This window comes from Helicovermis profundi, from assembly GCF_033097505.1.
Lineage (GTDB): Bacteria > Bacillota > Clostridia > Peptostreptococcales > Acidaminobacteraceae > Helicovermis > Helicovermis profundi.
The window spans coordinates 807,401-865,071 of record NZ_AP028654.1; the positions used below are offsets into that span (position 1 = coordinate 807,401).

46 protein-coding genes and 2 riboswitches (2 of these 48 running past the window's edge) are annotated in these 57,671 nt (G+C 28.8%); of the genes, 39 read left to right on the plus strand and 7 right to left on the minus strand.

The features are described from left to right. Both AACH12_RS03490 and thiT read left to right on the plus strand, forming a co-directional pair. On the plus strand, window positions 1–298 hold the 3' portion of the coding sequence (locus AACH12_RS03490; RefSeq protein ID WP_338536691.1) for an IS30 family transposase. It extends 746 nt beyond the left edge of the window; the window shows 298 of its 1,044 coding nt (coding positions 747–1,044); its start codon lies beyond the left edge, outside the window; it ends in the stop codon at window positions 296–298. Window positions 299–620: 322 nt separating this feature from the next. Further along, a riboswitch (TPP riboswitch) is annotated at window positions 621–719 on the plus strand. Between the two features lie 134 nt (window positions 720–853). Further along, window positions 854–1,384 (plus strand): energy-coupled thiamine transporter ThiT, encoded by a 531-nt coding sequence (thiT, locus tag AACH12_RS03495; protein ID WP_338536692.1) that lies wholly within the window; start codon window positions 854–856, stop codon window positions 1,382–1,384. Window positions 1,385–1,501: 117 nt separating this feature from the next. On the opposite strand, the gene AACH12_RS03500 is transcribed toward thiT, so the two are convergent. Then, a complete protein-coding gene (locus AACH12_RS03500; protein ID WP_338536693.1) occupies window positions 1,502–2,209 on the minus strand; it encodes an AraC family transcriptional regulator in 708 nt (235 codons plus the stop codon). A 277-nt stretch (window positions 2,210–2,486) separates the two neighbouring features. Here AACH12_RS03500 and AACH12_RS03505 point away from each other — a divergent pair, with 277 nt between their 5' ends. The 4 genes from AACH12_RS03505 (at window position 2,487) to AACH12_RS03520 (ending at window position 7,950) form a co-directional block, all read left to right on the plus strand. Next, on the plus strand, window positions 2,487–3,782 hold the full coding sequence (locus AACH12_RS03505; protein ID WP_338536694.1) for an ABC transporter substrate-binding protein: 1,296 nt from the start codon (window positions 2,487–2,489) through the stop codon (window positions 3,780–3,782). 80 nt (window positions 3,783–3,862) lie between these two features. Continuing rightward, window positions 3,863–4,768, plus strand: coding sequence for a carbohydrate ABC transporter permease (locus tag AACH12_RS03510; RefSeq protein ID WP_338536695.1), 906 nt, complete (start codon window positions 3,863–3,865; stop codon window positions 4,766–4,768). Continuing rightward, a complete protein-coding gene (locus tag AACH12_RS03515; protein WP_338536696.1) occupies window positions 4,768–5,628 on the plus strand; it encodes a carbohydrate ABC transporter permease in 861 nt (286 codons plus the stop codon). The genes AACH12_RS03510 and AACH12_RS03515 overlap by 1 nt, the downstream gene beginning before the upstream one ends. Window positions 5,629–5,700: 72 nt before the next feature. After that, window positions 5,701–7,950 carry a glycoside hydrolase family 65 protein gene (locus AACH12_RS03520; RefSeq protein WP_338536697.1) on the plus strand — a complete coding sequence of 750 codons (2,250 nt, stop codon included), beginning with the start codon at window positions 5,701–5,703 and terminating at the stop codon, window positions 7,948–7,950. 118 nt (window positions 7,951–8,068) lie between these two features. On the opposite strand, the gene AACH12_RS03525 is transcribed toward AACH12_RS03520, so the two are convergent. Further along, window positions 8,069–9,025: a carbohydrate kinase family protein gene (locus AACH12_RS03525; RefSeq protein WP_338536698.1), complete on the minus strand. Its 957-nt coding sequence runs from the start codon at window positions 9,023–9,025 to the stop codon at window positions 8,069–8,071. 183 nt (window positions 9,026–9,208) lie between these two features. On the opposite strand from AACH12_RS03525, the gene AACH12_RS03530 reads away from it, so the two are divergent. The 5 genes from AACH12_RS03530 (at window position 9,209) to AACH12_RS03550 (ending at window position 14,999) form a co-directional block, all read left to right on the plus strand. Beyond that, window positions 9,209–10,201 carry a LacI family DNA-binding transcriptional regulator gene (locus tag AACH12_RS03530; protein ID WP_338536699.1) on the plus strand — a complete coding sequence of 331 codons (993 nt, stop codon included), beginning with the start codon at window positions 9,209–9,211 and terminating at the stop codon, window positions 10,199–10,201. A gap of 98 nt (window positions 10,202–10,299) precedes the next feature. Continuing rightward, window positions 10,300–11,736: a sucrose phosphorylase gene (gene gtfA, locus AACH12_RS03535; RefSeq protein ID WP_338536700.1), complete on the plus strand. Its 1,437-nt coding sequence runs from the start codon at window positions 10,300–10,302 to the stop codon at window positions 11,734–11,736. Window positions 11,737–11,857: 121 nt separating this feature from the next. Further along, complete coding sequence (locus AACH12_RS03540; protein ID WP_338536694.1) at window positions 11,858–13,153, plus strand: ABC transporter substrate-binding protein; 1,296 nt, start codon at window positions 11,858–11,860, stop codon at window positions 13,151–13,153. A gap of 80 nt (window positions 13,154–13,233) precedes the next feature. Then, window positions 13,234–14,139 carry a carbohydrate ABC transporter permease gene (locus AACH12_RS03545; protein ID WP_338536701.1) on the plus strand — a complete coding sequence of 302 codons (906 nt, stop codon included), beginning with the start codon at window positions 13,234–13,236 and terminating at the stop codon, window positions 14,137–14,139. Continuing rightward, window positions 14,139–14,999, plus strand: a complete 861-nt coding sequence (locus AACH12_RS03550; protein WP_338536702.1) for a carbohydrate ABC transporter permease — start codon at window positions 14,139–14,141, stop codon at window positions 14,997–14,999. Before AACH12_RS03545 ends, AACH12_RS03550 begins: the two co-directional genes overlap by 1 nt. 162 nt (window positions 15,000–15,161) lie before the next feature. Here the strand turns inward: AACH12_RS03550 and AACH12_RS03555 are convergent, their stop codons facing one another. Beyond that, on the minus strand, window positions 15,162–16,871 hold the full coding sequence (locus AACH12_RS03555; RefSeq protein ID WP_338537331.1) for an IS1634 family transposase: 1,710 nt from the start codon (window positions 16,869–16,871) through the stop codon (window positions 15,162–15,164). 237 nt (window positions 16,872–17,108) lie between these two features. Continuing rightward, a riboswitch (purine riboswitch) is annotated at window positions 17,109–17,210 on the plus strand. Window positions 17,211–17,364: 154 nt separating this feature from the next. Here AACH12_RS03555 and guaB point away from each other — a divergent pair. From guaB to AACH12_RS03645, 18 genes are all read left to right on the plus strand, one after another. Then, on the plus strand, window positions 17,365–18,822 hold the full coding sequence (gene guaB, locus AACH12_RS03560; protein ID WP_338536703.1) for an IMP dehydrogenase: 1,458 nt from the start codon (window positions 17,365–17,367) through the stop codon (window positions 18,820–18,822). A 278-nt stretch (window positions 18,823–19,100) separates the two neighbouring features. Further along, window positions 19,101–20,633, plus strand: a complete 1,533-nt coding sequence (gene guaA, locus AACH12_RS03565) for a glutamine-hydrolyzing GMP synthase (RefSeq protein ID WP_338536704.1) — start codon at window positions 19,101–19,103, stop codon at window positions 20,631–20,633. 548 nt (window positions 20,634–21,181) lie between these two features. Beyond that, a complete protein-coding gene (locus AACH12_RS03570) occupies window positions 21,182–22,354 on the plus strand; it encodes an SEC-C domain-containing protein (protein ID WP_338536705.1) in 1,173 nt (390 codons plus the stop codon). A 61-nt stretch (window positions 22,355–22,415) separates the two neighbouring features. After that, on the plus strand, window positions 22,416–24,518 hold the full coding sequence (locus AACH12_RS03575) for an AAA family ATPase (protein WP_338536706.1): 2,103 nt from the start codon (window positions 22,416–22,418) through the stop codon (window positions 24,516–24,518). Then, window positions 24,511–26,490, plus strand: a complete 1,980-nt coding sequence (locus tag AACH12_RS03580; protein ID WP_338536707.1) for a UvrD-helicase domain-containing protein — start codon at window positions 24,511–24,513, stop codon at window positions 26,488–26,490. Before AACH12_RS03575 ends, AACH12_RS03580 begins: the two co-directional genes overlap by 8 nt. Before the next feature lie 19 nt (window positions 26,491–26,509). After that, complete coding sequence (locus AACH12_RS03585) at window positions 26,510–27,259, plus strand: hypothetical protein (RefSeq protein WP_338536708.1); 750 nt, start codon at window positions 26,510–26,512, stop codon at window positions 27,257–27,259. Between the two features lie 18 nt (window positions 27,260–27,277). Further along, window positions 27,278–27,895, plus strand: coding sequence for an SEC-C metal-binding domain-containing protein (locus tag AACH12_RS03590; protein WP_338536709.1), 618 nt, complete (start codon window positions 27,278–27,280; stop codon window positions 27,893–27,895). 8 nt (window positions 27,896–27,903) lie between these two features. Then, on the plus strand, window positions 27,904–28,854 hold the full coding sequence (locus AACH12_RS03595; protein WP_338536710.1) for a restriction endonuclease PLD domain-containing protein: 951 nt from the start codon (window positions 27,904–27,906) through the stop codon (window positions 28,852–28,854). A 373-nt stretch (window positions 28,855–29,227) separates the two neighbouring features. After that, window positions 29,228–31,078: an IS1634 family transposase gene (locus AACH12_RS03600; protein ID WP_338536711.1), complete on the plus strand. Its 1,851-nt coding sequence runs from the start codon at window positions 29,228–29,230 to the stop codon at window positions 31,076–31,078. Window positions 31,079–31,705: 627 nt separating this feature from the next. Further along, the gene (locus tag AACH12_RS03605) at window positions 31,706–32,173 is read left to right on the plus strand and encodes a hypothetical protein (RefSeq protein WP_338536712.1); all 468 of its coding nucleotides are present in this window, start codon (window positions 31,706–31,708) and stop codon (window positions 32,171–32,173) included. A 22-nt stretch (window positions 32,174–32,195) separates the two neighbouring features. After that, window positions 32,196–32,711, plus strand: coding sequence for a MerR family transcriptional regulator (locus tag AACH12_RS03610; RefSeq protein WP_338536713.1), 516 nt, complete (start codon window positions 32,196–32,198; stop codon window positions 32,709–32,711). A gap of 546 nt (window positions 32,712–33,257) precedes the next feature. After that, the gene (locus tag AACH12_RS03615; protein ID WP_338536714.1) at window positions 33,258–35,180 is read left to right on the plus strand and encodes an endonuclease MutS2; all 1,923 of its coding nucleotides are present in this window, start codon (window positions 33,258–33,260) and stop codon (window positions 35,178–35,180) included. 106 nt (window positions 35,181–35,286) lie between these two features. Continuing rightward, window positions 35,287–36,066: a helix-turn-helix domain-containing protein gene (locus AACH12_RS03620; RefSeq protein ID WP_338536715.1), complete on the plus strand. Its 780-nt coding sequence runs from the start codon at window positions 35,287–35,289 to the stop codon at window positions 36,064–36,066. 87 nt (window positions 36,067–36,153) lie between these two features. Continuing rightward, window positions 36,154–36,894, plus strand: coding sequence for an EFR1 family ferrodoxin (locus AACH12_RS03625; protein ID WP_338536716.1), 741 nt, complete (start codon window positions 36,154–36,156; stop codon window positions 36,892–36,894). A 136-nt stretch (window positions 36,895–37,030) separates the two neighbouring features. Continuing rightward, window positions 37,031–37,789, plus strand: coding sequence for a threonine/serine exporter family protein (locus AACH12_RS03630; protein WP_338536717.1), 759 nt, complete (start codon window positions 37,031–37,033; stop codon window positions 37,787–37,789). Further along, window positions 37,789–38,208 carry a threonine/serine exporter family protein gene (locus tag AACH12_RS03635; RefSeq protein WP_338536718.1) on the plus strand — a complete coding sequence of 140 codons (420 nt, stop codon included), beginning with the start codon at window positions 37,789–37,791 and terminating at the stop codon, window positions 38,206–38,208. The genes AACH12_RS03630 and AACH12_RS03635 overlap by 1 nt, the downstream gene beginning before the upstream one ends. A gap of 359 nt (window positions 38,209–38,567) precedes the next feature. Then, a complete protein-coding gene (locus AACH12_RS03640) occupies window positions 38,568–39,194 on the plus strand; it encodes a hypothetical protein (RefSeq protein ID WP_338536719.1) in 627 nt (208 codons plus the stop codon). 107 nt (window positions 39,195–39,301) lie between these two features. Then, window positions 39,302–39,823 (plus strand): GNAT family N-acetyltransferase, encoded by a 522-nt coding sequence (locus tag AACH12_RS03645; RefSeq protein WP_338536720.1) that lies wholly within the window; start codon window positions 39,302–39,304, stop codon window positions 39,821–39,823. A 208-nt stretch (window positions 39,824–40,031) separates the two neighbouring features. Here AACH12_RS03645 and AACH12_RS03650 read toward each other — a convergent pair whose 3' ends face one another. From AACH12_RS03650 to AACH12_RS03665, 4 genes are all read right to left on the minus strand, one after another. Then, window positions 40,032–40,583: a class I SAM-dependent methyltransferase gene (locus AACH12_RS03650; RefSeq protein WP_338536721.1), complete on the minus strand. Its 552-nt coding sequence runs from the start codon at window positions 40,581–40,583 to the stop codon at window positions 40,032–40,034. A gap of 22 nt (window positions 40,584–40,605) precedes the next feature. Next, window positions 40,606–42,525 (minus strand): transporter substrate-binding domain-containing protein, encoded by a 1,920-nt coding sequence (locus tag AACH12_RS03655; protein WP_338536722.1) that lies wholly within the window; start codon window positions 42,523–42,525, stop codon window positions 40,606–40,608. A gap of 64 nt (window positions 42,526–42,589) precedes the next feature. Continuing rightward, the gene (locus AACH12_RS03660) at window positions 42,590–44,197 is read right to left on the minus strand and encodes a substrate-binding periplasmic protein (RefSeq protein WP_338536723.1); all 1,608 of its coding nucleotides are present in this window, start codon (window positions 44,195–44,197) and stop codon (window positions 42,590–42,592) included. A gap of 15 nt (window positions 44,198–44,212) precedes the next feature. Continuing rightward, on the minus strand, window positions 44,213–45,826 hold the full coding sequence (locus AACH12_RS03665; protein ID WP_338536724.1) for a methyl-accepting chemotaxis protein: 1,614 nt from the start codon (window positions 45,824–45,826) through the stop codon (window positions 44,213–44,215). A 310-nt stretch (window positions 45,827–46,136) separates the two neighbouring features. Between AACH12_RS03665 and AACH12_RS03670 the strand changes: the two genes are divergently transcribed. The 10 genes from AACH12_RS03670 to AACH12_RS03715 form a co-directional block, all read left to right on the plus strand. Continuing rightward, window positions 46,137–47,027 (plus strand): LysR family transcriptional regulator, encoded by an 891-nt coding sequence (locus AACH12_RS03670; RefSeq protein ID WP_338536725.1) that lies wholly within the window; start codon window positions 46,137–46,139, stop codon window positions 47,025–47,027. Between the two features lie 303 nt (window positions 47,028–47,330). After that, window positions 47,331–48,470, plus strand: a complete 1,140-nt coding sequence (locus AACH12_RS03675) for an acyl-CoA dehydrogenase (protein WP_338536726.1) — start codon at window positions 47,331–47,333, stop codon at window positions 48,468–48,470. A gap of 68 nt (window positions 48,471–48,538) precedes the next feature. Next, window positions 48,539–49,321, plus strand: coding sequence for an electron transfer flavoprotein subunit beta/FixA family protein (locus AACH12_RS03680; protein WP_338536727.1), 783 nt, complete (start codon window positions 48,539–48,541; stop codon window positions 49,319–49,321). Window positions 49,322–49,330: 9 nt separating this feature from the next. Beyond that, a complete protein-coding gene (locus AACH12_RS03685) occupies window positions 49,331–50,347 on the plus strand; it encodes an electron transfer flavoprotein subunit alpha/FixB family protein (protein ID WP_338536728.1) in 1,017 nt (338 codons plus the stop codon). Between the two features lie 176 nt (window positions 50,348–50,523). Continuing rightward, window positions 50,524–51,927, plus strand: a complete 1,404-nt coding sequence (locus AACH12_RS03690; RefSeq protein ID WP_338536729.1) for a sigma-54 interaction domain-containing protein — start codon at window positions 50,524–50,526, stop codon at window positions 51,925–51,927. Window positions 51,928–52,051: 124 nt separating this feature from the next. Further along, window positions 52,052–53,509: a sensor domain-containing diguanylate cyclase gene (locus AACH12_RS03695; RefSeq protein ID WP_338536730.1), complete on the plus strand. Its 1,458-nt coding sequence runs from the start codon at window positions 52,052–52,054 to the stop codon at window positions 53,507–53,509. Window positions 53,510–53,598: 89 nt separating this feature from the next. Further along, on the plus strand, window positions 53,599–54,024 hold the full coding sequence (locus tag AACH12_RS03700) for a coiled-coil domain-containing protein (protein WP_338536731.1): 426 nt from the start codon (window positions 53,599–53,601) through the stop codon (window positions 54,022–54,024). Window positions 54,025–54,114: 90 nt separating this feature from the next. Further along, the gene (locus AACH12_RS03705; protein ID WP_338536732.1) at window positions 54,115–55,038 is read left to right on the plus strand and encodes an HD-GYP domain-containing protein; all 924 of its coding nucleotides are present in this window, start codon (window positions 54,115–54,117) and stop codon (window positions 55,036–55,038) included. A 141-nt stretch (window positions 55,039–55,179) separates the two neighbouring features. Next, on the plus strand, window positions 55,180–56,172 hold the full coding sequence (gene galE, locus AACH12_RS03710; RefSeq protein WP_338536733.1) for a UDP-glucose 4-epimerase GalE: 993 nt from the start codon (window positions 55,180–55,182) through the stop codon (window positions 56,170–56,172). Between the two features lie 897 nt (window positions 56,173–57,069). Continuing rightward, window positions 57,070–57,671: the 5' end (the start) of a phosphoribosylformylglycinamidine synthase gene (locus tag AACH12_RS03715; protein ID WP_338536734.1), read on the plus strand. It continues 3,283 nt past the right edge of the window; 602 of the gene's 3,885 nt are visible here — the first part of the coding sequence; it begins with the start codon at window positions 57,070–57,072; the stop codon falls past the right edge of the window.

The following is a 57,671-nucleotide window of genomic DNA, read 5'->3' on the forward strand; positions in this document are numbered from 1 at the left end:
TGTTTTCAAAAGTATAACGGCAGATAATGGATCAGAATTTGCAGATCTATCAACTATGGAAGAAATGACAGGCACTAGAATCTACTTTGCTCATCCTTATACATCTTCTGAGAGGGGAACAAATGAACGTCATAACGGTCTAATAAGACGTTTTATACCAAAAGGTAAGTCTTTACTCAACTATTCTGTAGATGATATAGCTAAAATTCAAAATTGGTGTAACACTCTGCCTCGTAAGATATTAAAGTATCTTACACCAGATGAAGCATTCAATGATGAACTTTATAAAATACAATAATTTATATACAAATTTTTACATATTGATTTAGTTCAATTTACTATTGCAATTTAGGAAATATTAAAACAAACGAAAAAGTAAAAAAAGGTACGCACTTTTTACTACATTAAGAAACCGTGATAAACTGCTATTTGCAATAGATATCACGGTTTTTCTGCTCTACAACTGTCAAAGACGAGATTATATCAAACGACTACTAACTAATCAATAGAATTGGATAAAAAAATAACAAAATAATTAAAATATTAAATATAATATTTTAATTATTTTATTTTGACTTATATATCATCATATGTTATATTCTTAATGTATTAATTTAATAAAGATTCACTAGGGGAGCTTTTTAGTTGAGATCAGTTATCTGAAACCCTTTGAACCTGAACCAGTTAACTCTGGCGTAGGAAAGTGCATGATTATAGATCAAAAAAATGATATTTTAATATTGTTTTTTAAGGCCATATGCATTTGCATATGGTTTTTAATTTTTATTTGATCTAATTAACGTGTTACTTCCAAATTCATTGGTATATTATTACTATTTATGGAGGTAAGAAAATGAAAAACAACACAAGGATGTTAGTAGAAGCTGGCATTATGATAGCACTTGCATATGTGCTAAGTTTAGTAAAGGTATTTCAAATGCCAAATGGAGGATCTATTACTGCCGGTAGTATGATTCCAATTCTTATATTTGCTATTAGATGGGGAACTTATCCTGGAGTCTTTACAGGGCTTGTTTATGGAATTATTCAATTTATTTTAGGGCCAAAATGGTCATTCCATCCTATATCAATTTTATTTGATTATGTAATAGCTTTTGGAATGCTTGGTCTTGCAGGTATTTTTGGTGCTGGATTCAAGAAAGCACTTGCTGGAATTTCTTTAGCAGTATTATTAAGACTTATATGTCATGTTATTTCTGGAGTTATAGTTTGGGGTTCTTATGCACCAGAGGGTCAAAGTCCTCTTATGTATTCAATCATTTATAATGCTTCATATTTAGTTCCTGAGTTAATTTTATCACTTGTTATTTTTGCACTTCTTTATAGACCACTTGAGAAAGCAAAAATTCCTCAAAGAGTTTAGTTAATCGGTACTATTAGACCATAATATAGATATAAAGTTAATGAAGTAGTAAGCAATATTTAACTTAACTACTAAACGAACAAAAAAAGAAAGTATATGAATTTAGTTTACTAATATTCATATACTTTTTCTATATTCTTTAGGAGATATACCTATAATTTTTTTAAAAACTAAAGAAAAATAACCAGGATTACAAAAATCAAAAATAGCAGATATATCAGTTATTCTCATATTTGTAAATTCTAAAAACATTTTAGAAGATTCTATTTTTTGATGGTTTATATAATCAACAATATTTATTCCAACTTCATTTTTAAACAATTTAGATAAATATTCAGGTGATTTTGATGAGAGGAAGCTTAATTCTTCTAATTTTATTTGCCTTGTAATATTACTATTTATATATTTAATTAATTTAGAAATATCTCTTGAATATTTAGATATATTTTTATTATTTATTAGTTCTATAAACTCATCTATCATTGTATACTCGAATTTGAGTAAATCATAACGTACGTTAAATGATTCAATTTTTCTTATAAATATATCACTAAAATTAAATGCTTCTTCAGGTTCTATACCTGCCTGTATAACCCCTCTAGTAAAAAGCGCACAGGAAATAATTATTGAATTTTTAGCAGAGCGCAGTGTATTTTTTGCAATGATAGCTCTTTCTATTGAATTAATCATATCAAGAGTATTTTTTGCTTCATTTAAAAGTCCAAGTTTGATTTCATTAACTAATTTTTTTTCTAGATTATAAGACGGATGAATATAGTCAAAATTTATATTTTTTAGTTTTTCGTCTAATAAATCTTTTCTCATAACTTTACTCCTTTAATTTGATGTGCAGATGATTTTTTTAGTTTTACTTTACATTACTTATTAAAATTTTTTTATATTGCAGATTTATATAAATTATATCAGAATTTTATAAATCTTTAAATAATAAAAAATATATAATCCAAATATGTTTTGTATTTACTACTTATATATATATGTCAAACTGTAAGATAATTGTTTGTAATTAGTATTTTTGGATATATATTAAGGGAGTTAAAAATATAAAACTTAGTAGTCTTATTAATAAAAGGGGGATATTATGAAGAAAATAGTTTCAATTGTAATGGTATTAGTAATGATATTTGCACTTGCAGGATGTTCATCTGCACCAGCACCAGCAGATAAGTCAGCTGATACAAAAACAGAAGACAAAGTAGCTCCAAAAGAAGAATCGGTAGTAATCTATCAGAATAAAGTTGAGATAGGTGAACAACTTTCAGCATTTGCAGCTAAATATGAGGCTCAAACAGGAGTAAAAGTTACAGTAAAAACTTCAGGTGGAGATACTCCATACGCTGAAAACTTAAAGGCAGAATTTCAATCAGATAGACAACCAGATATATTTGTAATAGAAGGAAAAGGTGGATATAACACTTGGAAATCAAAACTTACTCCATTTTCAGGAGATAAGTGGATGGATTTAACAGATCTAGCATTTAAAGCTGACGGAAAAACATATGGATTTCCAGTAGCAGTAGAAGCATGGGGAATGGCCTATAATGCAGATTTACTTGCAAAAGCAGGAATTGATCCAAGTACATTAACATCACAAGATGCATATAAAGCAGCATTTAAAAAATTAGATGGAATGAAAAAAGAACTTGGAATAAAGTCAGTAGTTGCAATGGCAGCAGGCCCAGATATGAGATGGGTAACAGGACTTCACAACTTTAATGGATATTTATCAGCAGGTCTACCTTATGGAGATACAAGTGTTCTTGATAAAATGCTAAAAGGCCAGCCAGATATGGAAAGACTTAAAGAATATGCAGACTGGGTAGAATTATTATTTAAGTATTCAGATAAAGCAGTATTATTAACAGGAAACTATGATGCACAAGTAGGACAATTTGCAACAGGAAAAGCAGTATTTGTACATCAAGGTAACTGGATAGATCCATGGTTAATGTCAAATGGAGTAAAGTTTCCAATGGGATTTGCACCACATGCATCAGTATACGGAGAGCATAATGCAATCTTTATAGGAGCACCATCATACTATGTAATAAATAATGAAAGTAAAAATATTCAAGCAGCAAAAGACTTCTTAAACTATATGGCAACAAGTGAAGAAGGCGCAAACTATATGGTAAAAGAAGCAAAAATGGTACCAGCATTTAAAAATATAACATTAAAACCAGATGCACCACTTTCAGCAGACGTAATGAAATGGCTTGCAAAAGATAATGGAGCATATACATGGTTACAAAATGATATGCCAGATGGATTTGGAATGGGAACTATAGCACCAATATATGAAGCATTTGCAAAAGGGGATATAACAAAGCAAGAATTTATAGATCAACTAGCAGATAAGATAAGAGCACTAAAATAAAAAATAGCTAAAAAGTAGAAAAGGGTGTGGGTGTTCGCTCACACTCCTTTTTTTAAACTTCTACTAAAGAGAGGTGTAAAATGGGTAAAAAATTAAAGAGTAAAATGTTTTTTTGGCTATTCTTAGCGCCAGCATTATTATCATTTATAATAGTGGTAGTAATACCGTTTTTTATGGGCATATATTATTCACTAACAGATTGGACAGCAATAGCAGGAATAAAGCCAAACTGGGTGGGAATAAATAACTATAAAAATATGTTTAAAGATATAGCATTTCAGTATTCATTTATAAGAACGTTTGTGTTTACTCTTCTAAGCGTAATGACAATAAACTTTGTAGCATTAATGTTAGCTTTTTTAGTAACAAGAGAGATAAAATTTAAGAACTTTTATAGAGCAGGATTTTTCGTACCAAATTTAATTGGAGGCTTGGTTTTAGGATATGTATGGCAGTTTATATTTAAAAGTGTAATCCCACAAATAGGAGATGTACTAGGAATAGACTTTTTAAGTAATCTATTGTTACTAGCTGATCCAACACTAACATTATTTGGACTAATATTTGCATTTACATGGCAGTATGCAGGATATATTATGATGATATATATAGCAGCCTTATTAAATGTACCACAAGAGTTAATAGAAGCAAGTGAAGTAGATGGAGCGAACTTTTTTCAGAAATTTTGGAATATAACATTTCCAATGATAGCACAAGCATTTACAATAACATCATTTTTAACATTAGTAAATTCATTCAAACAATTTGACATTATAATTGCATTAACAAATGGAGGACCATCAGATATATATAAAGAACAAATAGTAAATTCAACAGAATTACTGGCGGTTCACATTTATAATGTAGCTTTTAAATATAATAATATGGCAGAAGGACAGGCAAGAGCAATAATATTTTTCTTAGTATTATCAGTCGTATCAATGGCACAGGTATACTATAACAAAAAAAGAGAGGTGGAAATGTAATGACCTTAAGAAGGAAGTTAGTAACGTATTCACTCACACTAGTAACATTAATACTATTTTTAATAACAATATTTCCATTTTTCATAATAGTAATAAATTCAGCAAAAGCATCACTAGAAATAATGACAAATCCAATAACTTTTCCAAAGCACTGGGGACAGTTACTAACAAATATAAAGATAATATGGAGTAAACCAACGATAAGATATTCGGCGAGTTTATTTACATCAGTAGTGATAACGTTTTTTTCACTATTAACAATATCAATATTTTCAGCAATGGCAGCATGGGTATTGGTAAGGACAAAATCAAAAGCATCAACATTTATATTTTTACTATTTTTAAGTGGACTAATAATACCATTTCAAGTAGTAATGTTTCCACTGGTATCACTTTTTAGAATAATAAATGAAACAACAGGAATACCGATGCTAAGGACATTTCATGGAATGATACTTGCTTACATTGGATTTGGAGCACCACTAGCAGTATTTATGTTTCATGGATTTATAAAATCAATACCGAAAGAATTAGAAGAAGCAGCAACCATAGATGGATGCAATAAGGCACAGGTATTTTTCTTAATAGTAATGCCAATATTAAAGCCAATATTTGTGACAATCATAATACTAAATGCAATATGGATCTGGAACGACTTTTTGCTTCCGTCATTAGTACTTGGAGTAGGACAAGATGTACAGACAATACCACTGGCAATAAGAGCATTTGCGGGATCATTTGTTAAAAAGTGGGACCTAATAATGACAGCAGTATTAATGGCGGCAGCACCAATAGTAGTAGGTTTTTTAATAGCACAAAAGCATATAATAAAAGGTATGGTTTCAGGGTCTATTAAGTAATAAAAAAATAATAATTACTAGAAAAAAAGTGAAAATTTTAAAGAATAGAGTTTCGCTTAAAGAGGGAAGATTATGCAAGTAAAAAATAATTTAGATAATAATTCATTGATGGTAAATGAAAGTTTATTATCTACTTCTAATGGATATTTTGGAGTAAGAGGAAATTTTGAAGAAGGCTATAGAAATGATTATGACACTATAAGAGGAACTTATATTAATGGGTTTTATGAAACAACTGATATTACTTACGGAGAAGGTGCATTTGGATATCCAAATACTTCACAAAAAATAGTTAATGTAATTGATGGGCAAACCATAAAGATATATATTGATGGAGAATTATTTAATTTATTTGATGGCAAGGTAATTGATTTTAAAAGAAAATTAGATATTGAAAAAGGATATTCTTTAAGATATATTGAGTGGATTTCTAAAAAAGGACATCATCTTAAAATTACTATTAAAAGACTTGCATCATTTACTACACTTGAACTTTTTATAATTGATTATGAGGTTGAATCGGTAAATTATAGTGGAGAAATTCAAATAGAATCAACTTTAAATGCAGATGTTAAAAATTATTCAAATAAGAGTGATCAAAGGGTAGCATCAGGCCATACAAAGCTTTTACATGTAGATAAGATTGATAAAAACCATGGAATTGCAACTATATCTTCTAAAACAAAGATATCAAATTTAACAATAGCTTCTTCTATGAATCATAATTTAAATATGGAATATACAGTAAAAGAAAATTCAATTATAGGAATGGTTAAAAAAAATATTAAAGCTAGTGAAAAAATTTCATTAATTAAGTACATTTCATTTACTGATTCAATTAGACATGATGATTGTTTTAAAGAAAGTAAAAATGTAGTAAATGTCGCAATGAAAAATGGTGAAAAATACTATTTCAAAGATCAAGAAGAATATTTAAATGAATTCTGGAAGTATTCTAAAATAAATATCGATGGAGAAATTGAAGAAGAAAAAGCAATTAACTATAATATTTATCAGTTGCTTTCATCAATTGGAAAAGTTAAAAATACAAATATATCAGCTAAGGGACTTAGTGGTGAGGGCTATGAAGGACATTATTTTTGGGATACAGAAATATATATGGTTCCGTTTTTTACTCTAACAAATCCACAACTTGCAAAACGACTACTTAAATTTAGGTATGAAACTTTGGAAAGCGCGAAAATTGAAGCTGAAAAACTTGGTCATAAGAAAGGTGTAAAAATTCCTTGGAGAACCATTTCAGGAAGTGAGTGCTCAGCTTATTTTTTATCGGGAAGTGCCCAGTATCATATAAATGCGGATGTTGCATATTCATATATACAGTACTATTTAGCTACAAACGATACAGAATTTTTAAAAGAATTTGGACTTGAAGTGCTTTATAAAACAGCACTTCTATGGCTTGATGTGGGTTATTTTAATAATGAAGGCAAATTTTCAATTGATGCAGTTACAGGTCCAGATGAATATACTGTTATGGTAAATAATAATTATTATACTAACTCTTTAGCTAAGTATCATCTTAAATGGGTGTGCAAGTTAAGTTCTATTTTAGAAAAAGAAAATATTAGCGATTGGAATAGACTAAAGAGTAAAATTGCTATAAATGAAAATGAACTTACTAATATGAAAAATGCAAGTGAAAAAATGATTTTACTTTATTCAGATGAACTAAAAATAAATCTTCAAGATGATGCTTTTTTAAAAAGAAAAGAATGGGATCTTGAAAATACAAGCGAAGAGAATTATCCACTTTTACTACATTATCATCCACTATATATTTATAGATATAAAGTTTCAAAGCAAGCAGATACAATTCTTGCACATTTTTTATTAGATAATGAAACAGATATAATTATGAAAAATTCATATAGTTATTATGAAAAAATTACTACACATGATTCAAGTCTTTCTCCTTGTATTTTTTCGATAATGGCTTCACGTATAAAAAAGATTGATAAAGCATACCATTATTATAAAATGACTTCAAAATTAGATATAGAAAACATTAAAGGAAATACTAAAGATGGACTTCATATAGCAAATGCTGGTGGAGTTTATATGACAATTGTGTATGGTTTTTCAGGTCTTAGAATAAAAGAGAATGGAATTCATTTAAGTCCAATAAAACCAAAAGAATGGACTTCGTATACATTTAGGATTAACTATAAAAATTCTTTGGTAAAGGTTACCATATCAGATAAAATTAATATTGAAACTGAAAAAGAAATTTCATTAATTATTGATAAGACAAAATATTTAATTAGTGGTAAAAGGTCTCTGAATTACAATAATTTTTAATAATTAATATAAAACAGATAGCATTAATTTTAGCAGGTCATTATCTTTAATGATTAGTAAAATTAGTTCTATCTGTTTTAATATTTTTTGCAATGTGACTTAGAAATTTTTCTTATGTTTATTTACTAATTAGATTACTACTTAACCTTATATTTACTTGGTCATTTGTTGGAATAGAAGGTATACCACCAAAATTTTCTACACATATAGATGCAGCGGCATTTGCGAACTTTAGTGAGTCAATCAATATGGATTTATTAATATTATTTATATCCATATTATTAATAATAAATTTTGAAACTAATGCTCCAAAAAAAGTATCGCCAGCACCAGTAGTATCAATAACCTTGCTATTAAATCCACCCACAAATCCACTAAAACCTTTAGAAAAATAAAAAACTCCTTTTTCGCCTAAGGTTACACATATTAGTTTAATATCGTATTTTGCTAGAATTTCACACCCTAAAATTAAATCAGTTTCACCAGATAAAAGCTTTAACTCATCATCTGATACTTTTAATATATGGCAATAAGAAAGTCCTTTTAGCATTTGTTCCTTTGCTAAACTTACATTTTCCCAAAGTGAAGGTCGATAGTTAGGGTCATAAGTAATTAATTTGTTTTTACTTTTTGCATAATCAAGAAAACTATAAGTCGTGCTTCTAAGAGGTTCATTTGTAAAAGATAAAGAACCAAAATGCACTAATTTTGCCTTGTCAATTTGTTTAAAGTCAATTTCATTAGTTGTTAGATTAATATCAGCACAATCTTTTCTATAAAAACTGAAACTACGTTCTCCATTTCCATTAAGATGCACGAAAGCTAAAGTAGTATTATAATTTGGATCAAGTATTAAACCTTTTGTATCAATTTTTTTTTCTTCTATAATATTTTTTAGATAATTACCAAAAGAATCGTCGCCAACTTTACCAATAAAACTTGTTTCTAGACCAGTATTTGCTGCCATAGTAAGAAAATTACAAGGTGCACCACCAGGATTGGCGCTATATTTATGTATATCATTTGATGATGGTGTAAAATCGATAAGTAATTCTCCAATTGCTAAAATATCCATAGTCCCTCCAAAATATAAAAAATTTGATTAAAAAAGTAGATTTTACTTTGTGAAGAATTATAACATAAAAAATCAAATAATAGAACAAAGTGATAAAAAAAATTCTTAAATTAAGACTAGGTAATCGGTTTCCTATTGACAGGTAATCGGTTTCCTGTTATTCTTGTAATAGAGGTGAAAGACGTGAGATATACAATTAGCGATGTAGCAAAATTAGCAAATGTTTCTAAAGCAACTGTATCTAGAGTTCTTAATAATTCAAAACCTGTAAGTGATGAAGTAAAGAAAAGAGTTCTTAAAGTTATTGAAGAAACAAATTTTCAACCAAGTGCACTTGCTAGAAGTCTTTCTAATAGGCAAACAAAATTAATAGGTGTGCTTCTTCCAGATATTGCAAATCCTGTTTTTTCAAAAATTATTGATGGGATTGAAAAAAAAGCACATGAAGAAGATTATAGCGTTCTTTTATGTAATACAAGACACAATGAAGAAGAAGAACTGAAATATCTTGATATATTAAGAGAAAAAGAAGTTGATGGAATTATATTTAATGGATTTCATTCTTCTGAAAAGTTTAGAGAAAAATTAAGTAAATTTAGTATACCTATTGCGGTTATTGGTTATGATGATGAATCTTATGATTATCCTGCTGTTTTAATAGATAATCTTAAAGCATCATATGATATGACTAAACATATAATTGATTCAGGTAAAAAAAATATTGCAATGGTTCATGGACCTATTGAAGATTATTGTTCAGGGTATCAAAGAATGGAGGGCTATAAAAATGCTCTACTTAATAATTCTTTAAAATATAATAAAGAATATATGAAGAAAGGAAATTATACTTACAAATCGGGATATGATAGTGCGAAAGAACTGTTAAAAAAATATAGCGATATAGATGCCTTCTTTTGCGCAAACGATATGATGGCAATTGGTGTTATGAAAGCAATTTTAGAAATTGGTAAATCAATTCCAAAAGATATTGCGGTTGCAGGATTTGATGATATTGACGTGGCTAGCGTTTATACTCCTGCCTTAACTACTGTTCACCAACCATTTGAATTAAAAGGTGAAAGTGTTATGAGTCAAATGTTAAAACTCTTAAATGGTAAAGAAGTTGAAAGACAAATTGTACATAAATATAAAATAGTAATAAGAGAGTCTATATAAAAAATTAAGTAGCATTTTTTCAAAGTTTAGGAAACCGGTTTCATTATTTTTAAATATTGCATGAAAAAGAAACTATAAAAAGTCGAGGTTATTAATTAATGCAAAATAAAGTTATGTTAGTAACATACCCAAGTTCACTTGGTAAAAATTTAAAAGAACTAAAAAATGTATTAGAAAATGAGTTAGAAAATCTTTTTGGTGGAATTCATATTTTGCCTTTTTATCCTTCGAGTGCGGATAGAGGATTTGCGCCACTAACTTATAAAAGAGTTGATGAAGTATATGGTGATTTTAAGGATTTAAAAGAGTTGTCGATCAAATATGAATTAATGTATGATTTTATGATTAATCATATTTCAAAAGAGAGTGAATACTTTAAGGATTTTATTAAAAATAAAGATAAATCACCATACTATGATTTATTTATTAAATATTCAGACTTTTGGGAAAATGATGTTGCTTCAAAAGATCAAATTGATATGATTTATAAACGTAAGCCTAAGGAACCGTTTTTAGAAGTTACTTTTAATGATGGAACAAAAGAAAAAGTTTGGAATACATTTGATGAAGAGCAAATTGATATTGATATAAGAAAAGAAGTAACTCTAAAATTTATTGAAGAAAATTTAAATTTTTTATGTTCAAATGGAGCATCAATCATTAGAGCGGATGCCTTTGCATATGTTACTAAAAAAATAAATACTAATTGTTTTTTTATTGAACCTGACACTTGGAATATATTAGAATATGTAAAAAATATTTTAGACAAAAGAGGTGTTGAGTTATTACCTGAAATTCATGAACATTATTCTATCCAGAAAAAAATTGCAGATAAAGATTATTATGTTTATGATTTTGCACTACCTATGCTTGTATTATATGCTCTTTATTCATCAAATAAAAAGCCATTAATAAATTGGCTTAAAATTGCTCCAAGAAAACAATATACAACACTAGATACCCATGATGGTATAGGAGTGGTAGATGTAAAAGATTTAATGAGTGAAGAGGAAATTAATTTTACTAAGGAAGCATTATTTACAAAGGGTGCAAATGTAAAAAAAGTCTTTAATACGGAAGCCTATAATAATTTAGATATTTATCAATTAAATTGTACTTATTATTCTGCACTTGGTGATAATGACAAAGCATATTTACTTTCAAGAGCAATTCAGTTTTTTTCACCTGGTATACCTCAAATATATTACGTTGGCTTATTGGCAGGTAAAAATGATTTAGAATTAATTGAAAGAACAAAAAATGGTAGAGATATTAATAGACACAATTACTCTTTAGAAGAAATAAAAAAAGAAAGCCAAAGAGAAATCGTAAAGAATATATTTAAATTAATTAGATTTAGAAATGACTATAAAGCATTTGATGGTGATTTTACAATTGTTGATAATAGCGAGAATCATATTTTAAATTTAAAATGGAATAATGGTGAATTTGAAGCTGTACTTAAGGCAAATTTAAAAACATATGACTTTGAAATTAAGTATTTTGAAAATGGAATTTATAAAAAATTGTTTTAACTTAGTTTATTGAAGTATGTAACTGCTTATTTTTATTACTAATATATAATCAAAATCAATATAAGTAGAAATAGCAGATTATATAGTATTTTAGTAGTCTTATTAATAAAAGGGGGATATTATGAAGAAAATAGTTTCAATTGTAATGGTATTAGTAATGATATTTGCACTTGCAGGATGTTCATCTGCACCAGCACCAGCAGATAAGTCAGCTGATACAAAAACAGAAGACAAAGTAGCTCCAAAAGAAGAATCGGTAGTAATCTATCAAAATAAAGTTGAGATAGGTGAACAACTTTCAGCATTTGCAGCTAAATATGAGGCTCAAACAGGAGTAAAAGTTACAGTAAAAACTTCAGGTGGAGATACTCCATACGCTGAAAACTTAAAGGCAGAATTTCAATCAGATAGACAACCAGATATATTTGTAATAGAAGGAAAAGGTGGATATAACACTTGGAAATCAAAACTTACTCCATTTTCAGGAGATAAGTGGATGGATTTAACAGACCTAGCATTTAAAGCTGACGGAAAAACATATGGATTTCCAGTAGCAGTAGAAGCATGGGGAATGGCCTATAATGCAGATTTACTTGCAAAAGCAGGAATTGATCCAAGTACATTAACATCACAAGATGCATATAAAGCAGCATTTAAAAAATTAGATGGAATGAAAAAAGAACTTGGAATAAAGTCAGTAGTTGCAATGGCAGCAGGTCCAGATATGAGATGGGTAACAGGACTTCATAACTTTAATGGATATTTATCAGCAGGTCTACCATATGGAGATACAAGTGTTCTTGATAAAATGCTAAAAGGCCAGCCAGATATGGAAAGACTTAAAGAATATGCAGACTGGGTAGAATTATTATTTAAGTATTCAGATAAAGCAGTATTATTAACAGGAAACTATGATGCACAAGTAGGACAATTTGCAACAGGAAAAGCAGTATTTGTACATCAAGGTAACTGGATAGATCCATGGTTAATGTCAAATGGAGTAAAGTTTCCAATGGGATTTGCACCACATGCATCAGTATACGGAGAGCATAATGCAATATTTATAGGAGCACCATCATACTATGTAATAAATAATGAAAGTAAAAATATTCAAGCAGCAAAAGACTTCTTAAACTATATGGCAACAAGTGAAGAAGGCGCAAACTATATGGTAAAAGAAGCAAAAATGGTACCAGCATTTAAAAATATAACATTAAAACCAGATGCACCACTTTCAGCAGACGTAATGAAATGGCTTGCAAAAGATAATGGAGCATATACATGGTTACAAAATGATATGCCAGATGGATTTGGAATGGGAACTATAGCACCAATATACGAAGCATTTGCAAAAGGGGATATAACAAAGCAAGAATTTATAGATCAACTAGCAGATAAGATAAGAGCACTAAAATAAAAAATAGCTAAAAATTAGAAAAGGGTGTGGGTGTTCGCTCACACTCCTTTTTTTAAACTTCTACTAAAGAGAGGTGTAAAATGGGTAAAAAATTAAAGAGTAAAATGTTTTTTTGGCTATTCTTAGCGCCAGCATTATTATCATTTATAATAGTGGTAGTAATACCGTTTTTTATGGGAATATATTATTCACTAACAGATTGGACAGCAATAGCAGGAATAAAGCCAAACTGGGTAGGAATAGATAACTATAAAAATATGTTTAAAGATATAGCATTTCAGTATTCATTTATAAGAACCTTTGTGTTTACTCTTCTAAGCGTAATGACAATAAACTTTGTAGCATTAATGTTAGCTTTTTTAGTAACAAGAGAGATAAAATTTAAGAACTTTTATAGAGCAGGATTTTTCGTACCGAATTTAATAGGAGGATTGGTTTTAGGATATGTATGGCAGTTTATATTTAAAAGTGTAATCCCACAAATAGGAGATGCACTAGGAATAGATTTTTTAAGTAATCTATTGTTACTAGCTGATCCAACATTAACATTATTTGGACTAATATTTGCATTTACATGGCAGTATGCAGGATATATTATGATGATATATATAGCAGCCTTATTAAATGTACCACAAGAGTTAATAGAAGCAAGTGAAGTAGATGGAGCGAACTTTTTTCAGAAATTTTGGAATATAACATTTCCAATGATAGCGCAAGCATTTACAATAACATCATTTTTAACATTAGTAAATTCATTCAAACAATTTGACATTATAATTGCATTAACAAATGGAGGACCATCAGATATATATAAAGAACAAATAGTAAATTCGACAGAACTACTAGCGGTTCACATTTATAATGTAGCTTTTAAATATAATAATATGGCAGAAGGCCAGGCAAGAGCAATAATATTTTTCTTAGTATTATCGGTAGTATCAATGGCTCAGGTATACTATAACAAAAAAAGAGAGGTGGAAATGTAATGACCTTAAGAAGGAAGTTAGTAACGTATTCACTCACACTAGTAACATTAATACTATTTTTAATAACAATATTTCCATTTTTCATAATAGTAATAAATTCAGCAAAAGCATCACTAGAAATAATGACAAGTCCAATAACTTTTCCAAAGCACTGGGGACAGTTACTAACAAATATAAAGATAATATGGAGTAAACCAACGATAAGGTATTCAGCGAGTTTATTTACATCAGTAGTGATAACGTTTTTTTCACTATTAACAATATCAATATTTTCAGCAATGGCAGCATGGGTATTGGTAAGGACAAAATCAAAAGCATCAACATTTATATTTTTACTATTTTTAAGTGGACTAATAATACCATTTCAAGTAGTAATGTTTCCACTAGTATCACTTTTTAGAATAATAAATGAAACAACAGGAATACCGATGCTAAGGACATTTCATGGAATGATACTTGCTTACATTGGATTTGGAGCACCACTAGCAGTATTTATGTTTCATGGATTTATAAAATCAATACCGAAAGAATTAGAAGAAGCAGCAACCATAGATGGATGCAATAAGGCACAGGTATTTTTCTTAATAGTAATGCCAATATTAAAGCCAATATTTGTGACAATCATAATACTAAATGCAATATGGATCTGGAACGACTTTTTGCTTCCGTCATTAGTACTTGGAGTAGGACAGGATGTACAGACAATACCACTTGCAATAAGAGCATTTGCGGGATCATTTGTTAAAAAGTGGGACCTAATAATGACAGCAGTATTAATGGCAGCAGCGCCAATAGTAGTAGGTTTTTTAATAGCACAAAAGCATATAATAAAGGGTATGGTTTCAGGGTCTATTAAGTAATAAAAAAAATTTTTATTAAAATTTCTATTAATTTTACAAAATCTGTTGACATCCTCCTCAATATCTCGTCTTTGACAGTTGTAGAGCAGAAAAACCGTGATATCTATTGCAAACAGTAGTTTATCACGGTTTCTTAATGTAGTAAAAAGTGCGTACCTTTTTTTACTTTTTCGTTTGTTTTAATATTTTTTTCATTTTAGCATTACTAATTATTTGGGTATCCGTTCTAAATCCAAATTTATCATGTAATTCATCTGTTATATCAGTTCGTGTGTATGTCGGAATATATCCTTCGCCTTTTAACTCCATAAAGTTATGATTTTTTAACGTTTCTATTAATTCTTTTGTAGTGTATTTTTCATCAAGCTTCTTTTCTAAAAGCCTATATATCAGTAAAGAAAGAAAACATGTTGTAAAATGAGCTTTTATTCTATCATCTCTACTTAAATATACTGGTCTTGCTTTAAACTCAGTTTTTAGAATTCTAAATGATTCTTCTATTTCCCATCTTCTTTTATTTACTTTAATAATTGTTTCAGCATTATCATCAAGATTTGTACATACTCCGTAGAATCCATCATATTTTTCTTCATCAGAAATAGTGTCTCTATTTATTGTAAGTACCTGTTTTTCAGCGATTTCACCTTCATTAGTGCAGTGAATAGAATCTATAAATCTCTTTGGATCATTCTGTTTCTTTTTATTGATACTAGAAGGTTTTTTAACAAGTTTTTCTGCACGTTGTATTTGAGTGCTTCGAATGTACTCTTGATAAGCTCTATATTTTGGTGAATATGTTACTATTAATTTTTGTGGTAATTCATTTTCATTTATCCAACGTTCTTTGTAATAAATAGCTTTATTGTTTGAAGAATGATCTATATTTTCTAAATTAATATTTTTTGTCTCATTTGATAAATGCCATCCATTTGGGGCAAGAGCCCAATCTTTAAGATGTTTTTTAAGCTTTTTTAATGATTGTGTAACAATAAAAGCTCTATCGTTTTTATTATTAAATATTCTATTGGTATTAGATGCTAATCCTGCATCTGTACATACAACAAATTTAGATAAATCAAAATCAGATAATATGCGCTTTTCTAGTGGTTTTAAACTTGGCTGTTCATTTTTATTTCCATCAAATATAGAAAATGCAAGTGGTATGCCATCCCCATCCATAAATAATCCCATTTGTACAATTGGATTAGGGCGATGTTCTTTGGAAAGTCCATATTGTTTTAACCCATCGGCTTTTTCAGTTTCAAAGAAATAATTTGTACAATCGTAATAAAGCACTTTTGTATTTCTTTTAGATAATTTTAAACTATTTTTATAAACAGTTGATTCAATAAAATCAGATTCTTTAGAAATTATTTCTAAAGCTCTATAAATATGCTGTAATTCAAAATTAGGCTGTTCAATAAAGTCATTAGAGGCTTTAAAAGAAGAAAGCTTAGAAGACGGATTAAGCATTCTAGTATAAATGAGTCTAGAAAGAATACTGTTTAAATCAAAAGAAAATTTATATTTATCAGAAATTTGCTTTGAAATTTTATGAAGGCCTAAATCATAATAAATATCTTGTAAAAAAAGATATCCACCATTGAAATGAACCTTAGAATCCATTGGTATTTGTTTAGTTTCAGAAAATTTAGCAATAATCTCAACTTTATTTTCTTTTTCTTTTTTATTAAGTTCACTTATATATTTTTTTGCCCATTCATAAGGATCTTGTCCATTTAATTTTTCACGTAATTGTGCTTCAGTACCAAGTTTTTCTACAATTTTAGTTGTTCGTTTATTTTTAATAGTAATATCTTTAATAACGTAAAGTGAAGTAGCATTTTTTGATTTAGAAGTTGAAAGTCTCATAAGCATAATACCTCCTGTTCCTTACATTATACCACAATACGACAAACTACGCAATAGTAAAACGGAAAATTTGACAAAAAAATAAGCCTATAATTGGCTTTGAGGTAGAATTTTGTTTATGCAACTGTCAAACTTCCGGGTCTATTAAGTAATAAAAAAAATTTTTATTAAAATTTCTATTAATTTTACAAAATCTGTTGACATCCTCCTCAATATTTGTTAAGTTATTAGAAATTAGAAAATAATATATATATCACTCATATAACTGCGATAATATGGTTCGCATGTCTCTACGAAGTAACCTTAAATTACTTTGCTATGAGTGGAATGTTTTTACTTAATATACCTATGCAAATTTTTCTTTAATCTTTTTTAAATTTAAAGAAAATACACTTATAGGCTTTATTATGATGTGTTTATTTTAAGATAAACCACAATATTCCACTCAACACGGAATATTGTGGTTTTTTGTTTTTGTATAATAGGAGGATTTATGAGCAAAATTGTTAAAGAAGGTTTAACATACGATGATGTACTATTAATACCACAAAAATCAGAAGTGCTTCCAAATCAGGTTAGTACAAGCACTAGGTTAACTAATAAAATCACTTTAAAAATTCCAATTGTAAGCGCTGGAATGGATACGGTTACAGAAGCTAGACTTGCTATTGAAATAGCGAGAGAAGGTGGAATAGGAATTATTCATAAAAATATGTCAATAGAAGCTCAGGCACTTGAAGTTGACAAGGTAAAAAGAAGTGAACATGGGGTTATTGTTGATCCATTTTATCTTAAAAAAGAAGATAAAGTTGAAGATGCTCTTAAAATAATGAGTAGATATAGAATATCTGGAGTTCCAATCGTTGATGAAAATCACAAATTAATTGGAATAATTACAAATAGAGATATTAGATTTGAAAATGATCCAGAAAAATATATTGATGAAGTAATGACAAAAGAGAATTTGATAACTGCAAAAGAGGGAATTACTATGGAAGATGCAGAACAAATTCTAAAAAAATGGAAAATTGAAAAGTTACCATTAGTAGATGATAAAGGAACATTAAAAGGGCTAATTACTATTAAGGATATTGAAAAAACAGTTAAATATCCTAATAGATCAAAAGATTATAGAGGTAGACTTTTAGTTGGTGCAGCAGTTGGAATGGGAAAAGATATGATGGATAGAGTTAAGGCACTTGTTAATGCAGGAGTTGACATCATAGCGCTAGATTCAGCACACGGACACAGTAAAAATATACTATCTTCAGTAAGTGAGATTAAAAAAGCATATCCAAAGCTTGATATTATTGCAGGAAATGTTGCAACAAAAGAGGGAACAATTGACTTAATCAAAGCGGGTGCTGATTGCGTAAAAGTTGGAATTGGACCAGGTTCAATTTGTACAACTAGAATAGTTGCAGGAATAGGTGTGCCACAGTTAACAGCTGTTATGGACTGCGCCGAGGCTGCTAAAGAATATAATATTCCAATAATCGCTGATGGTGGTATTAAATATTCAGGTGAAATAGTAAAGGCACTTGCTGCAGGAGCTAATACAGTAATGCTTGGTTCCTTATTTGCTGGGACTGAAGAAAGTCCTGGAGAAATCGTTATATACCAAGGAAGAAGCTTTAAAAGTTATAGAGGAATGGGATCAACGGCTGCTATGAAAGCGGGTAGTAAAGATAGATACTTCCAAAATGATACGAAAAAATTCGTTCCTGAAGGAATTGAAGGAAGAGTTCCTTACAGGGGACTTCTTAAAGATATTGTCTATCAAATGATAGGTGGATTAAAATCTGGAATGGGTTATTGCGGAACTGCAACAATAGATGACTTAAGAGAAAATGGTAAATTTATCAGAATTACAGGTGCGGGTTTAGTGGAGTCACATCCACATGATATTACAATGACAAAAGAACCACCAAATTATAGCAGAAGAAATTAATACTATGGCTATACTTAAATATTTGAAGACAAAATTCTTCTCCTCCCCATTTTAATATAGCCGTATTAATATAATAATAAGACTAAACTTTTATATAATCATCTTATAAGTATTTCGTCCAAAATACTCTTTGATACAATTGTTTAGTCTTTTTATATTGTAATAAATTAGTAAAAATACTTATTGAAAAATTTAAATAAATAATAGTAAACAATATAATGTTATTTATTGATATAATAAATATAATATAAGAATATTATTAGCCTATGGAGGTAAAAATGCAAAATGAATTAATTTTAATTGTAGATTTTGGTGGTCAATATAATCAACTTATAGCTAGACGTGTTAGAGAGGCAAATGTATATAGTGAAGTAGTATCCTATAAAAATGCATATAAAAGAATTAAAGAAAAAAAGCCAATGGGAATTATTTTTACTGGTGGTCCGAATTCAGTTTATTTAGATGATTCACCTAAAATTGAAAAAGAAATATTTGAAATGGGAATACCAATTTTAGGAATATGTTATGGTATGCAGCTTATGGCTCATATACTTGGCGGAAAAGTTGAAAAAGCTTCAAGTCAAGAATACGGAAAAATTGAGCTTAATATAGATAAAGACTATGGTATTTTTGGCCAAACAAAAAATAATTCAACGTGCTGGATGAGTCACTTTGATTATGTAGCAAAAGCACCAAAGGGATTTGAAGTTACAGCAACAACTGATAATTGCCCAGTAGCTGCTATGGCTGATTTTGATAAAAAACTTTATGGAGTACAGTTTCATGCAGAAGTTGAGCATACACCATTTGGAAGAAAATTAATACAAAACTTTTTGGAAGACGTGTGTAAATGTAAGAAAGACTGGACAATGAGTAACTTTGCCCAGACGAAAATAAAAGAAATAAAAGAAAAAGTAGGAGATAAAAAAGTATTATGTGGATTATCTGGTGGAGTTGATTCATCAGTAGCTGCAACACTTGTATATAAAGCAATTGCAGACAATTTAACTTGTATATTTGTGGATCACGGACTTCTTAGAAAAGACGAAGGTGATCAAGTTGAAAAATTATTTACTAGTGAATTTAATATGAATTTTATTAGAGTAGATGCAAAGTTAAGATTTTTAAATAAACTTAAAGGTGTATCAGATCCTGAAAGAAAAAGGAAGATAATTGGTGAAGAATTTATAAGAGTGTTTGAAGAAGAATCTTCAAAACTTGAAGGCATAGATTATTTAGTTCAAGGAACAATATATCCAGATGTAGTAGAAAGTGGAACAGATACAGCTGAAGTAATTAAAAGTCATCATAATGTTGGTGGGCTTCCAGAAGACGTTGATTTTGAATTAATAGAGCCACTTAGAGAACTATTTAAAGATGAAGTTAGAAATGTAGGCCTAGAAATAGGACTAAAAGAAGATGTAGTATTTAGACAACCTTTCCCTGGACCAGGACTTGCAATAAGAATTATGGGCGAGATAACAGACGAAAGATTACATTTAGTAAGAGAATCTGATGCAATCTTAAGAGAAGAAATAAAAAATGCTGGCTTGGAAAAAGAAGTGTGGCAGTATTTCACAGTTCTACCTAATGTCAGAAGTGTTGGAGTTATGGGCGACGAAAGAACTTATTCGCATGCAATAGGTATTAGAGCTGTAACTTCAATAGATGGTATGACAAGTGATTGGGCAAGAATTCCTTATGAAGTACTAGATAAGATTTCTTCTAGAATTGTAAATGAGGTTCAAGGAGTCAATAGAATACTTTATGATATTACAACAAAGCCACCTAGTACTATAGAGTGGGAATAGTAAGTACAAAGCCTGTAACCCTTTGTTTTAAAGGGTTGCAGGCTTTTTTTACACTGAGTACATTTTGAGTACGATTCTCTTGAAATAAGTGAATTTGAGAGTCGGAGAGCAATATTTAAGACATCACCTTACATTGGAGTGATGTATTTTTATATGTATTCTAACTGTTAGAAGTATTATATAAAAGAAAATCAAGCTAATATCTGGTAATGCGGATTGATTAGGAGTATAATTACTTATAAGAGTGAATCGAATGTATTACAATTGATTCGATGTGGAATTAGGCTAGTAGGGACTAGGGTTACCACTCCACTTTTCATCATCACCTCAGTGTCTTTGCTCATGTTGTCAGCAATGCTAAGTTTAGCAGGCAAACATCTACTAGTGAGTTTTTTAAAGGAGGCGATGCCAATGTTCAATAATGCAGTAGCAAAAATAAGTGATTTAATATGGACACTTGGGGTTAACATGGTTAGTGGAGTGATACTAGCCTGATTTCACATTAAATATCAATATATGTTTAGTAGTACTCGGTCAGGGGGATGTTAATGTTTAATCAGATAAGATTTAGTAGTAAAGAAGATTGTCCGTGTGGTAGTCAAAAAAATTACGGGGACTGCTGTAAAATGAAGTCTCCAAAAGTATTTAAGAGCCAAGGTGAGTTCTTAAACTATATGGGACGTATGATGAAAAAAAGTCGTATAAAACTATGTCTTGCAGAAGGGTGCGAATCTAAAGGGAAAAGTGTAATTAAAGCACATGCATTACAAGAAAATCGAATTCTCAATAAACTGTCGTCAGAGAACATTGTTTATATGCAGAACTTTTCTAAAGACCCTCAGATGATTGAAGTAGAGAAAGATAAACCTGAACCATTCTACTTTCTTGACGAAGTGAAAATAAAAGACGCTACTGTTGCTACTTGCTTCTGCAGAGAGCATGATGATGCAATTTTCTCAAAGATAGAAAAATCGCAGTATACATTGGAAAATCTAGATGATGAGCAGAAATTTCTCTTTGCATATAAGACCTTTTCATTTGAGTTCTATAAAGAACTTGTTGCTAAAAAATTTCATTCAAATATGTTTTCAGGAGTGCCTCAACTCAGTAAAATGCCATTGTATGTTAAACAGTATAGGAATGCTGTGTTAAAGGAAAATGACTTGCTATATTATAAGTCTTATTATGATGAGGCATTTAAGAATAAGGACTATGGTGGGCTGGAGACAGTTGTTATTGAATTCCCTTTTAGGATTCAGTTCGCAAATTATATGACAGTTGCTCCACCATTCGACCTGAAGGGTAAGAGAATAAAATCTATAGATATGCGAACGAAAAGAATGAAGTATCTTTTTTATACAACATTTCCAGTTGATGAAAAGTCATATTTGTTAGTGAGTGGATTAAAGTCAGATTTAGATGTATATGGTGACTACTTCGAACAGTTAAGGAATGCACCTATTGGTTTAATACAGTATTATATCAATGTATTTATTCCACTGTATTCGCAGAATTTAATTGTTAGTCCTTTGCTGTGGAACAAATGGGATGAAGTAGGGCAGATGGGGGTACAATATACAGTTTCAGACATTAAAAGTACCAATATCCTTTTGACAGGAGTAAAATTTCATTTACAGAATATATCAAGAGAATCTAATGGAGCATTAGATGTTAATACTAATAAGATGCCATTTAATTTTTTTATCCCGTTTGAAAAGTAAATTTTATGGACATCACATTTGTGGTGTATTTTGTTTGATAAAGAGTAATTTTTAATGCTTAGTGGCAAGCATATTATTTATAGAGGAAGTAGGTGTGATGATGTATCTTAAAGAGCTTAGATTATGGAATTTTAGAAAATACATAAGTACTGACGTGAATGGAGAACCAGGATTAGTAGTTAATTTTAAGGAAGGTTTAAATGTTTTAGTTGGCGAGAACGATAGCGGTAAAACAAGTATTGTAGATGCAATTAAACTAACTCTAGGAACAAAAAGTCATGATTATGTAAGAGTAGATATACAAGATTTTTCTGTTGCTGATGATGGGAGCCGAGCAAATGAGTTGAAAATCGAATGTATATTTAAAGGACTTGATGATATCCAGTCAGGAATGTTTTTAGAGTTCATCAACTTTGATCAGGATGGACAGGTTGAACTTAGGGTGCAGTTAAATTCTAAAGAGAAAAATAGAAGAGTAATCTCTTCTATTACAGCTGGTATTGGTGATTTGGGTGTAAGATTTGATGCTGCAGAACTACTTAGAGCAACATATCTAAAACCATTGAGAGATGCTGAAAATGAGCTAACACCCGGGTATCGGTCAAGGTTAGCACAGGTATTAGGAAAACATCAGTTATTTGAGAAGAAAGAAAAAAGTCATGTTTTAGAACGATACTTCAAGGTTGCTAACCATAGAGTTAAAAGCTTCTTTGAGAAAGATAATTTGGACGAGGATGAAGTGTTTGACATAGAGCAAAATGAACCTGGAGCAAAAGCTATTACGAGCTTCATTGATAGAACATTACAGAGTTTTATGGGTACAAGCTTTGATAAAAATAATTATAAGTCATTTGTTGATGTAAGTAGGAATGAGTTGTCTTCTATCTTAAGGAAATTAAGTTTAAACGTAGATGAAAACAAAGTGGGATTGGGTACACTAAATCAATTATTTATAGCATTAGAACTGTTACTATTTGAAATTGAGAAAAGTTACAATATAGCTTTGATTGAAGAAATTGAAGCTCATTTACATCCGCAAGCACAATTAAGGTTGATAAAATCATTACAAGAAAGTTCAAATGCAAATGCTCAATATATAATTACAACTCATAGCATAACGCTTGCTTCGGTAATAAAGCTTGAAAACATCATTTTGTGCAAAGATAAAACAGCATATCCAATGGGGAGTGAGTATACATTACTTAGTTCAGGTGATTATAAGTTTCTTGAAAGATTCTTAGATGCTACAAAAGCCAATCTATTTTTTGCTAAAGGTGTGATTTTCGTAGAAGGAGACTCAGAAAACCTATTAGTTCCAATCGTAGCGAATTTATTGGACAAGCCATTACATAAATACGGTGTTTCTGTAGTTAATATTGGCAATACAGCATTTTTAAGATACTCAAATATCTATAATAGGAGCGATGGCAAGTGCTTTGACATACCTGTGTCAATAATTACGGACTTGGATGTTAAACCACAAGTGGGAAATCCTGAACAAAAATATATAGTATATAAGTTGCCTAATGATAAAGGAACTGAAATTGCTGGTGAGTTCTCTATTACATTAGAATCTTTTGCTGAAACATACTTTTCTTCTAAAGATAGAGCTATAGAAGCTGTGAAAAAGGAAAACAACATTGATAATTTCACGAAATATCATGGATTAAAAAAGCGCATAGAAGATTTACTTGAGGAAGTTGATGATTTTGATTTATATAAGAAAACTATAAGTGAGAATAAGCTTAAGAAGTATTGTACTGATACAGTCGAAGTATATTTGAACAATTGGACACTTGAGTATGACATAGCATTAAGTGGGTTAAGGGCATATATGCTATGTGCAATCAGAGTATCAAAAATGATTAAGAATAATGAAGACCTGATAACCGAAATTAACTTAACATATGAGCTAGATGAGGCAAAGAAAGCAATTGCTGATTGGGAGGCATCGGGAGAGAGTGATGATAAGATTGCATACTTAATTTATGAGGATTTGCTAGAGAAACGTGCATCAAAAGCTGTTGCTGCTCAATACTTAGGTGAATTGCTATTAAGTTCATCTGAGACGGTGAAGCCTATCATAGGGTCTGATGTAAAACTGAAATTCTTGGTAGATGCAATTGATAATGTGTGCAGAAACGTAGGGGGTACAGATGAGTAACTATATTTGTATTTCCGAGGATGATATTAAGAAGGCTGAAAAGGTACTGTTACCTGATGGGTGCTCATTTGATGAGGACGAAAAAGTTCCTATTATTCAATGTATGGATAAGAGTATTGATGTTATTGCATGCCCAGGGAGTGGTAAAACAACAGCTCTATTAGCGAAGTTGACGCTTATGTTAGATTCGTTGCCATTAGACGATGGAAAGGGCATATGTGTTATGACTCATACTAATGTAGCTGTAAATGAGATAAAGGAGAAATTAGGCAGTAAAAGTGATATTCTTTTTCAATATCCAAATTACTTTGGTACGATTCATTCATTTTATAGTAAATTCTGTGCTACTCCGTACTACAAACAAATTTATGAATCAAATATTGCCGTGGTTGATGATGATGTGTATTATCGAGTATTAAGAAGCAAATTTATACCATGGAGTGACTTATGGAAGAAAATATATTATCAAGTAAAGGATGATATTGATAAGATAGACTCTAGATTAGGGAAATCAGAGAAACTTAGACTTCAAACGGATATAAAGTTTGATTACTTAAAAGGAGTTCGATTAACATACGATGGGAATTTCTTTTTTAGTAAATCGGGAAAAACTATAGTTAAAGATAAGAAAAAGGACCTATACAAAGCGTATTTTAAGTTGTTGCATGATGAAATGTTAGCCAAAGGAGTATTAAAGTATAGTGATGTATATTTGCTATCTCAAATGTATCTTACTACTTTTCCTGAAATAAGGAACTATTTATCATCGAGGTTTAAGTATGTATTTATTGATGAAACGCAGGATAATAGCTCTTTGCAAAATGAGATTGTGAACTTAGCTTTTAACGATGATGTTGTTCTTCAAAGATTTGGTGATGCTAATCAGGCAATATATGACTCCAGTAATGTTTCTGATGGAGACATGCAGATAAAAGGTGAAAAGTTAGAAATAACAAAGAGTATGAGATTCAATCAACCTATAGCAGATTTCATAAGTTCAATGAGAACGTATGGGAGTGATAAGCTATTAATTGCTGTTGATGGTGCTAAAGGTTTTGTGCCTCATTTGATTATCTATAATGAAAATACAATCGGTAGTGTCATAGATAAATACATTAGCATTATTGATGAATACCAGTTATCAGATGCAAAGTATCCATTTAAAGCATGTGGGTGGGTAGGTTTTAAAGAGGCTCCTGAGCACCTTACTGTTAACTCATATTACCCTGACTTTTCAAGTAAAAAGAAAGTAGAAAAGAAACATTCAAACTTAAATTTTATTGGTATTCTAAATGAAACTCTTAAACACAGGAAGTCCGCAGGTAATGTTTATAAAGGAATAATTGAATTCTGTGTTAAATTCTTAAATTCTATTGATTTTGAAGTTGAGGGTTCTAGGGTTAGCTCTAAGTCATTAAAGAAAACTATTGAAAATAAGTTTGAAGAGGATTTGATAAAGCTCAGAACAACTGTGACTCCTTGGACTAGAAGAATTCTAAATAATGATGTGGATGTATATAGTGAAATAGGACAATTTTTATTTGGTTGCATATCAAAAGTAGTAGAAGAAGAAAGTATTGATGAAGCTGATTTTTTGAAGCATTTTAAGGCGGATGGAATAGAGTTAAATTTTAATGAATCATGCGAAAATCGTATTAGCAAAGATGGGGTTAGTATAAGCATAGATACAGTACATGGAGTAAAGGGTGAAACGCATACTGCTACTTTGTACCTAGAATCGTTATATCATATGAAAACAGACTTAAATCGTATATTCACAAGAATGTTTGGTAAGAAGAAGGGGAAATTCGATGCTTATGAAAGAAGTTCCTTAAGAATTGGATATGTAGGCATGAGCAGAGCAACTGATTTACTGTGTATTGCAGTGAGTGAGCAGACTTTTTCAGAGTTTGAAGAAGATATAAGAGGACTTGAAGGTAGTGAACATCTTAAACTGATAAAGCTTTACTAGTTAAGATAAGAGGCAAATTATGAATGATATTTACGGAATAAAAAATAACAAAAATAAGTATTATGGTGATGAGAAAAAACCCCCTTATATTTTTAAAAGTAAGAGCATGAATAGTCTATGTGTATATTGCGGTGGAGTAGCTGACACAAGAGAACATTTACCTACAAAGGGTTTTTTTGAGGATATTGAAAATATGGATTTTCAGATACTCCCAGCATGTTTAGCTTGCAATAACAAGTTTTCGAGACATGAGCAGTACTTGATTCATTATCTCGAGTATTTGAAAAAGTATCTTTTATGTGATTACGAAATAAGTGAGGAAACAGCTAAAAAATTACAAAAAAATCCTAGTTTAAAACAAAAAATTGAGAGTGGGTTTGAATTGTTATCAGATGGTAAGGTTCAAGTTACCTATGATTATGAGAGTATTGAAATAGTATTAAAAAAAATAGCAATAGGTCATATTGCATATGAAATGAGTGATGTTTTCATGGAGGAACCTGAGCACTTTAACTACAAATTTATATATGATGTTTCAGAAGAAGAATTGGATAAATTCAATAGTGTTGTTGTATCAGATGTTATCCCCGAAGTAGGAAGCAGATTAAGTGAAAGTATAATTCTTGGATCCGATGGTCAAATTGTATATCCCTGGAGAGTGTTGAATGATAGGGAATATAGATATATGACTTTTACGAATAAAGTTTACAGTGGAGTTAGGCTTGTGATTCATGAATTGTTGATTTGTGAAGTGCTTTGGTGTAGCTAATAGTAGGAGGATAATTGTATGAGTATAGGTAGGAATGAATCGTGCCCATGTGGCAGTGGCAAGAAATACAAGAAGTGTTGCCTTAATTGGGAAACAACATGGCGACATGGTATTGATATAAATGACTGCGAGATTGGAGTAAAGACAATCTTGTTAGGGGCCTATGATTTTATTGTTGACCATCAATTTCAAGGTGGTTGTCATATGATTTCAGCAGTATTATATATGCTGTTAGTTGAACAGGGATATAAACCAGTAATTAAGACCGGAGAAGTGGGTATAGCTGACTTTGTATTTGACCACTCTTGGTTGGAAATTGATGAGAAGGTTTTTGACATTACAATCATGAACACTTTACGGGGTGGCAAGAAGTTACCACCTGTGATTCTAGGCAAATCTGTTTCGTCAGGGTTGGCATGTAACTATCAATATGGTATGACTGCGAACTTGGACTTCAATACTCAAATGGTTCTGGCTCAGTCAATTGGTCAATATATAAAGGGTGGCAAAGAACATCATTCATATATGATATTAGGAGAGATTGCTCAAAATGCAGGTTTTCCAATAGAAGATATTGATGGATTTATTGATAAGTATATGGATGCATATAGAGAGCATTCCATTGCGTTGCAATAGGAGGAAAGATGAAGTTAATTGATAACATATCAACTAATCATAATATATGTATTCAAAGTATGCTGACATCTGCTGACCATCTTGTTTTAGTGAGTCCGCTTTTAACTGAGAGTTTTGATGAGTTCATACACGGTATTTCAATTATAGATGTTAGTAAAATCACTTTGATAATAACGCTAAAGGATAATTCTCCTGATTTATTCAAGAAGGTTAATACCCTTCATTCATTTTGTATATCATGTATGCAAAATTCAGTAGATTTTGAAATACGGGTCGATAATGCTCTTCACGGTAAGCTTTATATAGCTTTGAAGAAAAATCAGCCAATTGCAGGAATAATTACATCTGCTAATTTCACTGTAAGGGGCTTATCTATGAATCATGAGTGGGGCATTGAAATAACAGATACACATACACATATGATGGATAAGGCTTTAAACGACTTATATACGGTAAGCAGTAAGCCATTAAGCAAACTTGAGTTAGATTCAATAATAAGAGATATTGATGATTATATGAAAGTTAATCCACAGGAGAAAGAAAATAAGCCAAAGTTAAACATTACAAAACACTTTAAAGACAAATTTACGGCGCATTCAAAAGGTAGTTTAGATTTGAGTTCGGATGTACGGTATTTTATTAAACCGATAGGATGGACTGATAAACTTTTTGAAGAAAACCGCATACTAGATGCCGGTATAATGGAAATGCATTTTTCTAAGCGTAAACCTAGCACGGTTAGAAATGGTGATATATTAGTATGTTATGGCGTAGGTTCTACAAAGTTATTAGGATATTTTTGGGTAGTAAGTGACCTGTATTACGATGATTCTGATAGTACTAGGTGGCCCTGGAGAGTAAAAGCAGAAAATTTGAGCCCAATATATAGTCAGATATGGGCTTCGAAAGATTATACGCTTTCCATGTTAGGGAGTTATACGGAGAAGGTGAGAGTATAACATTATTTATGTAAAGTCTAAATAACTATGAAAAAATTAAAAAATTCTTTAAGATTCTGAGCTATCATTTAAAATGAATAGCTTATTTTTATTTGATCTGAACTGTTTAGCTTTAATGTCAATTTTTTTAGTCATATTTTTAGTAGTTAAAAATAATGTCTTAATTAGTGATGTATCTGCTAAAAATATTGGTTTTCCTTTTGTAAATTTTTAAGTCTATTTTACCTAAATCCTGACTTTGGAACATAAATTTGCAACTAATAATGAGTTATTGTTGATATTTCAATATTTCTCATTATTTTTTTGTATTTCTTTCCTCACAACTTGCCGTGAGGAAAGAAATGATGTATAATATATATAAAGGAGAATATGTATGTATATTAGTAAATCTAAATCAAGAAATGGAAAATATTATATTTCTATTGCTAAAGGGATTAGAGATCCTGAAACTAAAAAATCAAAAAAAATAATGATTAAAAGCTATGGTTCACATGACTTAAATTCAAAAGAAGGAAAAAAAGCTTTAGCTAAAGCAGAGGTTGATTTAAAAGAAATGATTAGGTTCGAAAAAGAAGCTAAAGGATTTAAATCATTTAAAGATTTTATAGCTAATCAAAAGCTTTCTCTTAATAATAAAAATATTGGCTATTTACCATATCTATCAATCTTTAATGAGTTGAAGTTACCTAGATTTTTTAACAAATTAACTAAAGACTCTAAACTAGAGTATAACTTTAGTGATATGATGTTTTATCAAATATTAGGACGATTATTTAATCCTGCTAGTAAACATGAAGTAGCTAAAAGAAAAGATGATTTTCTTTATGATTTCAGTTTCATAAATAATGACAATATTTACTCAAGTCTAGATGTTTTTTCTGGATTTAATAAACATAAATCAAAAGAATTATCTGAAAAATGTACAGTTATTAATGATATGAATGCTCTTATATCAACTGTAGATGATGAAGTTAAAAAGATACTAGAATCAAATATCAACAATACTTTACAAGAGATTGATGTACTTACAGAATCGTATGATGAGAATTTTAAATTGACTGAAAACAAATTATTTAAGCATCTTAATAAAACTATAGATAAAATTATACCAGAAAGAAATATGTCATTTGCTCTTTATGACTGCACAACTTATTACTTTGAGTCATTTATTGAAGATGAACTTAGAGAACGTGGAATGAGTAAAGACAATAAAAGAAATGAAACACAAGTAGTAATGGGATTATTAATTGATTCTGATGGGATTCCAATCTCATATAAGCTATTTAGAGGAAATGAACATGAACTTCATACAATGGAAAAGGTTATTGATGATGTCCTCCATAATTATAAAATAAAGGATATTGTCATTGTTGCAGATAGAGGCTTAAACTCAAAAAAAAATCTAAAGATGATTAGAGACAAAGGTTTAAATTATATTGTTGGTTCAAAGTCTAGTTCAGTTCCTGATAAAATTAAAAAGACAAAGTTTGATCAAACTTGGAATATTACATCTGGGAAAGATTCTAAATATAGAAGTGGTTATATCACAGCTATTCGAACAGCTTCACATGAAGGTGAAAATTATAAAGAGTTGGTAATCAAGAAATATTCTGATTTATACAAAGAACGTGAAATGATTAAGCAAAAAAAGACAATTGAAAAGGCTCAGAAAAATTTAAAAGACTTCACAAAAAATGCAACTGCCAAATCAAAGAGTAGATATTACAAAGCTACTGAAAATCCTAAAGAAAAAATACTAGTAGAAATAGATGAAGGAAAAATATCAGCAGAACGAGAAAATTTTGGATATTTTTATATAGTTACAAACAAGTTAGCTATGGATCCAGTATCGATTATGAAAGCATACAGGTCACTTTATAAAATTGAGGAATCGTTTAGGATATTAAAAACGAACATAGAAGCAAGACCTGTATATCACTTTAAATCAAGACGTATTAGATCACATTTCCTTGTTTGTTATGTAGCCCTAGTCCTTCAAAGATTATTGGAGTACAAATTAAAGAAGGTTGAAATTAAATTATCAACACATGAAATAATAAATGGATTATCAAATTTTAAATTAGCTGAAATAGATTATGGAATAGACAAATTGTATATGATATCAGATAAGTTATTAAAAAGTGATATAAATAAGAATATATTTAAATTTAAAGATAGTATTACATTTAAGGATACAATTTCAAAAATAATTAATAAAATGTAGTGAGTTTTGCACAAAACTTAAAAATGCTATAAACCTTGATTTTCAAGTGATTATAGCATTTTTTTAGTTAAATGATGTTCCAAAGTCAGGAGAGTAAAAGCAGAAAATTTGAACCCAATATATAGTCAGATATGGGCTTCGAAAGATTATACGCTTTCCATGTTAGGGAGTTATACGGAGAAGGTGAGAGTATAACATTATTTATGTAAAGTCTAAATAACTATGAAAAAATTAAAAAATTCTTTAAGATTCTGAGCTATCATTTAAAATGAATAGCTTATTTTTATTTGATCTGAACTGTTTAGCTTTAATGTCAATTTTTTTAGTCATATTTTTAGTAGTTAAAAATAATGTCTTAATTAGTGATGTATCTGCTAAAAATATTGGTTTTCCTTTTGTAAATTTTTAAGTCTATTTTACCTAAATCATTAAAACTCTTTTGTAATGAGCATTTCAAAAATTAACTTTTTTAAGTAAAACTTTTAAAACTTCTTGACCTGTCTATAGGTTGATACTTTATCCTTAAAGTATCAAGATGAAAACATGACTGATATATGTAATAGTATGATGTTTTTCATGATTAGTTGTGTTGAATTTATGTTACTAATAAAAAATATGGGAGGTATTATGAAAAATAATAGACGAATAAAAAGAAAGTTTAGACAAACGATTTATGGAAATAAGCAAGAAGTTATGACTTTACTGTGTCCTGTAAGAGAACGTGAATGGCTAAATGGTTGGAATTACAAGATGATTTATTCAGAAAGTGGTTTTGCTGAAAAAGGGTGCATATTTGAGACAGATAATGATTTTGGTAGTTATAAATGGGTAATGACAAAATATGATATCAATGATTATAAGATTCAATTTGTTAAGTTTATTCAGGATGAAATGATAGTGATAATTGATATTGATTTACTTGATAATGATGAAAAAATGATTTATTGTGATATAACGTATACTTTTACCGCCATTAATGATAATGTGATAGATAAGATGCATCAAGATAACAGAGAAGAGAGTTTTGAAGAACATATGAAGTTGTGGGAAAATTCTATGAATTATTATCTTAAGAATGGAAGTATGTTGAAATAAATTTAAAGCTTAAGGAGGCTTTATGTATACAGTAGGTAAATTATCAAAAGAATTTAAAATTTCTAGAAGTACCCTACTATATTACGATAAAATAGGACTTCTTAAGCTATCAGAAAGAAGTGAAAGTAATTATAGACTTTATTCACATTCAGATGTTGAACGTTTAAGAATTATTATGCATCATAAGAAAGCCGGTATCCCGTTAGATGATATTTCTAAATTATTCGATTTGGAGGTAAACGATGTAACCATAATTTTGAATAATAGATTAAATAAAATTCAAGAGGATATTAAGTTGTTAAAAATGCAAGAAAGTATGATATTGTCTGTTTTAATAGATCAAATAAAATCAGATAATTCTGCACTTTATGATAGAAATTCTTGGACTTCTTTATTATTGAAATTAGGTTATTCACATGATGAAATGTTAGAGTGGCATCGAAATTTTGATTTGGAATCTAAGGATGATCACAGAAAATTTTTAATTGCATTAGGATTGAATGAAGAAGAAATAAAAAAATTAATAAAAATGTTGTAATATAAGAGAAATTTGTGTGTTTTTGAATACACCTTTACAAATGAATTGTTAGAAGAAAAATTATTTAGCTTAATATTAGAATATCATTAAATAAAAAAATATTATGGATAATTGCTGAAAATATATAAAAAAAATCAAAATTCTGTTGACAATTTTAAAAAAAATTGCTAACCTTAAGATACCCAATAAAGGGAATTCAATCAGGAGGGATTTTATGAGTGTTGTGTCGTAATTAATAGTAAATGAATATTTAGATTTCTAAAGTGTATACCAAAAGTGATAGATATATTTGAAAGAAATCTTTATTAACTATTAGATTATGAACAGCCATTATCATACTTTCCTTGTGACTATAGTTATAGTTTGCTATCCTTTTAGTGTTGTTTTTTCAGCGCGCAGAGGATTTGTTTATTCGGAATGTTTAGGCCGTGATTAAATTTAATCACGGCCTTTTTATATAAAAAAATAAATACTTGATGGTAAACATCAAGTTTGGTGTATTGTTTGTAATCTAAATACAAAGATTATTAAACGAGGTGAAAGAAAATGAATAACGAGAAAATGTTGAACTTACTTGGCTATAACGAAGTAAAAGAATCAGTAAAAAAATATACATCAAGTAATTTAGGAAAAAATTTAGTAGAAAATATGTTTCCATCTATTGATCCTAAAGTAATACTTAGAAATAATAATGAAATTAAAGAAGCTGTAAAAATAATTAAAGAAGGTAGGAGCTTAGGTTTAGGTGGTATCAGTGATATAAGGCCATATATCAGTAAAGTTGAAAAAGGTTCATTCTTATATGCAGAAGAACTTTTAAAGGTTTCAGATTTCTTGAGATGTATAAGAAATCTAAAAAAATCTATTGAAAAATATGAGTATATTGCACCTATCCTATGTTCTTACTCCATAGGTCTAGGTACTTTTAAGACACTTGAAAATGATATTGAGTTTTGTATAGAAGGTTCTATGGTACATTCTAGAGCAAGCACTACTCTAAGTAAACTTAGAAAAAAAATTGAAGCTTTGCATAGTAAGAGAATTGATAGACTTAATAAATTTCTATCTGCTAGTAAAAACGAAAAATATTTACAAGAGAATTTCTATAGCCATAGAAATGATAGATATGTGGTGCCTATCAAATCATCATATAGGAACTTTGTTGATGGTACGATTATTGATTCCTCAGCTTCAGGATCAACAATTTATGTAGAAATTGATTCTATTAAAGATCTAACTATTGAAATTATTATGTTAAAAGCTCAAGAGCTTGAAGAATGTAATCAGATTTTGATGAGTCTATCAGAGTCAGTTGGTGAACATATTAATGAAATAAAAAGTGCCATATATGTACTGGGTAAGTATGATTTTATTATGGCAAAAGGAAAATACTCGGTTGAAATAAAGGGAAACGATATAGAAATAAAAGATGATGAAACAATTAATTTAATTATGGCAAAACATCCTATGTTAGGTAAAGAAGCTGTACCATTAAATATTGAAATAGGGACTGATTATAGAACCTTAATAATTACTGGCCCAAATACTGGTGGCAAAACGATTACTCTTAAAACAGTTGGACTTATGGTTTTACTCACTCAAAGTGGTATCTTACCTCCAGTTGCAAAAGGGAGTAGTATTTCGATATTTAAGCAAATCCTAGTTGATATAGGCGATTCGCAGAGTATAGAACAGTCTTTGTCTACTTTTTCAGGTCATATGACAAACATGGTTAATATCGTTAGAAAGTCTTCACGTAGAACTTTGGTACTTGTTGATGAAATTGGTAGTGGTACAGACCCTAAAGATGGTGCTTCGCTTGGAATTGCAATACTTGAAGAAATATATAACCGCGGATCGATTACATTAGCAAGTACCCATTACAGTAAAATCAAAGAATATAGTGAAATACATGATGGATTTATGAATGCTTCGATGGATTTTAACCGCGAGACTTTGAAACCTCTTTATAGATTATTAATTGGAGTTGCAGGTAATAGTAATGCCCTTTGGATTTCTAAAGAGTTAGGTTTACCAGATAAAATTATTGATCGTGTTAATAAGATTAATTCGACTCATGAAATAGTTAAGTCGGGTAAGATTACAAAGTTTTCTAAGAAAAAGAATCGTGTAGAGGAACTGATAAAACAAAATTCAGAAATTGATGAAACAAGAATGGTGTATTGTAAAGGTGATAGAATTATTGTTAATGAAACAGGTGAACATAGTATAATATTTGACCATAATTTTAAAGAAAAAACATTGGTAATTTTTAAAAATGGCAAGTACACTGAAATTATGGAAAATCGTGTTACTTTAGATCAAAGAGCAGAAGTTTTATATCCAGTTGGATATGATTTAGATCAATTATTTATATCATTTAAAAGTAGAAAACTTGACAAGGATATTGCTAAAGGAAGATTTAAAAACTTAAAAGAATTAAATGAAAGAATGAAGTCAATTAATTAAGATTGTTTTGAAGTTAGCAGTAAGTAAAGATAGATTAATGCAGCTATTGATGGTGAAATGATATGGGTATCCATACTAGGCATTATACTAATAAAAAAGAGGACATATGATTAAACGGAGAAAACCAAAAGGTATACTTGGAAATTACGTAGATGAACTTTGGCTTGTCGATATATCTTCGCATGATGGATCAGATATAATTATGCCAACTGGACATATACACATAGTATTTAATATAGGTGAAAGTTATAAATTAATTATTGATGAAAAAGAAATAATTCCTCCAAAGTATTCTTTGTTTGGACAATTCGTTAAACCAATAAAAGTAGTTTATAATGGGAATATACATCAAATAGGTATGGCTATTAAACCAACTTCTATCTTGATGTTTTTTGGTATGTCACATAGTTTGCATCTTAATTCTATAGTTGATTGTAAAAATTTAAAGGATATTACTTTAATGAAAGGATTAATTAAGATTATTGATGAAAATATGAGTCAGGAACCCTCAGAAATTTTTGATAAAATTGAAGATTTACTTAATTGCAATATTAATGATGATGAAAGCATTCAAAAATTTAATCAAATAATTAAATTTATCGATGACAATGATGGCAATTTAATAATAGCAGATTTGGCAAAGAATTTTGGATATTCAGTAATTACTCTGCAAAGGCAATTTAAGAAAAATATTGGATTGACTCCAAAAGCATATTGTAATTTAATACGTTTTCATCACAGTGTAATGTCGAATAATCCTATGTCATTTTTTTACGATCAATCACATTTTATAAATTCATGTAAAAAATATACTTTAAAAACACCTAAGGAATTAAATGAAGTTTCTGAAATTACCCTTAAAAATATGATTAAGAATTTTGATTAATATGATGATTTTTTCCAATACGTGATGCAGTAAACAATATATGCTAATAGTAGAAAAAGTTATAATCTTATTAAGAAGGAGTACTATATGAAAAAAGTATGTATGTATTATTTTACTGGGTCAGGTAATACACTAAAAGTTGCAAAGCAAATGAAAAGTACATTTATTGATAAAGGCTATGAATGTAAGCTCGTGAATATAGCGGAAAAAAGCAATATAGAAAAAGAATCATATGATTATATTGGATTATTATTTCCCGTAGCAATTCAATCAACATTTCCTTTAGTGTGGAAATTTATTTATGAGCTTCCAAATGTATCTAATCAAAAAATATTTATGGTTGATACACTACAATCTTTTTCAGGAGGTATAGTAGGACCCCTAAAAAAGATTTTGATTGAAAAAGGATATATAACAGTTGGTGCAATCGAAATAAAAATGTCAAGTAGTATGGAAAGAAAAAGTAAAAAAGTACAAGCGGGCAGAGAAAAAAATATCGAGGCTTTAAAAACAGCAGCATCGTTTGTTAATGATTTAATAGAAGAAAAAACAAAATGGAGTAGAATTCCAGTTATTTCTGATGCAATGAGAGCTATATCGAAAAAAAGATATGTTTGGACAAAAATTAGCAAAAATATATCTGTAGTTCATGATGAATGTATTTTGTGCGGTAAATGTATTAGAAACTGTCCAGTTCAAGCTATCTCAGACATAAAAGGTAAAATTACTATAAACAATGAAGTATGTGAATCTTGCATGAAATGTGTTAATAATTGTCCTAAAAATGCATTTCTAATAGGAGATAAAAAAGTTTATCAAAATATATGATTATGTTTTTGTTCAAATATTTCAATAAGTAAAATTAAGCTACTTAATACTATTATTTAATAATTCTGTAAAAAAAATATTCGTAAATTACGTGGTACAATATTAATATATTAAAATGTGTTTAGTGGGTGAATAGATGAGTAAATATTTAAAAGAGATAACAAATATCGCTATATCCATTGGAAAACTTATATTAGAGAATGGCGGAGAAGCATATAGAGTTGAAGATACAATAAGAAGAATGTGTGAATCAAAAGGGATAGAAAATGTTAATGTATTATCTCTTCCTACAGGAATATTTCTTTCAGCCTCTTATGAAGATGAAGAGTTTACAGTTGTAAGAAGAACCTTTGTAAATAGAATTGATTTAGAAATTATAGATTTATGTAATACTTTCTCAAGAGAATTTATTAATAAAGAAATTAATTATGAAGCATCTTTAAAAAGAATTAAAGGTATACAAGATGCACCTTCATATTCTTTATTTTTAAGTAGTATTTTTGCAGGCATGGGTGGAGGATTTTTTACACTTTTATTTAAAAGCACTGCACTTGAATTTTTTTTAGCATTTATAATTAGTTTTATTGTTTCAAGTATATTAAGCCGTATAAAAGTTGGTCTTTATATGAAACACTTAATTGGAGGCTTTTTAGTAGCATTGCTTTCGTTTACTGCGAGTGCTATATTTTTAAAAGTTTCAATGGACTATTTAGTAGTAGGTTCAATTATGCCACTTGTTCCAGGCGTTGCTATGGTGAATTCTATTAGAGATATTTTAAATGGCGATTTAGTTTCTGGAATGGGGAAAATGACGGAAGCAATTGTGGTCGCAACCTCAATAGCGTTTGGAGTAGGTTCTGTACTTGGCGTTTTATATTTTATGGAGGTGATTTAATGAATTTTCTTTTTTCATTTCTTTCCTCAGTAGGCTTTGCAGGTCTTTTCAATATACCTAGAAAAGAACTTATTTTTACAGGCATTGTTGGAGGAACTGGATATATCGCCTATAGATATATTGATATGATTTCAAGTACGTCAATGCTTGGTTATTTTTTTGGTGCACTTATAGTAGGTATATTTGCGGAAATTTTAGCAATTATAAGAAAAAAACCAGTAACACTTTATATAATTCCTGGCATTATACCACTAGTGCCTGGCTATGGATTATATTATACAATGTTAAAAATTATAGAAAAAAACTATAGTGGTGCAGCAGAAGTTGGATTTGAATCATTTATGGTATCACTAGCCATTGCCGCAGCCATAATTATTGCCAATGGTTTTGGTAAACACATTCTCAGAAGAAAATCTTGATATGCAGATAGATATAATTAATAATGGACCTTTTTAGAGTTCTAAGATTCAGTGGGAGTAAAAACTCCCTCTGAATCTTAGAAATTCTTTTATCAACGTTTCAAAATTCCAATAAATCTTTCATGAAAGTAATTAATGATGTGCAATTAATTACGATTAGTGGAGGTTTTTTTTATTTAATATTTACTTTGATATATTTTTACATAAATTTGGAATTAAAGACAATTATATTGTAATTTGATTGTGAATATAGTACAATGAATTATATATGTTACGATTTTAACTTAAAAATATATAAAAACAATAGATAATTAAGAAAAATATCTATTGTTTTTATTGTAATGTAAGAAAGGAATAAAATGAAAAAAATAATTAGTAATGAAGAATATGATATATGTGTAATGGATTCCTTAGATATTAATAAAATGAATTTTTTAATGATGAATTTGATAATGTGTTTTGTTGCTATTTTAGTTGTCGACTTAATATCTCATAATATAAGCGATGATTTTACACTTATTGGCTTTTGCTCAATTGTATTTAGGACTCTATTGTGGTCAACAATATTTACTTTGTTGCATGTTCCAATAAGAAAAAATAGTTTGAAAAAAATTTATAAGAGGCAAATTAAAGATGAACTTGTAAAAAGTCTTGAAAAAGAATACGACTTATATTTGCCATGTATATATATAAAATCCAAGTTTCATTTAATGGGAGGAGTGCTTTATTTTAGTACAAATAAATTGTTATTTAAACCTCATGTTAGTAATTTTGCACCAAGGGAGATAAAATTAGAGTCAAAGAATGGAATCACTTTTTATGAGAAAAAACAAAATACTTCAGCAATAACGCGTTTTATATATAATTCCATTCCAAATTATTTAGTTATCAATGTTGATGGCGAAGAAAATAAATTTATTGTTCCAATGATATCAAAGGTGATGGATGTTCTTGAAGAAGAGGGATTACAAGGATATGATTTCTAAAAGAAGAAAATAGAGAAGATTTTGAAATATATTAAAAGTTTAAATAAATAGTACTTTTATTTTTTTATAAACTACAATGCAGTTACGAAAATTAAGAGGAGGAAAAGATGAGTAGGTTAAAATTGATTTTACCATCATTAGAATACAAAGATCAAATAATGGCATATAAAAAAGAATTTATTGAAGCAGGCGATAGTATGGATGGTACTGCTGGATTAGCCAACTATGATACATTTGAAAAATGGTATAGCGCTATTTTAGATAACTTGAATGAAGATACCGTAAGAGAAGGATTAGTTCCAGCAAGTACATATTTAGCATTAATAGGTGACAGTGATAGATTAGTAGGAATGATAGATATTCGCCACAGATTAAATGATTACTTACTTAAATGTGGGGGACATATCGGCTACAGTGTAAGAAAATCTGAGAGAAAAAAAGGATTTGCTACTGAAATGCTTAATTTAGCTCTTAAGGAATGTACAAAATTAAAAATAAAAAAAGTATTAGTTACATGTGATAAAAATAATATTGCATCGGTAAAGACCATAATTAATAATGGCGGAGTATTTGAAAATTTGATAGAGTGCAGTGATGGATCTACTAATAGGTATTGGATTACTCTATAAGAGGTTAGACTAAAGGAGATAAAAATGTTTATTGATATCACAGTTAAAGTAATACCTTATTTGTAATTTAAAATCAGTACTTAATTCTAAAAAATACCTTAATTTTATAGCAAATACATATCCAGTAAATTATGCTGATATGACAGGTCTTCCTTGTAGAGTTGTTGCAAAAGTGATTGAGTGATGAAATTTTAAAAAAAGGCAATTATTATTTGGTAAAAGTAACCAAATAATAATTATCGCCTAAATTGATTTCTTTATATAATTTATAATTATTTTCTTTAAATTCATTTAGTATTTTTTCTTTTGAAATCCTATGGTTAAGCGGAGGCCCTGATGGTGTTTCTTTATAGTGAAATTCTATGATGTGAACTTTTCCATCAACATTTAAAAGCTTATCAAAATGCATAAATAAATTTTCTACATTTTTAAGTTCATGGTAGACTGTTACTAATAAAATATCACTAATTGAATTTGGACTAATACTTAGTAATTCATGTTCCTTTCCAAGTAATTTAATATTTTTAAGGCCATTTTTAGATATTTTATTTTTAATAATTTTTAACATATCTTCATTAATATCATATGCAAAAACAGTATTTTTAGAGATATGTGAAGCTGGGATTGTAAATATTCCAGTTCCAGCTCCATAATCTAGAAAATTTGAATCTTTATTAATTCCTAAATTATTTAGTGTTTTATTTACATTAAGTTCTTTTAAACGATTTTCACTTTCAAATTTTTTAACTTTATTATTCATTATTACTCCTCAGATATATTATTTACTCTGCATTAAAAATAATTTTAAAAGTTGTTCCTTCATTTATTTTAGAATCAACTAATATTTTGCCATGTAGAACACCGGTTACAATGTTATAAACGCTATAAAGACCCATTCCCATATATCTGTTTCCTCTTTGTGAGGTATAAAATGGTTCGAAAATTTTGTTTTCAATTTCTTTGGGCATTCCATTTCCGTAGTCTTTAATCACAAGTTTAACTTCTTTTGATACTTCATTCATTGTTAGTATAACATCAATAATTCCACTTTTTGATTCATTATAAGCATGGTAGTATGCATTTTCAATTATAGCAGATAATATTTGAAATAAAACGTTTTGAGAAATATTTAATTTAATATTTGCTTCAAGGTTTAAATTAAAAGTATAATTAGTAAAATTTTTATGATGTTTCAACATACTGATAATATTATTTATACTTTCATCAATTATTATATTTTCATTGCTAGATTCATAGTTATAGTTGGCAATTGATCTAAAATCATTAATAATTTTTGCTGCCTTATTTAAATATGTTAATGCCTTTTCAGTTGAAATATTTGCAGATTCTAAATACTCATTTACTTCAAAAATATCTGTTTCGCTTCGACTCATATGGTTAAAATCGTGTAATTTTTTTATAATAAAATTTAAATAAGATATTGTTGTTATACTATTTCCAAGTGGTGTATTTAGTTCGTGAGCAACACCAATTACGAGTCTACTAAGCGCGTTTAGTTTTTCAGATTCTACAAGTTGCATTTGTGTTTCTTCTATAACAGCTATTTGTTCGTTGAGTAATTTGTTTTTATTAACTAGTTCGGTTTCTTTTTTCTTCAATTCTTTAAGCGAAATAGAAAGTTTGTTATTTGCAACAGTAAGACTTTTTGAACGTTCTTTAACAAGTTCTTCTAGATGATTTGTAAGATTAGATAAATCTTCACTTATTCTTTTACTATTTTTCAGCTCTGCATTTAATTCATTTGTTTTTTCATTTACTTTTTTCTTAAGTAATACAGTCCAAATACTTATTGTAGAAAATGATACTATAACGATAAAAAATAGGTATGTTAAAATTTTTTTTAGATTGCTGGAAAGCCAACTATAATTACCTAAGGAAATCCATTTATTAAGTAATTCTTGTTTTTTTGAATTTGGCATTGTTTTAAGGGCTTTATTAAGAATTGATACAAGAATTTTATTATTTTTTGGAGTTGCAAATCTAAGCTTATAATCAAAATTTATTTTAACCTCATTAGTAATAATCACATTAGATATGGCCATGTCTTGTATATAGTAAGATGCCTGTCCTAAGTCAAGAACCAGAGCATCAATTTTGCCAAGTGATAAATCGGTTAATGAGTCTTTAATGTCTGTATACTCATAAAGTTTATTAGGCTTATATGTAGCTTTAATATATTCTTCAACAGCGTAGTCTTTGATTAATCCAACTTTATAGTCAAATAACGTGTCAATATTTAAATTTTTATCGAAATTTTTACGCACTAAAACTACACTTGGTACATTTGCGTAGGGTTCAGTGAATGATAAGTATTTATCTCTATCGGTAGTTTTTACAATTGCACTTTGAAGATCTACCTCATTGTTTTTTAATACATTTAATATATCAGTCCAAGTATTGTAATATACATATTCAAAATTTATATTGTAAGCTTTAGATATCCAATCAAGATAATCTCTTGAAAGACCTACAAATTCATTTTTTTTATAATATTCAATTGGAGCATAGTCGTGCTCAGGAGCAACTTTTATAAGGGGATGTTCATTAAGCCAGGTAATTTCTTCAAGTGTAAATATATTGTTGTGACTTATTTCTTTTGCATATGAAGACATAATTAATAAAGCCAAAAATAAGATAGTTAATAATGAAAAAATAGTGATTATCTTAAATTTTCTATTCATAATAGCCTCCATTTTGTAAAAAGGGTAGCAAATATAGAGCTACCCACATAATTAGTCTATAAAACTATTTTCCCAAAAAACCATATCCATGCTTATCAAGTATTTGCTGGAATTCTCCAGATTTTTTCATCATAGCTAATCCTTCATTAAATCTTTTTATATATTCCTCATTATTAGGATAATCTTTTGAAATCATTATGGCGTAATTTGTTGTAGAAAATGGTGTTTTAAACCAATCAATATTGTCAATTTGATCTTTAAAATCTGATTTCATTAAATCTAAACTTGTTAATACGTCACCAGGATATAAATCAATTCTTCCGTTTATCAATTTATTCATTGAATCTGATTCCTTATCAGCTAAATCTGCTTTTATTCCTGCCTTTTCTAGAGGATCAACATAGAAGAAATTCTTTACGCCACCAATTTTATATTTTTTTAGATCTTTGAAAGTAGTAAAATCTAAACCGGAAGGAATATTTTTATTCGATTTCAAATAAAAGAAAGAAGAAGTCGAGCTAACAATTGGATCAGTAAATGCATATTTAGCTTTTCTTTCATCAGTTATACTCCAAGGGTAAGATCCAAATGCATTTTTATTTTCTATTTCAGCTTTTGCTTTCGCCCAAGCATAGAATTTAAAATCAACTTTAACATTTGTAAGTTCAAAGGCTCTCTTAATAATTTCTGATGTAAAACCTTGATTTAATAAAGATTCCGAAACAAAAGGTGCATATTCACCAGTTGTAATAGTTATTGGATCGATTGAAGCATATGTGCTACTTACATCAACACTTGATTTATCAGCAACCAAAAATCCATATCCATGTTTTTGAAGAATTTTGTCGTAATCGCCAGTTGCCTTAAGTTTAGCTAAACCTTCATTAAATTTTTGAATATATTCTTTTGCATTAGGGTAATTTTTATCAACTAACAGGCCCATATCGAGTGATTCAATTGGGGTTTTTAAAAATTTAAATTTCTCAATCTCGTTTGGATAAGTTTTTGTAATAAAATCGTGTGCTACAAGAGGACTTGCTGGTAGTAAATCTATTCTTTTATTATATAATTTTTTAATTGCTTCATCTTCTTTTAAAGAAATGTCAATTTCTATATTTTCTTTATCAAAGAGTGAAACATAAGAGTAGTCTTTAACTCCACCAATTTTGTATTTTTTAAGTGATTTAATATCGGTATAATCTTTTGGTGCATTTCCTCCATCTAAATACATAAGTTTTGTTTCACTTACTGTTATTGGATCAGTAAATAGAAAATCTTTAGCTCTATCTTTGTTAAAGGACCAAGGAAATGTTGCAAAAGAATTATGACTATTAACTTCCTTTAGAGTTTTTGCCCATGTGTAAAATTTGAACTCCGTATCAATATTTACTTCGTCAAATGCTTTTTTTACGATTTCAGTTGTAAATCCTTGATTGTCAATTGTTTCTGAAACGTAAGGAGCCCATTCACCAATTGCAAATACTAACTTTTCACGTTTAACTGTATCACTTGAAGTATCACTTGAAGATGTATCGCTCGATGTTGAAGCTACCTCTTTTGCTTTTACGGTTTGATTTTTTATGAGTAAATCTCTAGTAAAGCCATTATCTTTTATCGAACATCCTGTAAAAACAAGAATAGAAATTAAAAGCAGTGCGAAAATTTTTTTCATTTTATAACCTCCTTTCTAAATTGTAAATGTCGCAGAAACTTCGATTAACTCTTCTGCAATTTTTGCTAAATCTGTTGAAGCACCTGAAATTTCATCAACTATTTGTTCTTGTTCTATCACTCTATCAAGAATATTTTCAGATTCTTTTACTGAAACTTTTGAGTTTTCAGTAATGCGTTCGATATTTTCGAGAACTTCTATTGCATGTTTTCTTTGTGAATGAGTGTTTCCTTTAATAACTGAGAGTTTATCAGAAGTATTTTGAGTTGAACTCATAATTTCTTCTAGTGATTTAACAGTAGTTTTCACGGTTCTATTGTTTTCTTCAATGGCTTTAGGAGCTTTTTTCATATGTTCTACAGCTTCTGAAATCGCAAGTAGAATTTCATCTACAGAATCTGAAATTTGATGAGTTATTCCGTCGGACTGATCTGCTAGTTTTTTAATCTCGTCAGCAACAACTGCGAAACCTCTACCAGCTTCACCAGAACGAGCAGCTTCTATCGAAGCGTTTAGTGAAAGAAGTTTAGTTTGACTAGTTATATCATTAATTAATCCAACAAAACTATTAATAGCTTGCGATTTTATTGAAAGTCCGTTAATAATATCTTCAGCATCAACAACTATTGAATTTATTTGTTCAACGTTTTCTATAGTACGCTGAATAGATTCTTCTCCTTCCTTTGCTTTATTAAAAGATTCAATTGAAGCAATTGAAACGTCATCTATACTAGAAGTAACATCTTCAAAAAATTCTGTAATACTTTTTACGGAAGTTTCTATTGTTTTTATATCTTCAGATTGTCCTTTTGTAATATTAACAATATCAGAAGTGTTATGAGAAATATCTTTTACAATGTCGATTGAGTTATCAACTGATGCAGCAAGTTCTTCAGATGATGCTGCAAGCGTATGAGCAGTGTTGTTGAATTTTGATACTAAATTAAATAGATTAATTGTCATATCGTTAAATTTTTTAGAAAGCATTCCAATTTCATCTTTTGATTTTACTTCAATTCTCTTAGTTAAATCACCACTAGCAATTACGTTAGTTGCATCAGATAAAGTGTTTATAGATTTAATAACAAGTTTTGTAACAAGTGATATAAGAATTATTAATAAAATTAAAATAATTCCGTTTTGTACTGTAGTAGAAATAATAGAGTTTTTAATATCTTCTCTAATGTAATAGTCAGATAAAACAACTTCTAAATATCCCGCAACATCTTCTCCATGCATAATAGTTTTCGCAAATCTATTATCTTTTATTTCACTAGGGAAATTTCTAAGATATTTATCATCATATGCAGGTGATTTTCCTTTTTTATCAAGTACGTACATAGGCTTGTAATTAGCATCATAAAATGCTACAATCGCGACTTCTTTATCTTTTGCAACTGCATCAGAAATATTTTTGATATTTTCTTCACTATAATCCCAAAGCGAATCTTTTCCAGCGGTTTCAAGTAGATCTACTAGAGCGTTACCGTTTTCTGTCAATGCAGCGACTTCGCTTTTAGATTGTTCAGAAATATTATAAATTAAAAACGAACCTAATATAATAATTGAAACAAGAACAATAGGAATAATAAATTTACTCGATAATTTGTTTAGTTTAATGAATCCCATAATGACCTCCTTTTAAAAAATAATATCCAAACTTTATTACTTATATATTATTTATACACATTAGTTTTAAAACGAAACACTTATGTAGTAATAAATTAATAACAGCGTGTTAAGTTATTGAAACAATTGCACTTCAGTACAAAATTCGACAAATTTTTTGCGGTGAAATAGAATTTTTGTACAATAAAAACACTTGAACTGGTGATATTAGAAAGCGTTTTATTTTGATATTTTATTTTATAAAATACTACATTGATTTATAATTAGAATTAGATATAATTATATAAAAGCAAAAACTTAAGGAGTTATTATGGATATTAACTATGATTATTATAAGGTGTTTTATTATGCATCGAAATTTATGAATTATACTAAAGCAGGTGAGAGTTTATTTGTTTCCCAATCATCGGTAAGTCAATCAATAAAAAACTTAGAAAAAGCACTAGGCGTTGAACTGTTTTATAGAAGTGGAAAGTCAATGGCTCATACTGAGGAAGGTAAGATTCTTTATGAATATGTAAAAAAAGCACTTCAATTATTCGAGTATGGAGAAAAAGCAATTATAGATATGAATTCTCTTGAAAGAGGAAATATAAATATAGGTGCAAGTGATACGGTAAGTAGGTATTATTTAATGGATTATATAAGAAAATTCTATAAAGATTACCCTAATATAAAAATAAGTATCAATAATAGACCATCTCTAATATCTAAAACTTTAGTTGAAAAAGGTGAACTTGATTTTGCAGTTATAAATATAGATCCTAGTATTGTATATAAAAACTTAAATGTAAAGAAAATTAAAAGTATAAAAAATTTAATTGTAGTATCAAAAGACTTTATGGAAAACAAAATAATTAATAGTGGAAATTTATTTGAACACACAATTATTTCATTAGAAGAAAAATCAACAACTAGAAAAATATTTGATAATTACTTTAAAGAAAAAAAAATAGATTTCAAACCACAGCTGGAATTTGGTTCAGTTGATATAATTATTGAAATGGTAAAAATGGGAGTAGGATTAGGATTTGTAAATAGCATGGCGGTAGAAAAAGAATTAAGTAGTGGAGATTTAGTGGAAGTAAAGTTAAATATGAATCTGCCTAGTATTGATATTGGCATCATTTATAATGAAAATATCCCCCTATCAAAAGCGTCGAAAAAATTTATTGAGATGATAAAAGAAAATATGGTGTAAAAACAATTTACAATGTAATTTTTTTTTACACAGAGAGAACTCCCTTGTGTACGTTAAAGTTTGACAAAAACATCACAAAATATTAAAAATCATTGTAAAAGTATTTTACAATGATTTTTAATATTTTGTGATTAATAATAATATATTTTTACTTGGTTTAGAGTTAAATAAGCCTATTAGCTATGTAAAAAAGAAATAATTTGATTTGAAAAAAAGCGGGATAATATATAGATGTGGCATAAAAATTGCATGTATAATTGTTAAACGATTAACTAATTTGAATGATATGGATTGGAGGATAAAATGAATTTTAATTTAAGTGATGAATACGTACTTCTTCGTCAGATGTACAGGGATTTTTCAGAAAATGAAGTGAAACCGATTGCAGCAGAGGTTGATGAAGAAGAAAGATTTCCAGAAGAAACAGTTGAAAAAATGCGTAACTTTGGGCTTCTAGGAATACCTTTTCCAAAAGAATTTGGAGGAGAAGGCGGTAATAATATTATGTATGCGATGGCTGTAGAAGAATTAAGTAAACTTTGTGGTACAACTGGAGTTATTGTTTCGGCACATACTTCACTTGGAGCAGCTCCAATATATGAATTTGGAAATCCAGAGCAAAAAGAAAAATATTTAGTTCCACTTGCAAGTGGAAAAAAACTTGGAGCTTTTGGATTAACAGAACCGGGTGCAGGTACGGATGCATCAGCTCAGCAAACAACTGCGGTACTTGAAGGTGATAATTATATTCTTAATGGATCAAAAATATTTATTACTAATGCAGGTTATGCAGATATTTATATTATATTTGCTATGACTGATAAAGAAAAGGGTCTAAAAGGAATATCTACTTTTATTGTTGAGAAAGATTTTGAAGGATTTAGTGTAGGTAAAAAAGAATTAAAACTTGGTATAAGAGGTTCAGCAACTTGTGAACTTATATTTGAAAATTGCAAAGTTCCAAAAGAAAATTTACTTGGTAAAGTTGGTCAAGGTTTTAAAATTGCTATGAAAACTCTTGATGGAGGAAGAATCGGTATTGCAGCTCAGGCGCTTGGACTAGCGCAGGGTGCGTTAGATGAAACAGTTAAATATGTAAAAGAAAGAAAACAATTTGGAAGATCAATTTCTAAGTTTCAAAATACACAGTTTATGTTAGCAGATATGAATACAAAAGTTGAAGCTGCAAGACTTTTGGTATATAAAGCTGCATTTAAAAAGGACCAAAAGGAAAGATATTCAGTTGATGCAGCTATGGCAAAACTTTACGCATCTGAAACTGCTATGGAAGTTACAACGAAGTGTTTACAACTTCATGGTGGTTATGGTTTTACAAGGGAATATCCAATTGAAAGAATGATGAGAGATGCTAAAATAACTGAAATATATGAGGGAACTTCAGAAGTTCAAAAAATGGTTATTAGTTCAGCTTTATTAAGGTAAATAAAATATATGAGTCTTACTTAGAGTAATTATATTTTAAGGTAAATGCAAAAAATAGGAGGAAAAAAATGAAGATAGTTGTTTGTATAAAACAAGTTCCTGACACTACAGAAGTAAAACTTGACCCTAAAACAGGAACTCTAATAAGAGATGGTGTACCAAGTATAATTAATCCAGATGATAAATCAGGATTAGAATCTGCATTAGTATTAAAAGACAAATATGGTGCTCATGTAACAGCAGTTACAATGGGACCTCCTCAAGCAGAAAAAGCACTTCGTGAGGCTCTTGCTATGGGAGTGGACGAGGCTGTTTTACTTACTGACAGAGTATTTGCAGGAGCTGATACTTTAGCTACTTCAACTGCACTTGCGCATGCTATAAAAACATTGGATTATGATTTGATAATAACTGGAAGACAAGCAATAGATGGAGACACTGCTCAGGTAGGACCTCAAATTGCAGAACATTTGGATATCCCACAGGTATCTTATGTTTCTTCAATAGAAAAAATAAATAATGGATTAGTATTAAAAAGATCATTTGAAGATAGATACCATATGTTAGGTGTTGATTTTCCTTGTCTTATAACTACACTTAGTGAATTAAATGAACCAAGATATATGTCCGTTTCAGGCATACTTGATGCATATAGAGAAAAAGAGATCAGAATTTTAAATTTTAAAGATATCAATGCAAATGTTGAACAAATGGGCTTAAAAGGATCTCCAACAAAAGTAAAAAAATCATTTACAAAAGGTATAAAAGCTTCTGGAGCAGTTTATGAACTTCCTCCAAAAGAGTCGGCAAAGATTATAGTTGAAAAATTACTTGAAAAATACTATATATAGGAGGGCTTTATGAATTTTGAAGATTATAAAGGTGTTTTAGTTTTTATAGAGCAAAGAGATAATATTATAGAAAATGTGTCACTTGAATTACTAGGAAAAGGAAAAGATATTGCAAATGAATTGGGAGAAGATCTTATAGCTGTTCTTTTAGGGAGCGACAATGAAGATCTTGCTAAAAAAGTATCCATGTATGGAGCGAATAGAGTTGTATACGTAGATAATAAAAATCTAGATATATATACAACGGAACCATATGCACAGGCCTTAACTGAAATTATAAAAAAAGAAAATCCTGATGTTGTTCTAATAGGTGCAACTTCAATTGGTAGAGACCTTGCACCAAGAGTATCAGCAAGACTTAAAACAGGGCTTACTGCTGATTGTACAAAACTTGAGGTATCAGAAGATAGGCAATTAATGATGACTAGACCTGCATTTGGTGGAAATATTATGGCTACTATTGCATGCCCTGATAATAGACCCCAAATGTCAACAGTTAGACCGGGGGTTATGAAAAGGCCACTTAAAGACGAAGAAAATTTATCATTAATACAAAAAGTTGATATTAAATTTAATGAATCTAAATTTAAAGTAAAAGTTCTTGAAGTAACAAAAGAGACTAAAGAAAAAATTAATATCGAAGATGCTGATGTTTTAGTTTCTGGTGGAAGAGGAATAGGTCATAAAGACGCATTTATAAAGTTAGAAGAACTTGCAGGAGTATTAAAAGGAACAGTTTCCTCATCAAGAGCAGTAGTAGATGCAGGTTGGCTTGATCATGATAGACAAGTTGGACAAACAGGAAAAACTGTAAGACCAAATGTGTATTTTGCACTTGGAATTTCTGGAGCTATTCAACATATGGCAGGAATGGAAGAATCAGAATGTATAATTGCTATAAACAAAGATGCTTCAGCTCCAATATTTGATATTGCAGATATAGGTATTGTGGGTGATGTTCACAAAATAGTACCTCATTTAATTGATGAAATTGAAAATGCTAAAAGTATAAAATATAATCAGTAAATTATATTTTAATTTAATAAATGCTGCAAATTAAAGAATGTTTTATTTACGAGTGTTTATGTAAATAAAACATTCTTTTGTATTAACAAAACATTATAGCTAGTAAAAATGATTAATTGTGGTATAATTTTGAAGTGGATTATATTACTTAATATTACATTTAAAGTGGAGCAATTATGACTGATAAAATTAACTTAGAAAAGAAAGTAAAAGAATATGAAAATTATATTGAGATGCTCAATAGTATTCTTGATACTACTAACGAGTGGTTTGTAGCTGTAGATGTAGATGCAAGAATTACTATGATGAGTAAAGGTTATAAAGAGTTTTTAAAAGTTACTAATGTTATTGGAAAACCGGTTTCAGAAGTTATTGAAAATACAAGACTTGATAAAGTTGTTAAAACAGGTATAAAAGAAGTTGGACAAATTCAAGAAATAAAAGATAATAGAGTTGTTGCCATGCGGATTCCCATAAAGAAAGACGATAAAATAATTGGGGCAATTGGAAAAGTTATGTTTAAAGATATTGAAGATTTTTATGCTCTAAGCAAAAAACTATCAAATCTTGAAAAAGAAGTAGATTACTATAAAAAAATTCTAAATCCCAATAAGCAAGCTAACTATTCAATAGATGATATTATTGGAGAAAGCGAGATTATTGATAGTAGTAAAAATGTGGCAATTAAAGCTGCAAAAACAGATTCAACTGTTCTTATAACAGGTGAAAGTGGAACTGGAAAAGAGCTTTTTGCTCATGCAATTCACAATGCAAGTAAAAGGAAACTATCGCCATTTGTAAAAATAAATTGCGCAGCTATACCATCAGAACTACTTGAATCTGAACTTTTTGGATATATAAAAGGCTCTTTTAGTGGAGCAAATAGCGATGGTAAAATTGGTAAATTTCAAAGTGCTAATGGGGGAACAATTCTTTTAGATGAAATTGGAGATATGCCATTTTCTCTTCAATCAAAACTACTTCGTGTGCTTCAAGATAAAGAAATAGAAAAAATAGGAAGTAATGATACTGAAAAAATAGATGTGAGAGTTATTGCTTCTACAAATAAAAATTTAGAGGATATGGTCAAAAACGGAAAGTTTAGAGAAGACCTTTATTATAGATTAAATGTTATTAGACTTGAACTTCCTTCGCTTCGTTATAGAAAAGAGGATATAGAGAGTTTAGCAAATTATCTTAGGAAGAAGATTGCAGAAAGATTAGGAATTTACGTTGAAGGAATTTCAAAAGAAGCAATTAAAATTTTAGAAAGCTATTCTTGGCCAGGTAATATTAGAGAGCTTGAAAATATAATTGAAAGATCTATAAATATGTTAGATTCAGATTTAATAATATTGCCACATCATTTTCCATCTCGTCTTTATGATTCGACTTCAAGTAGTGTATTTAAAATAGAAGATTCTATGACTTTAGATAGTAAAATTAAAATTATTGAAGAAAAAATGATTAAAGAAGCATTAGCAAATAATAATGGAAATAAATCTGATGCTGCTAAAGTCCTAGGAATTAGTAGACCAAGTTTATATAAGAAAATGAAAATGTATGGATTATCTGTTTAATATCTTTTTTATATGATTATATTAAATATAAAGCAAAGAAGAAGGAAAATCATTGTTTTGAATGTTTATAAATTGGTAAATATATTAAAAGACTAGTTTATATATTAGTTTGGAAGGTGATCGGATGAAATTAAAAAATAAATTACTTTTTCTTTTATTATCATTTGCTCTTTTAAGTGCGTTTATAATTATATTTTTTGTACATGCAATTATTATGAAAGATTATTATAAAATTGAAAATAAGCATTTTGAAAGTCAATATTTAATAGCAGATAAAGCTATAAATCAAGAATTTAATAAATATAATGAATTGATTGCTGATTGGGCGTATTGGGATGATACATATAATTTTGTTAAAGATAGAAGTGATGAATATATTAAGTCTAATATAACTAATTCAACCTTTGAAAATTTGAACCTTGATTATTTAGCTATTTTTAATAATAATGATAATATTGTAGTTGATTTTTACTTTGATAAATCTAATAATAAGTTAGTAGATATACCTAAAGAGATTTTAAATCAATTTAAGAAGGTAGGTTTTGGTAATAGTTTGATATTTTTGAGAGGTAAAACTATAGCTGTAACAAAATCAAGGATATTAAACAGCGAAGAAGAGGGAAATTCAAATGGAAGTTTTATATTTGCAAATATATTTGATGACGATGAAAAAATAAAAATAGAAAATAGTCTTAATATGAAACTTAAAGTAAAAGAAAATACTGCTGATACTATATCTGAAAAAATTAAAAGATATAAGCATTACTCGGTTTTATCAATTGAAAAAAAATATTTTAATAATTCAAATGAACTGCTATTTAATTTTACCTTATCAAATTCAATTTCAAGTCTTGGAGCGAGAAATGTTTTGAGAATTTCGCTTTTAATAAGTAGTTTATTTATGTTGTTATTTTTACTAGTTTATTATGGTTTGCAAAAAAATATTGTAAATAGAATAAATGAGTTAAGTCAAAAAGTAACTAAAGTTGCTTATGACAATAATTTATCTCTTAGATTAGATGTTATAGGTGAAGATGAAATAGAAAAACTTAAACATGATATTAATTTTATGCTAGAAAATATTGAAAATCTTAATAAAAAATTAAACGAATATGCAACACTAGATACTATGACCGGTATAAAAAATAGGCGAGAAGGTTTTAGGATACTTAAAAAGCTACGAAAAGATTCATTAAAAGAAAATAAATTATTTTGTGTTTTGTTTATTGATATAGATAATTTAAAAGTTGTAAACGATAAATTAGGACATAAAATGGGCGATAAAATGATTGTAGATTTAGTCAATATGATTAAAAATAATATTAGTGAAAATGATTTTGTATTTAGACTTGGTGGAGATGAGTTTTTATTAGTACTATCAGAACTTGATATAAAAAAAGCTACTAAGATAATGCAAAATATTTATAGGGATATTGATGAGTATAATAATATTAATCATGAGTTTGTATTAGATATTAGCTATGGTTTAGAAGAAGTTGATTATAGTATTTCATTAGAAGAACTAATTGAAAATGCAGATAAAAAAATGTACATTAATAAACAAAGTAAAAAGTTATATTAACTACTTAAAATAAATTGACATAAGTTTGTTAAAATATTAAAATAGTAAAGTAGGTTGTTAATAAAATACTTATGTTATAGGGGGACGAAATGAAAAGAATAATAGGGCTAACATTTTTAATTTTATCATTGGTTTTAGTAATGGGATTACCTGCTTTTGCAGATAGTAATGATTCTCTCATTCAAAGTGTAATTGATGATGTGAATAAGGCAAATGTTAAAATAAGTGAAAAAATAGACCATGCTAAAAACGATGCTAATAAAGAAATTGAGAAATATAATAATAAAATTCAAAAAGATGAGCTTTCAAGTGATGAAATTTCAAAATTAAATGAAAAATTAAATTCTAAAATTGATAAAATAATTGATAAATTAATTAAAGATACTGATGAGATTTCAGCAAAGACTATAAAAAAAGCAGCTCGAAAAGGTGTTCAGGTAAATTGTGAGTTAATAAAAGTTGAGATTGGTGGTAGAGAAGTATTGGTTGATCCTTTGATAGTTGTTGCATTTTAAAGTTTAACGGAAAAAGAATATGTAAATATTCTTTTTTTTTGTGTTAAAATATATGTAATAATAGTTTTCATACTAAATATGGGGGAAAATATGATAGAAGGATTAAACATATATAAGAAAGATGAATATATTGATAATTTTGTTCAAGATGCCGCAGAATTACGCCTATTGGGTAAAGGTGACGGAACTGAAATTATGCTACAAAAAATTAAGAAGAATGAAACTTTTTTTATTAATCCTTGTGATAGTTCAGATACTATGGAATTTTTTTATATATTAAATGGAGAAATAGATAGTTTTGATAATAAATATACAAAACTAGTTAATGGAGATTACTTTTTTACACATGATTTGAAATCCATTGTTCAGTTTAAAACACTTACTGAAGTAACTTTACTATATATATCAACTAAACCTTTATTTCATTTTTTAAGTACAATAATAAAAGAATTAACTAAATTAGCTAGAGAAGTAGAAAAAAAAGATATGTATACTCATAGTCATATAAAAAGAGTTGAGGAGTATGCGATTAAAATTGCCAATAAGTTAAATTTACCTGAAGAAAGCATAGAAAACATTGCATTTGCTTCTTTATTTCACGATATAGGGAAAATTGATACGCCGGATGAAATACTTAAAAAACCATCAGCTCTGACGAAAGAGGAGTATGATATTATAAAAAAACACCCTATAAGGGGTGCTGAAATTGTTGAAAAAACATATTATAAAAAAGTTTGTAAAATTATTAGTCAGCATCACGAAAAACTTGATGGCAGTGGCTATCCATTTGCTTTAAAAGGTGAAGAAATAATGATTGAAGCAAGAATTATAGCGGTAGCTGATGCTTTTGATGCTATGATTACGGATAGACCATATAGAAAAGGACTTTCATATAAAGAGGCTATAAGTGAATTAAAAAAATATAGTGGTATTCATTTTGATGCAAATATAGTAATTGTATTTATTAATATACTTTTAAATGAAAAAATTATTACTGAGTCAGATACTATGTAACTATTAAAAAGCCGTAAAATAATTAATTAATTATTTTATGGCTTTTTCTATATTTTAGGATTAAATTGTATTATAATGTAATAGTAAAACTGAAAAAATAAAAAAGGAGAGTTATGCTTTATATAAAGTATACACAATTATATGAATATTTTAGTAACTGGTGGTACAGGGTATATAGGTTCACATACAGTAGTTGAACTTTTAAATAAAGGACACTCTGTAGTAATTGTAGATAATCTTTCTAATAGTAAAATAGAAACATTAGATAAAATCAAAGAAATAACTGAAAAAAAAGTTAAATTTTATAAAATAGATGTAACTGAAGAAGAAAAGCTAGAAGAAGTTTTTACTGATAATAAATTTGAAGGAATTATTCATTTTGCAGGATTTAAAGCAGTTGGAGAATCGGTTAAGAAACCTCTTATGTATTATTATAATAATTTAGTTTCTACAATGATTTTGGTAAAATTAGCTGAAAAGTATAGTGTAAATAAGTTTGTTTTTAGTTCATCAGCTACAGTTTACGGTGATAATGAAGTTCCCTTTGTTGAAACAATGAAACTTCTTGAAACAACAAATCCTTACGGGGAAACAAAAGCTATGAGCGAAAGAATTTTAAAAGATATTGCAAAAGAAGATTTAAATTTTTCTGCTATACTTCTTAGATATTTTAATCCTGTTGGAGCTCATAAAAGTGGTTTGATAGGGGAATTACCTAGTGGTATTCCTAACAACCTTATGCCTTATATAAGTCAAGTTGCATCAGGAAAATTAGAAAAACTTAGAGTATTTGGTAATGACTATGATACTATAGATGGAACTGGAGTACGAGACTATATACACGTTGTAGATCTTGCAAAAGGGCATGTAGCAGCAATTGAAAAATCTAAAAGTGGTACAAGTATTTACAATTTAGGTAGTGGAAGAGGAACTTCTGTTTTAGAGCTTATAAAAGCCTTTGAAAATGCAAACAACTTAAAAATTCCCTATGAAATTGTCGAAAGAAGAAGTGGGGACATTGCTAAGTGCTATGCTGATGCAAGTAAAGCAAAAAAAGAACTTGATTGGGAAACTGAGTTAGGAATTTATGATATGTGTAAAGATACATGGAAATTTGAGAAAAATAATAAATAAAAAAATACCTCTTTTAAAGAGGTATTTTTTTATAAGTAAATCTTAGTTACAGCTTGAACAAGATCCGCAGTCAGATTCTTCTTGATTAGATGGTCCAACGAAATATCCGTTGTTCATATACTCAACTCTCATCTCACCAAATTGCTCATATAAATCTTTTTCCATTACAAAGCTAATTCCATGTTCAGTGTTAATAGCATCGTTATCTTTTTGCTCATCCAGAGCAAGACCAAATGATGGTCCACTTCAGCCCATGCCTGCCATAAATAATCTTATGTTTTGTGGTTTACCTTCTTGCGCTTCTATAACACCTTTAATAGCGTCGATAGTTGCACTAGTAGTTAAAATTTTCATAAAACCCTCCAGTGTAATTTAGATAGGTGTAAGACGTAAATCTTACACATTGTTTTAATATTATATGTTAATTATATAATGTTTAAATAGCAAAGTAAAGCAAAAATGTAATTGTTTCAAAATAATAATAATATTCATTATCATTTACATCTGTACTTCTACTTGTAAAAGATGATAGGTACATTACTATATCAAACTTTTCTAATGTAATACATCTACTTTACCTACAAAACACATTTTATATCAACCATAATTTTTTTGCAATACTTTTTTGAAATTATTTATTGGTTTACATAATTTTTATTTTGTATATGTAGTTTACATGATAAATGTTAATAAAATATGTACAATTTATAAATATAATAATTTATTTGTGTAAAATAGCGAGCGAATAATAAGTACAACTTATCATTTGTATTAATACTATTAATTTTAGTAATGTGATATTTGGTGTTAAAATAACAGTGAAAGATAGATTTATATTTTGTCACTCCTAGTCTACTATTTTTAGCGGGTGATTAATAATTATTAACTATTGCCACTATGGAGGAATTAATTAATATGATTAAAAGAGTATTAGTTGAAAAAAACAGTGAATTTAATGAAGAACATAGAAAATTGATTAGCATTATTAGTAAAGATTTAAAGATAAATACTGTTAAAGAACTTAGAATTATTAATTGCTATGATGTAAGTGGTCTTAGTGATAATGAAATGAAAAAAGCTGAAATATACGTATTTTCAGAAAAAAACGCAGATAAAATCGTAGATAGCAATATAATAAAAGATTACGATTTTGCTTTTAGAATTAAACCTTTACCTGGGCAATTTGATCAACGTGGCGACTCTGCCAAGCAATGTATTAATCTTATATTAGTGGATAAAGAAAAATTAGAAGTCGAGTCATCTAAAGTCATTCTAATTAATGGTGATTTATCAAATGAAGAAATTCTAAGTATTAAAAAATATTTGATTAATCCTGTAGAAATGGTTGAAGTTTCAACAAAACTTCCTAAATCAATTGGAATAAAAAGTGAAAATGAATGGTTTGAAAAATACATTGAAAAATTTTCTTCATTTAATAAAGAAGAACTAATGAATTTTAAAGAAAAATATTCACTAGCAATGACAATTAATGATTTAAT

Bases quoted from the DNA above. Each gene is read 5' to 3' on its own strand.
- AACH12_RS03555 (WP_338537331.1), bottom strand. From the start codon at position 16,871: ATGAGACTTTCAACTTCTAAATCAAAAAATGCTACTTCACTTTACGTT.
- thiT (WP_338536692.1), top strand. From the start codon at position 854: ATGAAAAACAACACAAGGATGTTAGTAGAAGCTGGCATTATGATAGCA.
- AACH12_RS03590 (WP_338536709.1), top strand. From the start codon at position 27,278: ATGAGTATAGGTAGGAATGAATCGTGCCCATGTGGCAGTGGCAAGAAA.
- AACH12_RS03510 (WP_338536695.1), top strand. From the start codon at position 3,863: ATGGGTAAAAAATTAAAGAGTAAAATGTTTTTTTGGCTATTCTTAGCG.
- gtfA (WP_338536700.1), top strand. From the start codon at position 10,300: ATGCAAAATAAAGTTATGTTAGTAACATACCCAAGTTCACTTGGTAAA.
- AACH12_RS03620 (WP_338536715.1), top strand. From the start codon at position 35,287: ATGATTAAACGGAGAAAACCAAAAGGTATACTTGGAAATTACGTAGAT.
- AACH12_RS03695 (WP_338536730.1), top strand. From the start codon at position 52,052: ATGAAATTAAAAAATAAATTACTTTTTCTTTTATTATCATTTGCTCTT.
- galE (WP_338536733.1), top strand. From the start codon at position 55,180: ATGAATATTTTAGTAACTGGTGGTACAGGGTATATAGGTTCACATACA.
- AACH12_RS03700 (WP_338536731.1), top strand. From the start codon at position 53,599: ATGAAAAGAATAATAGGGCTAACATTTTTAATTTTATCATTGGTTTTA.
- AACH12_RS03610 (WP_338536713.1), top strand. From the start codon at position 32,196: ATGTATACAGTAGGTAAATTATCAAAAGAATTTAAAATTTCTAGAAGT.
- AACH12_RS03680 (WP_338536727.1), top strand. From the start codon at position 48,539: ATGAAGATAGTTGTTTGTATAAAACAAGTTCCTGACACTACAGAAGTA.
- AACH12_RS03655 (WP_338536722.1), bottom strand. From the start codon at position 42,525: ATGAATAGAAAATTTAAGATAATCACTATTTTTTCATTATTAACTATC.
- AACH12_RS03705 (WP_338536732.1), top strand. From the start codon at position 54,115: ATGATAGAAGGATTAAACATATATAAGAAAGATGAATATATTGATAAT.
- AACH12_RS03585 (WP_338536708.1), top strand. From the start codon at position 26,510: ATGAATGATATTTACGGAATAAAAAATAACAAAAATAAGTATTATGGT.
- AACH12_RS03635 (WP_338536718.1), top strand. From the start codon at position 37,789: ATGAATTTTCTTTTTTCATTTCTTTCCTCAGTAGGCTTTGCAGGTCTT.
- AACH12_RS03505 (WP_338536694.1), top strand. From the start codon at position 2,487: ATGAAGAAAATAGTTTCAATTGTAATGGTATTAGTAATGATATTTGCA.
- AACH12_RS03595 (WP_338536710.1), top strand. From the start codon at position 27,904: ATGAAGTTAATTGATAACATATCAACTAATCATAATATATGTATTCAA.
- AACH12_RS03520 (WP_338536697.1), top strand. From the start codon at position 5,701: ATGCAAGTAAAAAATAATTTAGATAATAATTCATTGATGGTAAATGAA.
- AACH12_RS03630 (WP_338536717.1), top strand. From the start codon at position 37,031: ATGAGTAAATATTTAAAAGAGATAACAAATATCGCTATATCCATTGGA.
- AACH12_RS03650 (WP_338536721.1), bottom strand. From the start codon at position 40,583: ATGAATAATAAAGTTAAAAAATTTGAAAGTGAAAATCGTTTAAAAGAA.
- AACH12_RS03625 (WP_338536716.1), top strand. From the start codon at position 36,154: ATGAAAAAAGTATGTATGTATTATTTTACTGGGTCAGGTAATACACTA.
- AACH12_RS03580 (WP_338536707.1), top strand. From the start codon at position 24,511: ATGAGTAACTATATTTGTATTTCCGAGGATGATATTAAGAAGGCTGAA.
- guaA (WP_338536704.1), top strand. From the start codon at position 19,101: ATGCAAAATGAATTAATTTTAATTGTAGATTTTGGTGGTCAATATAAT.
- AACH12_RS03605 (WP_338536712.1), top strand. From the start codon at position 31,706: ATGAAAAATAATAGACGAATAAAAAGAAAGTTTAGACAAACGATTTAT.
- AACH12_RS03570 (WP_338536705.1), top strand. From the start codon at position 21,182: ATGTTTAATCAGATAAGATTTAGTAGTAAAGAAGATTGTCCGTGTGGT.
- AACH12_RS03670 (WP_338536725.1), top strand. From the start codon at position 46,137: ATGGATATTAACTATGATTATTATAAGGTGTTTTATTATGCATCGAAA.
- AACH12_RS03600 (WP_338536711.1), top strand. From the start codon at position 29,228: ATGTATATTAGTAAATCTAAATCAAGAAATGGAAAATATTATATTTCT.
- AACH12_RS03515 (WP_338536696.1), top strand. From the start codon at position 4,768: ATGACCTTAAGAAGGAAGTTAGTAACGTATTCACTCACACTAGTAACA.
- AACH12_RS03525 (WP_338536698.1), bottom strand. From the start codon at position 9,025: ATGGATATTTTAGCAATTGGAGAATTACTTATCGATTTTACACCATCA.
- AACH12_RS03645 (WP_338536720.1), top strand. From the start codon at position 39,302: ATGAGTAGGTTAAAATTGATTTTACCATCATTAGAATACAAAGATCAA.
- AACH12_RS03685 (WP_338536728.1), top strand. From the start codon at position 49,331: ATGAATTTTGAAGATTATAAAGGTGTTTTAGTTTTTATAGAGCAAAGA.
- AACH12_RS03660 (WP_338536723.1), bottom strand. From the start codon at position 44,197: ATGAAAAAAATTTTCGCACTGCTTTTAATTTCTATTCTTGTTTTTACA.
- AACH12_RS03675 (WP_338536726.1), top strand. From the start codon at position 47,331: ATGAATTTTAATTTAAGTGATGAATACGTACTTCTTCGTCAGATGTAC.
- AACH12_RS03500 (WP_338536693.1), bottom strand. From the start codon at position 2,209: ATGAGAAAAGATTTATTAGACGAAAAACTAAAAAATATAAATTTTGAC.
- AACH12_RS03550 (WP_338536702.1), top strand. From the start codon at position 14,139: ATGACCTTAAGAAGGAAGTTAGTAACGTATTCACTCACACTAGTAACA.
- AACH12_RS03640 (WP_338536719.1), top strand. From the start codon at position 38,568: ATGAAAAAAATAATTAGTAATGAAGAATATGATATATGTGTAATGGAT.
- AACH12_RS03540 (WP_338536694.1), top strand. From the start codon at position 11,858: ATGAAGAAAATAGTTTCAATTGTAATGGTATTAGTAATGATATTTGCA.
- AACH12_RS03545 (WP_338536701.1), top strand. From the start codon at position 13,234: ATGGGTAAAAAATTAAAGAGTAAAATGTTTTTTTGGCTATTCTTAGCG.
- AACH12_RS03690 (WP_338536729.1), top strand. From the start codon at position 50,524: ATGACTGATAAAATTAACTTAGAAAAGAAAGTAAAAGAATATGAAAAT.
- AACH12_RS03615 (WP_338536714.1), top strand. From the start codon at position 33,258: ATGAATAACGAGAAAATGTTGAACTTACTTGGCTATAACGAAGTAAAA.
- AACH12_RS03665 (WP_338536724.1), bottom strand. From the start codon at position 45,826: ATGGGATTCATTAAACTAAACAAATTATCGAGTAAATTTATTATTCCT.
- guaB (WP_338536703.1), top strand. From the start codon at position 17,365: ATGAGCAAAATTGTTAAAGAAGGTTTAACATACGATGATGTACTATTA.